49 protein-coding genes and 1 tRNA gene are annotated in these 45,896 nt (G+C 63.5%); 34 read left to right on the forward strand and 16 right to left on the reverse strand.

What is annotated here, in order from left to right; translation table 11 throughout:
- The 7 genes from JWR51_RS09045 to JWR51_RS09075 form a co-directional block, all read left to right on the forward strand.
- On the forward strand, positions 1-483 hold a 483-nt coding region (locus JWR51_RS09045; protein ID WP_299746493.1), incomplete at its 5' end, for a sugar ABC transporter permease.
- 10 nt (positions 484-493) lie between these two features.
- A complete protein-coding gene (locus JWR51_RS09050; RefSeq protein ID WP_111450004.1) occupies positions 494-1,324 on the forward strand; it encodes a carbohydrate ABC transporter permease in 831 nt (276 codons plus the stop codon).
- Between the two features lie 137 nt (positions 1,325-1,461).
- Positions 1,462-2,541 (forward strand): sn-glycerol-3-phosphate ABC transporter ATP-binding protein UgpC, encoded by a 1,080-nt coding sequence (gene ugpC / locus JWR51_RS09055; RefSeq protein WP_299746598.1) that lies wholly within the window; start codon positions 1,462-1,464, stop codon positions 2,539-2,541.
- 503 nt (positions 2,542-3,044) lie between these two features.
- Positions 3,045-4,649, forward strand: a complete 1,605-nt coding sequence (locus tag JWR51_RS09060; RefSeq protein WP_299746500.1) for a glucan biosynthesis protein G — start codon at positions 3,045-3,047, stop codon at positions 4,647-4,649.
- Positions 4,646-4,783: a hypothetical protein gene (locus tag JWR51_RS09065; RefSeq protein WP_299728740.1), complete on the forward strand. Its 138-nt coding sequence runs from the start codon at positions 4,646-4,648 to the stop codon at positions 4,781-4,783. The genes JWR51_RS09060 and JWR51_RS09065 overlap by 4 nt, the downstream gene beginning before the upstream one ends.
- A gap of 40 nt (positions 4,784-4,823) precedes the next feature.
- Positions 4,824-6,590 (forward strand): glucans biosynthesis glucosyltransferase MdoH, encoded by a 1,767-nt coding sequence (gene mdoH / locus JWR51_RS09070; RefSeq protein ID WP_299746501.1) that lies wholly within the window; start codon positions 4,824-4,826, stop codon positions 6,588-6,590.
- Entirely contained in the window at positions 6,583-7,806 is a 1,224-nt protein-coding gene (locus JWR51_RS09075; protein WP_299746504.1) for an OpgC domain-containing protein, read from the forward strand. Before mdoH ends, JWR51_RS09075 begins: the two co-directional genes overlap by 8 nt.
- Before the next feature lie 12 nt (positions 7,807-7,818).
- On the opposite strand, the gene JWR51_RS09080 is transcribed toward JWR51_RS09075, so the two are convergent.
- Positions 7,819-8,004: a hypothetical protein gene (locus tag JWR51_RS09080; RefSeq protein WP_299746506.1), complete on the reverse strand. Its 186-nt coding sequence runs from the start codon at positions 8,002-8,004 to the stop codon at positions 7,819-7,821.
- Between the two features lie 174 nt (positions 8,005-8,178).
- A tRNA-Gly gene (locus JWR51_RS09085) sits at positions 8,179-8,253 on the reverse strand.
- 185 nt (positions 8,254-8,438) lie between these two features.
- On the opposite strand from JWR51_RS09085, the gene trxA (JWR51_RS09090) reads away from it, so the two are divergent.
- The 4 genes from trxA (JWR51_RS09090) to JWR51_RS09105 are packed head-to-tail and all read left to right on the forward strand — an operon-like array spanning position 8,439 to position 11,181.
- A complete protein-coding gene (gene trxA / locus JWR51_RS09090) occupies positions 8,439-9,389 on the forward strand; it encodes a thioredoxin (protein WP_299746509.1) in 951 nt (316 codons plus the stop codon).
- Between the two features lie 8 nt (positions 9,390-9,397).
- Positions 9,398-10,066 (forward strand): LON peptidase substrate-binding domain-containing protein, encoded by a 669-nt coding sequence (locus JWR51_RS09095; RefSeq protein WP_299746512.1) that lies wholly within the window; start codon positions 9,398-9,400, stop codon positions 10,064-10,066.
- The gene (locus JWR51_RS09100) at positions 10,066-10,293 is read left to right on the forward strand and encodes a Trm112 family protein (protein ID WP_299746514.1); all 228 of its coding nucleotides are present in this window, start codon (positions 10,066-10,068) and stop codon (positions 10,291-10,293) included. The genes JWR51_RS09095 and JWR51_RS09100 overlap by 1 nt, the downstream gene beginning before the upstream one ends.
- Before the next feature lie 24 nt (positions 10,294-10,317).
- Positions 10,318-11,181, forward strand: coding sequence for a glycosyltransferase family A protein (locus tag JWR51_RS09105; protein ID WP_299746516.1), 864 nt, complete (start codon positions 10,318-10,320; stop codon positions 11,179-11,181).
- Between the two features lie 33 nt (positions 11,182-11,214).
- Here the strand turns inward: JWR51_RS09105 and JWR51_RS09110 are convergent, their stop codons facing one another.
- Positions 11,215-11,529, reverse strand: coding sequence for a hypothetical protein (locus JWR51_RS09110; RefSeq protein ID WP_299746518.1), 315 nt, complete (start codon positions 11,527-11,529; stop codon positions 11,215-11,217).
- A 422-nt stretch (positions 11,530-11,951) separates the two neighbouring features.
- Positions 11,952-12,266, reverse strand: coding sequence for a hypothetical protein (locus JWR51_RS09115; RefSeq protein WP_299746521.1), 315 nt, complete (start codon positions 12,264-12,266; stop codon positions 11,952-11,954).
- A gap of 294 nt (positions 12,267-12,560) precedes the next feature.
- Between JWR51_RS09115 and rpmI the strand changes: the two genes are divergently transcribed.
- From rpmI to JWR51_RS09180, 13 genes are all read left to right on the forward strand, one after another.
- A complete protein-coding gene (gene rpmI / locus JWR51_RS09120) occupies positions 12,561-12,761 on the forward strand; it encodes a 50S ribosomal protein L35 (RefSeq protein WP_299728768.1) in 201 nt (66 codons plus the stop codon).
- Between the two features lie 23 nt (positions 12,762-12,784).
- Positions 12,785-13,189 carry a 50S ribosomal protein L20 gene (gene rplT / locus JWR51_RS09125; RefSeq protein ID WP_299728771.1) on the forward strand — a complete coding sequence of 135 codons (405 nt, stop codon included), beginning with the start codon at positions 12,785-12,787 and terminating at the stop codon, positions 13,187-13,189.
- A 110-nt stretch (positions 13,190-13,299) separates the two neighbouring features.
- Positions 13,300-14,430 carry a phenylalanine--tRNA ligase subunit alpha gene (gene pheS, locus JWR51_RS09130; RefSeq protein ID WP_299746524.1) on the forward strand — a complete coding sequence of 377 codons (1,131 nt, stop codon included), beginning with the start codon at positions 13,300-13,302 and terminating at the stop codon, positions 14,428-14,430.
- A 1-nt stretch (position 14,431) separates the two neighbouring features.
- Entirely contained in the window at positions 14,432-14,695 is a 264-nt protein-coding gene (locus JWR51_RS09135; protein ID WP_299746526.1) for a hypothetical protein, read from the forward strand.
- Complete coding sequence (locus tag JWR51_RS09140; RefSeq protein WP_299746529.1) at positions 14,692-15,327, forward strand: 3'-5' exoribonuclease; 636 nt, start codon at positions 14,692-14,694, stop codon at positions 15,325-15,327. The genes JWR51_RS09135 and JWR51_RS09140 overlap by 4 nt, the downstream gene beginning before the upstream one ends.
- Positions 15,324-17,750 (forward strand): phenylalanine--tRNA ligase subunit beta, encoded by a 2,427-nt coding sequence (gene pheT / locus JWR51_RS09145; RefSeq protein WP_299746531.1) that lies wholly within the window; start codon positions 15,324-15,326, stop codon positions 17,748-17,750. Before JWR51_RS09140 ends, pheT begins: the two co-directional genes overlap by 4 nt.
- 186 nt (positions 17,751-17,936) lie before the next feature.
- A complete protein-coding gene (locus tag JWR51_RS09150) occupies positions 17,937-18,632 on the forward strand; it encodes a nucleotidyltransferase family protein (RefSeq protein ID WP_299746532.1) in 696 nt (231 codons plus the stop codon).
- Complete coding sequence (addB, locus tag JWR51_RS09155; protein ID WP_299746535.1) at positions 18,629-21,628, forward strand: double-strand break repair protein AddB; 3,000 nt, start codon at positions 18,629-18,631, stop codon at positions 21,626-21,628. Before JWR51_RS09150 ends, addB begins: the two co-directional genes overlap by 4 nt.
- Positions 21,625-25,059, forward strand: a complete 3,435-nt coding sequence (addA, locus tag JWR51_RS09160; RefSeq protein ID WP_299746538.1) for a double-strand break repair helicase AddA — start codon at positions 21,625-21,627, stop codon at positions 25,057-25,059. The genes addB and addA overlap by 4 nt, the downstream gene beginning before the upstream one ends.
- 81 nt (positions 25,060-25,140) lie before the next feature.
- Entirely contained in the window at positions 25,141-25,464 is a 324-nt protein-coding gene (gene trxA / locus JWR51_RS09165; RefSeq protein WP_299746541.1) for a thioredoxin, read from the forward strand.
- Between the two features lie 322 nt (positions 25,465-25,786).
- A complete protein-coding gene (gene trxA / locus JWR51_RS09170; protein ID WP_299746544.1) occupies positions 25,787-26,110 on the forward strand; it encodes a thioredoxin in 324 nt (107 codons plus the stop codon).
- A gap of 169 nt (positions 26,111-26,279) precedes the next feature.
- Complete coding sequence (locus JWR51_RS09175; protein WP_299746547.1) at positions 26,280-27,950, forward strand: glycoside hydrolase family 3 N-terminal domain-containing protein; 1,671 nt, start codon at positions 26,280-26,282, stop codon at positions 27,948-27,950.
- A gap of 98 nt (positions 27,951-28,048) precedes the next feature.
- Positions 28,049-28,684 carry an outer-membrane lipoprotein carrier protein LolA gene (locus JWR51_RS09180; RefSeq protein ID WP_299746549.1) on the forward strand — a complete coding sequence of 212 codons (636 nt, stop codon included), beginning with the start codon at positions 28,049-28,051 and terminating at the stop codon, positions 28,682-28,684.
- Between the two features lie 171 nt (positions 28,685-28,855).
- On the opposite strand, the gene JWR51_RS09185 is transcribed toward JWR51_RS09180, so the two are convergent.
- A complete protein-coding gene (locus tag JWR51_RS09185) occupies positions 28,856-29,662 on the reverse strand; it encodes an undecaprenyl-diphosphate phosphatase (protein ID WP_299746551.1) in 807 nt (268 codons plus the stop codon).
- Positions 29,663-29,797: 135 nt separating this feature from the next.
- On the opposite strand from JWR51_RS09185, the gene JWR51_RS09190 reads away from it, so the two are divergent.
- From JWR51_RS09190 to JWR51_RS09205, 4 genes are all read left to right on the forward strand, one after another.
- Entirely contained in the window at positions 29,798-30,475 is a 678-nt protein-coding gene (locus JWR51_RS09190; RefSeq protein WP_299746554.1) for a glutathione S-transferase family protein, read from the forward strand.
- A gap of 113 nt (positions 30,476-30,588) precedes the next feature.
- A complete protein-coding gene (gene queG, locus JWR51_RS09195; RefSeq protein WP_299746556.1) occupies positions 30,589-31,728 on the forward strand; it encodes a tRNA epoxyqueuosine(34) reductase QueG in 1,140 nt (379 codons plus the stop codon).
- Positions 31,728-32,594: an NAD-dependent epimerase/dehydratase family protein gene (locus JWR51_RS09200; protein WP_299746559.1), complete on the forward strand. Its 867-nt coding sequence runs from the start codon at positions 31,728-31,730 to the stop codon at positions 32,592-32,594. Before queG ends, JWR51_RS09200 begins: the two co-directional genes overlap by 1 nt.
- Positions 32,591-33,244: a GNAT family protein gene (locus JWR51_RS09205; protein WP_299746562.1), complete on the forward strand. Its 654-nt coding sequence runs from the start codon at positions 32,591-32,593 to the stop codon at positions 33,242-33,244. The genes JWR51_RS09200 and JWR51_RS09205 overlap by 4 nt, the downstream gene beginning before the upstream one ends.
- Positions 33,245-33,432: 188 nt before the next feature.
- Here JWR51_RS09205 and JWR51_RS09210 read toward each other — a convergent pair whose 3' ends face one another.
- Entirely contained in the window at positions 33,433-34,206 is a 774-nt protein-coding gene (locus JWR51_RS09210) for an alpha/beta hydrolase (RefSeq protein ID WP_299746565.1), read from the reverse strand.
- Between the two features lie 174 nt (positions 34,207-34,380).
- On the opposite strand from JWR51_RS09210, the gene infC reads away from it, so the two are divergent.
- Entirely contained in the window at positions 34,381-34,917 is a 537-nt protein-coding gene (gene infC, locus JWR51_RS09215) for a translation initiation factor IF-3 (protein ID WP_299746601.1), read from the forward strand.
- Positions 34,918-34,994: 77 nt separating this feature from the next.
- Here infC and JWR51_RS09220 read toward each other — a convergent pair whose 3' ends face one another.
- The 4 genes from JWR51_RS09220 to JWR51_RS09235 are packed head-to-tail and all read right to left on the reverse strand — an operon-like array spanning position 34,995 to position 37,853.
- Complete coding sequence (locus JWR51_RS09220) at positions 34,995-35,897, reverse strand: ribokinase (RefSeq protein WP_299746567.1); 903 nt, start codon at positions 35,895-35,897, stop codon at positions 34,995-34,997.
- A complete protein-coding gene (locus JWR51_RS09225; RefSeq protein ID WP_299746569.1) occupies positions 35,894-36,415 on the reverse strand; it encodes a DUF1697 domain-containing protein in 522 nt (173 codons plus the stop codon). Before JWR51_RS09225 ends, JWR51_RS09220 begins: the two co-directional genes overlap by 4 nt.
- Entirely contained in the window at positions 36,412-37,017 is a 606-nt protein-coding gene (locus JWR51_RS09230; RefSeq protein ID WP_299746571.1) for a YdeI/OmpD-associated family protein, read from the reverse strand. The genes JWR51_RS09225 and JWR51_RS09230 overlap by 4 nt, the downstream gene beginning before the upstream one ends.
- On the reverse strand, positions 37,017-37,853 hold the full coding sequence (locus JWR51_RS09235; protein WP_299746574.1) for an arylamine N-acetyltransferase: 837 nt from the start codon (positions 37,851-37,853) through the stop codon (positions 37,017-37,019). Before JWR51_RS09235 ends, JWR51_RS09230 begins: the two co-directional genes overlap by 1 nt.
- Positions 37,854-37,952: 99 nt before the next feature.
- On the opposite strand from JWR51_RS09235, the gene JWR51_RS09240 reads away from it, so the two are divergent.
- From JWR51_RS09240 to JWR51_RS09250, 3 genes are read left to right on the forward strand one after another with little or no spacing between them, the layout of a single operon-like run.
- A complete protein-coding gene (locus JWR51_RS09240; protein ID WP_299746576.1) occupies positions 37,953-38,468 on the forward strand; it encodes a hypothetical protein in 516 nt (171 codons plus the stop codon).
- Between the two features lie 37 nt (positions 38,469-38,505).
- Positions 38,506-38,793 carry a BrnT family toxin gene (locus tag JWR51_RS09245; protein WP_299746578.1) on the forward strand — a complete coding sequence of 96 codons (288 nt, stop codon included), beginning with the start codon at positions 38,506-38,508 and terminating at the stop codon, positions 38,791-38,793.
- Positions 38,765-39,013: a BrnA antitoxin family protein gene (locus JWR51_RS09250; RefSeq protein WP_299746579.1), complete on the forward strand. Its 249-nt coding sequence runs from the start codon at positions 38,765-38,767 to the stop codon at positions 39,011-39,013. The genes JWR51_RS09245 and JWR51_RS09250 overlap by 29 nt, the downstream gene beginning before the upstream one ends.
- 5 nt (positions 39,014-39,018) lie before the next feature.
- On the opposite strand, the gene irrA is transcribed toward JWR51_RS09250, so the two are convergent.
- Positions 39,019-39,465, reverse strand: coding sequence for an iron response transcriptional regulator IrrA (gene irrA / locus JWR51_RS09255; RefSeq protein ID WP_299746581.1), 447 nt, complete (start codon positions 39,463-39,465; stop codon positions 39,019-39,021).
- Between the two features lie 182 nt (positions 39,466-39,647).
- Here irrA and fabA point away from each other — a divergent pair, with 182 nt between their 5' ends.
- Together fabA and fabB are read left to right on the forward strand one after the other, a co-directional pair.
- Entirely contained in the window at positions 39,648-40,187 is a 540-nt protein-coding gene (gene fabA, locus JWR51_RS09260) for a 3-hydroxyacyl-[acyl-carrier-protein] dehydratase FabA (RefSeq protein ID WP_299746583.1), read from the forward strand.
- Between the two features lie 51 nt (positions 40,188-40,238).
- The gene (gene fabB / locus JWR51_RS09265) at positions 40,239-41,465 is read left to right on the forward strand and encodes a beta-ketoacyl-ACP synthase I (RefSeq protein ID WP_299746586.1); all 1,227 of its coding nucleotides are present in this window, start codon (positions 40,239-40,241) and stop codon (positions 41,463-41,465) included.
- 167 nt (positions 41,466-41,632) lie between these two features.
- Here fabB and moeB read toward each other — a convergent pair whose 3' ends face one another.
- From moeB to ubiB, 5 genes are all read right to left on the reverse strand, one after another.
- Positions 41,633-42,370: a molybdopterin-synthase adenylyltransferase MoeB gene (gene moeB, locus JWR51_RS09270; RefSeq protein ID WP_299746588.1), complete on the reverse strand. Its 738-nt coding sequence runs from the start codon at positions 42,368-42,370 to the stop codon at positions 41,633-41,635.
- Positions 42,360-43,067: a DUF2259 domain-containing protein gene (locus tag JWR51_RS09275; RefSeq protein ID WP_299746590.1), complete on the reverse strand. Its 708-nt coding sequence runs from the start codon at positions 43,065-43,067 to the stop codon at positions 42,360-42,362. The genes moeB and JWR51_RS09275 overlap by 11 nt, the downstream gene beginning before the upstream one ends.
- 4 nt (positions 43,068-43,071) lie before the next feature.
- Positions 43,072-43,542: a dUTP diphosphatase gene (gene dut / locus JWR51_RS09280; protein ID WP_299746591.1), complete on the reverse strand. Its 471-nt coding sequence runs from the start codon at positions 43,540-43,542 to the stop codon at positions 43,072-43,074.
- Positions 43,539-44,147 (reverse strand): hypothetical protein, encoded by a 609-nt coding sequence (locus JWR51_RS09285; RefSeq protein WP_299746593.1) that lies wholly within the window; start codon positions 44,145-44,147, stop codon positions 43,539-43,541. Before JWR51_RS09285 ends, dut begins: the two co-directional genes overlap by 4 nt.
- A gap of 86 nt (positions 44,148-44,233) precedes the next feature.
- A complete protein-coding gene (gene ubiB / locus JWR51_RS09290) occupies positions 44,234-45,772 on the reverse strand; it encodes a 2-polyprenylphenol 6-hydroxylase (protein ID WP_299746595.1) in 1,539 nt (512 codons plus the stop codon).
- Positions 45,773-45,896 lie beyond the last annotated feature (124 nt).

Below are 45,896 nucleotides of genomic sequence, written 5' to 3' on the forward strand. Positions count from 1 at the left end.
GGGATTCTCGCCGCGCTCTGGCGGCTGTTCGGTGCGCAGCCGGTGGACTGGCTGGCGCACTTCCCGATGCTGTCGATCATTATCATCGTGTCCTGGCAGTGGCTGCCCTTCGCGATCCTGCTGCTGATGACCGCCATGCAGTCCCTCGACCAGGAACAGAAGGAAGCCGCCCGCCTCGACGGTGCCGGCGCCATCGCGATCTTCTGGCACCTGACCCTGCCGCACCTGGCACGTCCGATTGCCGTGGTGGTGATGATCGAAACGATCTTCCTGCTCTCGGTGTTCGCCGAAATCTTCACCACCACCAACGGCGGCCCCGGCTACGCCTCGACCAACCTCGCCTACCTGATCTACAACCAGGCGCTGGTGCAGTTCGACGTCGGCATGGCGTCCGCCGGTGGCTTGATCGCGGTGGTGATCGCCAACATCGCAGCCATCGTGCTGGTGCGCATGATCGGCAAAAACCTGACAGACAAAGCCTGAGGCCTGCGCCATGACCCTTCAACAATCCCGCCGTCTGCAAAGCCTGCTGCTCGGCACCCTGGCCTGGGCCATCGCGATCCTGATCTTCTTCCCGATCTTCTGGATGGTGATGACCAGTTTCAAAACCGAAATCGATGCGTTCGCCACGCCGCCGCAGTTCCTCTTCACGCCCACGCTGGAGAACTACCTGCACATCAACGAGCGCAGCGATTACTTCAGCTTCGCCTGGAACTCGGTGGTGATTTCGTTCAGCGCTACAGCGCTGTGCCTGCTGATCGCGGTGCCGGCGGCCTACTCGATGGCGTTCTACGAAACCAAGCGCACCAAAGGCACGTTGCTGTGGATGCTCTCCACCAAGATGCTGCCGCCGGTGGGCGTGCTGATGCCGATTTACCTGCTGGCCAAGAGCTTTGGCCTGCTCGATACGCGTATCGCGCTGATCGTGATCTACACGCTGATCAACCTGCCGATCGTGGTCTGGATGATTTACACCTACTTCAAAGACATCCCCAAGGACATCCTCGAAGCCGCGCGCCTCGACGGTGCCACGCTGTGGCAGGAAATGGTCCGGGTGCTGTTGCCGATAGCCAAGGGCGGTCTGGCTTCCACGGTGCTGTTGTCGCTGATCCTGTGCTGGAACGAGGCGTTCTGGTCCTTGAACCTGACTTCGTCGAAAGCCGCGCCGTTGACCGCATTGATCGCCTCCTACTCAAGTCCCGAAGGTCTGTTCTGGGCTAAGTTGTCGGCGGTGTCGACGCTGGCCTGCGCGCCGATCCTGATCTTCGGCTGGATCAGCCAGAAACAATTGGTCCGCGGCCTGTCGTTCGGCGCCGTGAAATGAATCAAAAGATCGCAGCCTTCGGCAGCTCCTACAAAGAGCGCCTGGCCAATGTGATCCCCCTGTAGGAGCTGGCGCAGCCTGCGATCTTTTGATCTTAAAGGCGCGCCCAACTGAATAACGACAAACGGAGGCCCACCATCATGGCCAACCTGAAAATCAAGAATCTGCAAAAAGGCTTCGAAGGCTTTTCCATCATCAAAGGCATCGACCTGGAAGTGAACGACCGCGAGTTCGTGGTGTTCGTCGGCCCGTCGGGCTGCGGCAAATCCACGTTGCTGCGCCTGATTGCCGGGCTGGAAGAAGTCAGCGGCGGCACCATCGAACTCGATGGCCGCGACATCACCGAAGTCAGCCCGGCCAAGCGCGACCTGGCGATGGTGTTCCAGACCTACGCCCTGTACCCACACATGAGTGTGCGCAAAAACATGTCGTTTGCCCTCGATCTGGCTGGCGTACCGAAAGCCGAAGTCGAGAAGAAAGTCGGCGAAGCGGCGCGCATCCTCGAACTCGGGCCGATGCTCGAACGTAAACCGAAACAGTTGTCCGGCGGTCAGCGTCAGCGCGTGGCCATCGGCCGGGCCATCGTGCGCAATCCGAAGATCTTCCTGTTCGACGAGCCACTGTCCAACCTCGACGCCGCCCTGCGGGTGCAGATGCGCCTGGAGCTGTTGCGCCTGCACAAAGAACTCAAAGCCACGATGATCTACGTGACCCACGACCAGGTCGAAGCCATGACCATGGCCGACAAGATCGTGGTGCTGCGGGCAGGGGTGATCGAGCAGGCCGGCGCGCCGCTCGAGCTCTACAACAATCCCAAGAACCTGTTCGTCGCCGGCTTCATCGGCTCGCCCAAGATGAACTTCCTCACCGCCACCATCGAAGGCGTCGACGGCACGTCGAGCCGGCTCAAGACTGCGGGCGATAACCTGACCCTGCCGCGCGCCGTGGCAGCGACTGCTGGCGATGGCGTTACGTTCGGCGTCCGCCCTGAGCACATCACCATCACCCAGGGCCAGGGCATCAAGCTGGCCGACGTGAAGGTCGACCTAGTGGAGAACCTGGGCGGCCAGACGCTGCTTTATACGACGACAGCCGATGGGCAGACCATGACCATTGTGCTCGAAGGCCAGCGCGAGGTGGCTCTGGGCTCCTCGGTCACCGCCTTTATCGATCCGGCCCGCATTCATCTGTTCAACGCGGCGGGGACTGCGATCTAAGCGGGAGGCACTGGCTCTCCTCCTCACCGGTCTTCCCGCGGGCTTGACCCGCGGGCCATTGACCGCTTGTGCCAGGCTGATGGAGGCCCGCGGATCAAGTCCGCGGGAAGGCCGGTGGGTGGGGATGGGTCAAGTCCGGGCTGAACGACTTAGCCTGCCTTCCTCGGTGCCTGCCTAACTGCCTTCCCAATCTGCTTGCCTAATCTCCCTGCCTTCGCATCGATGAGCCTTCAAAAAAGCGCCCGCTTCCAGCCGGCGCTCTTTTGTCGCACCCGGCTTGGCGCCGTTTTCCCGCCGCATATTGTTGCCAAAAGGTGAATCACGGGCCCGTGAATAGGGTCTGCAATCGATTTTGTTAGGGCTGGGCGTTCCCGGTTCAAGACAATTGGAGCGATTGGCTGCCCTTCACAATTTGCATGGCTCCCATGCAACAACTTTTACCCCATTGCCGCGTTGCCATTTTGCCGAAAAAGGTAAGCCGCGTCAGGTCTTGAGTAATTAGTTTGACCCATCCCGTCCCCGTTCCACGTCCCAGCCGCCGTCTTGTCCTGCAAGGCATCGGTGCCAGCATCGCCTTGCTCTCGACTACGGCGCTGACCGTTCCCGGTTTTGCCCAGTCCGAGGCGCCAGAAAGCTTTGCTTTCAGCTTCGATGATTTGAGCGCGCGCATGCGCGACACGGCCGCCGGGCCCTATGAACATGCGGCATTCAAGATGCCCGAATTGTTCGCCGGGCTGGACTATGACGCCTATCGGAAAATCCAGTATCGGCCAGGTCGCGGCAAATGGGCGGACCTCAATGCCGGCTTCCAGGTGCAGGCCTTCCATCTCGGCTGGCTGTTCCCCGAGCCGATCAAGCTTTATGAACTGGCTGACGGCAAAGCCACGCCATTCAGCTTCGCGTCGGCCGATTTTGAATATCATGATACCGCGCTGGGCGCCGAAGCCGCCAAGGTGGATTTCCCCGGTGTCGCCGGCTTCCGCCTCAACTATCCGCTCAATACGCCCGACAAGGTCGACGAGCTGGTCTCGTTCCTCGGCGCGAGCTATTTCCGCGCTTTGGGCCGCGACAATCTCTATGGCCAGAGCGCCCGCGGCCTGCTGCTGAATTCCTGGCTCGAAGGCCCCGAGGAATTTCCGCGTTTTTCCGAATTCTATCTGGAGCGTCCTATCGCCGGCGCGCCCCTGGTGCTGTATGCGGCGCTCGACAGCCAGAGCGTCACCGGCGCCTATCGCTTCGAGATCACCCCCGCCAATGACGGCCAGCAGGCCACCATCATGGATGTGACCGCGCGCCTGTTCTTCCGCAACGACGTGGAACAGCTCGGCGTCGCCCCGCTGACCTCGATGTTCCTTTATGCCGAAACCAACCGCAACCATTTCGACGATTACCGGCCCCAGGTGCACGACACCAACGGCCTGTCGATCACCCGCGAAACCGGCGAGACCATGTGGCGTGCGCTCGACAATGTCGCGGCGCGTGGCGACTCCTACTTCTGGGAAAACAATCCGCGCGCCTTCGGGCTCGATCAGCGCGGCCGCGATTTCGAGACCTATCAGGATGCCGGCGCGCATTACGAATTGCGCCCATCCGCGCGGGTCGAGCCGGTCGGCGATTGGGGCCAGGGCAATATCCGGCTGATCGAAGTACCGTCCACACTCGAGGTCGACGACAATATCGTTGCCTTCTGGGTTCCGGCCGATCCGGTCAAGGCCGGGCAGGAGCGTGAATACCGCTACAAGCTGCTCTGGGGCAATCTGGTGCCCGATGGTAAGGCGCTGGCCTATGTGGTGGAGACCCGTGCGGGCGCCGGTGGCGTCTCGGGCGTCACCAATGCCCACAATTTGCGCAAATTCGTGGTCGACTTTAAAGGCGGCGAATTGGAGAGCTGGAACCCCGAGACGCCACCGGACGTTCTCGCAAACGTGTCCAGTGGCACCATCAAAACATCCACCGTATCCAAGATCGCCGCCAACGGCGTCTGGCGTCTGGTGATCGATGTGGAAGCGTCCGGCGAACCGGCGCCCATGGAACTCAAGGCTTATCTTGTCGGGGGCGGCAAGCAATTGACAGAAACCTGGCTCTACCAGTGGAGAGCGGAAGTATGAAATACGACACGGACCTGATTTTTGCCAACGCCCTACCGAACGCCCCCATGTCCATGCCCAAGCAGCGGCTTGAGCGGCGCCATACGATGATGGCGACCCTGCGCAACATGCTGGCAGTACTGCCCTGGCTGTGACGTACGCTGTTTTTGCCATGACTGACGCCTGGGGCACGCCATGATGCGGGCCGCTTTGACACGCACTGGCGCCCTTGGCGCGGCCGCCGTGCTCAGTTTGCTGGGCGGCTATGTGTTTCTCGGTTTTTCCAGCACCGGCGGCATTTCGCCGCTCGATGTGCTGCGCACCGCGCTCGTCGTGCTGTCCGGCTTCTGGCTGGTCTGGGGCGGCGCTGCCGGCATTATCGGCCTGTTCGTGCGTCATCGCGCGCCATCCTTCGATGCGCAGCAAACGCCGCGCGGCCTGACCGCCATTCTGGTGCCCATTTATAACGAGGATCCGCTGGTCACCTTCGCGCGCGTCGCGGCGATGAACCGCAGCCTGCGCACCCTGGGCATTCACGATCGCTTTCACATCGCCATCCTGAGCGACACCACGGCGCTGGAAGTGGCGGCCATGGAAGCCGTCTGGTTTCAGCAACTGGTGGCCGAGCCCGATAGCGCCGGGCGCATTTTCTACCGCCGCCGCGAGCAGAATATCGGCAAGAAGGCCGGCAATATCGAGGATTTCGTCACGAGTTCCGGCGGCGCCTACGATTACATGCTGATCCTGGATGCCGACAGCCTGATGGAAGGCGCCACTATCGGCGAGATGGCGCGCCGCATGGATGCCGATCCGGACCTGGGGCTGCTCCAGACCCTGCCCAGGATCATCAATGCGCGCTCCTTTTTTGGCCGCTCGATGCAGTTCTCCTCGGCCTACCTGTCGCCGGCCTTTTCGCGCGGCGCCTCGGTGTTGCAGGGCAATGAGGGGCCCTATTGGGGTCACAATGCCATCGTGCGCGTCTCGGCCTTCGCCGCCAATTGCGGCCTGCCGGTGCTCTCGGGCAAGCCACCCTATGGCGGCCATATCCTCAGCCACGATTACGTCGAGGCGGCGCTTTTGGCGCGCGGCGGCTGGAAGGTGCATCTCGATCCCTTCCTCGGCGGCTCGTTCGAGGAAGGCCCGGAAAATCTGGTCGAATACGCCAAGCGCGATCGCCGCTGGTGCCAGGGCAATTTGCAGCATCGCCGCCTGATGTTCGCGCCCGGCCTGCGACTATGGAGCCGCTTCATCTTCTTGCAGGGCATCATGGCCTATCTGGCCTCCCCGCTCTGGCTGGTGCTGATGGGTGTCAGTATCCTCGCCGCCATGATGCCCGAGCCGGCAGCGCGCCCGGCTTCGGAATTGTTCATCGACGGCGTCTGGTCGCTGGCCGCCGGCGTGGCGCTGCTGCTGGTGCTGCCCAAGGTGCTGATCCTGATCCGCGGCGTCTTTGACCGTGAAAATCGCCGCTTCGGCGGCACGCTGCGGGCCGGCTTCTCGGTGCTGCTGGAAATCATCTTTTCCACGCTTCTGGCACCCATCCTGCTGATGCTGCAGAGCCGCGCCGTCATGCAGGTGCTGCTCGGCCTCGATGGCGGATGGCCCGCTACGCAACGCTCGGAAAATCACCTCGATCTGCGCGATTCTTTTGCCAATAGCTGGTGGATCATGCTGATCGGCGCCGTCACCATGCTGGCGACGCTGGTGTTTGCGCCCAAGATCGCGCTCTGGGTCGCGCCCGCCATGCTGCCGGCGGTGTTCGCGCCGGTGCTGATCTCGGTCAGCTCGCGCGTGGCGACCGGCAAGCGGGCGCCGTGGTTCTTCCTGACTGCGTCCGAGCAGACGCCGTCAGCCGTTATCACCGAGCATCACAATATCATGGCGGCCTGGAGCACCCAGGGTCCGCTGGAGCCGATCATTATGGTCGAGGCGCGGCGAATAGCCGAGCAAGTCAATGCTTGACGCCATCCCGCGCACCTGGGAGCGCATGGGTGCCGGCTGGACCAACCTGGTCACCGATACGCCCAGCATCGATATCGACGGCATTCCGGCCAAGCGCGATGCGCGGCTCGACATGTTCCGCGGCCTGGCGCTGGTGATGATCTTCATCAATCACGTTCCCGGCACGGTGTATGAAAATTTCACCAGCCGCAATTTCGGCTTTTCCGATGCGGCCGAAGCCTTCGTGTTCATGTCGGGCCTGGCGGCGGGGCTGGCCTATTCGCCGCGCTTTCGCACCGGCTCGTTCTGGCTGGCCACCGCCAAGGTCTGGGCCCGCTCGCGCCACCTCTATTATATCCACCTGACCATCACGCTGTTGTCGCTGGCCATCTTCGCCGCCGCCGCCCTGTGGTTCGGCCAGCATGATGTTCTGACCAAGAACAATATACCGCGTCTTTTCAGCGAGCCGCTGGCGACCATTATCGGCATTCCGCTGCTGACCCACCAATTGGGTTATCTCAACATCCTGCCGCTCTACATCACCCTGCTGCTGGCGACGCCGCTATTCCTGTGGGTGGGGCTGCGGCGACCGCTGTTGCTGCTCGGCGCCTCGGTGGCGCTATGGGCCATTGCGGGCCAGTTCCGCCTCAACCTGCCCAATTATCCCACCGCCGGCGGCTGGTTCTTCAATCCGCTATCCTGGCAATTGCTGTTCGTCACCGGCCTGCTCTGTGGCGCCGCGATGAAGCAGGGCAAGCGCTTCTTCCCCCGCACCAAGCTGCTGTTCGGGCTGACGCTGGCCTGGGTGGTGGTGGCGCTGCTCTGGGTCAAGCTGCCGATGTTCGGCAGCGCCGGCATGGCCATGCTCGGCGCCATGAACAAGGCCGGACTGCCATTTTATCTCACCTGGTTCGACAAGACCTTCCTGGCCCTGCCGCGCCTGTCGCACGCTCTGGCGCTGTTCTATGTGGTGGCCTCGATCACCGCGATCCGCCAGTTCGCCAGCGCCAACTGGACCGCGCCGTTCCGCTTGCTCGGCCGCCAGGGCCTACCGGTCTTCGCCTTCGGCACCGTGCTGTCCATGGTGCTGCAGGCCATCAAGGCGCCGTTGGAAAACGATCCGCTGGTGGATGGCTTGCTGCTGGCCGCGGGGCTGGGGCTGCAACTGGCGCTGGCCTGGGTCCTAACCCGTACCGCCGAAATGACCCGCGCCCGCGCCGCCGCGGCTATCGCCTGACGGGCATCTGCGTCACCCGCGCATAAGAGTCCGACCGAGGTCGCGGATCGCCTGGCGAATGCGCGCCAATGCGGCGGCGACATTTTCGGCGAAGGTCGGCGGATCCTGATAATCGCGCAGCATCCGCTCCGCCCAGCGATAACCTTCCCGAATGATCAGACGCTCGTCGAGCGGCAAGCCGATGGATGGAACTCTCACGCCAACCTCCTGCGCATGGTTTATGAAACCTTAACGCGGGTGGAGCGGAGTGTGTGGGGAACTTGATTTTATGGTTATCGCGGGAGGGCGAGCGCTTCCGTCTTCCGCGCCCGGAAAAACAAAAAGGGTCCCGAAGGACCCTTTGTCACCAAGCCTTTGCCAGGACTTGGTAGTTGGAGCGGGCGATGGGATTCGAACCCACGACCCTAACCTTGGCAAGGTTATGCTCTACCCCTGAGCTACACCCGCACTCCATTCATCGACACTGCCTTGGCACTGCCGCGATGCGCGCCTATATGCCCAATCGAACATTCGATTGCAACCCATAATCTCACCTGCCGACATCTTGTCTCCACAGGGACTTGTCAGCCTGGGGTTTTGGGGCGCAAAAGATCGCTTCCGACAGTACCGCACAGCCGCAGAAGGCCCTTTGCATGTCCACTCCTTTCAATGGTGCAGCCGCTCCGGCCGCCAATGCCGTGCCCGCCGGGGCGCTGATCAAGAATTCGACCGACGCGGCCTTTAAGGCCGACGTCATCGATGCGTCGCTCGATACCCCCGTGCTGGTGGATTTCTGGGCGCCCTGGTGTGGCCCCTGCCGCGCCCTGACCCCGGCGCTGGAAAAGGTCGTCAACGAGAAGGCCGGCGCCATCCGGCTGATCAAGATCAATATTGACGAGAACCCTCAGATCGCCGGCCAGCTCGGCATCCAGTCGATTCCAGCCGTGTTCGCCTTCTCGGGCGGCCGTCCAGTCGATGGCTTCATGGGCGCCATGCCCGAGACCGAAGTGCGCAGGTTTGCCGAAAAGGTGATCGCCGGCGCGCCCGTGCCGGCCCCCGCCGAAGACTCGATGGAAGACCAGATCAAGGCCGCGGTGACCGCCGCTGACGAGGCGCTGGCCACCGGCGATCTTGGCCGCGCCGCGCAGATCTACGGCATGGTGGTGCAACACGTGCCCGATCATGCGGCGGCCCTCTTGGGCCTCGCCAAGGTCTACTTCGCTGCCGGCGAGCCCGACCAGGCCCAGACCACGCTGGACCTGCTGTCGCTCGAAGCACGCACCGGCGCCGATTACACCGCTTTGGTCAATTCGCTGCGCCTGCTGGCTGAGGCCGCCGGCCTGTCGGAGGCCGCGACGCTGGAAGCTGCCTTGGCCGCCAATCCGGACGATCATCAGGCCCGCTTCGACCTGGCGGTGGTGCTCAATGCCGAAGGCAAGCAGGTCGAGGCCGCCGAGGCGCTGGTGACGCTGTTCCGCAAGGACCGCACCTGGAACGAAGACGCCGCCCGCAAGAAGCTGCTCGAACTGTTCGAGGCCTGGGGCCCCAAGGACCCGGCCACGCTCAAGGGCCGTCGCCTGCTGTCGGCGGCATTGTTCTCGTAAGGAGTGTCATGCTCAAGCGCCCTGCTTCGCCAGCCGACCTGCCCAAGAGCGTTCCGGTCTTTCCATTGACCGGGGCGCTGCTACTGCCATTCTCGCATCGCCCGCTCAACATTTTCGAGCCGCGCTATATCGATATGGTGGACGCGGCCCTGCGCGGCGATCGCTTGATCGGGCTGATCCAGCCCGAGGACACCTCCGAGGAAAGCCCCAAGGGCCGCTCGCCCTTGCAGTCCATCGGGTGCCTGGGCCGGCTGACGCATTTCGAGGAAAGCGGGGAGGGGCGCTATTTCATCATTCTGGAAGGCATTACCCGCTTCAAGATTTTGCATGAGCTGACAGTGATGACGCCCTACCGGCAATGCGTCATCGCGGCCGATGGTTTCGCGGCCGATTTCGAGCGCGAATATGGCGAGGACGCCGTCGATCGCGAGCGCTTCGTCAAGATGATGCGCGACTATGCCGAATTCGCCAATATCGATCTCAACTGGGAAGAGATCGAGCAGACAGGCACCGCGGACCTGGTCAATTTCTGCTGCATGGTCTCCCCCTACGGCGCCGCCGAAAAGCAGGTGCTGCTGGAAGCCCAGACCCTTGAACAGCGCGCCGAAACCCTGATCGCCATGACCGAATACGAAATGGCGCGCGGTGGCAGCGACAAGCCCAATACGCTGAACTGATGGCCCCGCCCGATCCGCGCCACGCGCTCGATGTCAAAACGCTGGAAATGCTGGTCTGTCCGCTGACCAAGACGCGGCTGACGCTGTCGGGCGACAAGACCGAGCTGATTTCGGTGGCCGGGCGTTTGGCCTTCCCCATCAGCCGCGGCGTGCCTCTGCTCAGCCTCGATGAGGCGCGCAGCATCGATCCCGACGAGCTGAAACGGCTGACCGCGCCACAGCTTTGAGCCTGCCTGACCCGGAGCTGAGCCTTGGCCGCAAGCAATCCCACCGTCGCCGTCATCACCCCGGCCTTTGCCGCCATGGGCACGCTCGTCACCACGGTACGCAGCGTATTGGCGCAGACCTATCCGCACTGGGAATTGGTGATCGTTTCCGATGACGGGGTGGACTATCTCAGGTTTCTGGCCGAGCACGGCATCGCCGACAAACGCATCAGCCAGTTGAGTAGCGGCAAAGTCGGGGGCGGGGCATCGGCGGCGCGCAACTTGGCGCTGGATGCGATCACCGCGCCTTATGCGGCGATTCTGGATGCCGACGATCGGCTCAAGCCGCAAAAGCTGGAGCGGGCAGTGGCGGCGCTGGAGCATCATGGCATCGTCACCACGGCGCTCGACGTGATGGACGAGCAGTTCAACCATTTACGAGATGTGGCGGCCGGACCCGATGGGGAGATGACGCCCGGCGCGCACAAATGGGTCAATGTCTCGATGGATTCGATGATTGTCTGGGATCGCGCCAGGGCCGATGCCCGCTACGATCTGACCATGAGCAACATGACCGATCTGGAATTGCTGCTGCAACTGTATCGCACCGTGCCGGCCTCGTTCCATCTCGGCACGCCGCTGCACGACTACATCAAGCGCGACGGATCGATGAGCAATGGCGAAAAGACCGCGGCGGGCATGGTGGCCAGCAAGACCACGCTGCTGCAGCGACTGGGGAGCGGCTATTACCCGCTAGCGCCCGGCGGGGTCGAGGGCATGGTGGATTTCCTCACCGTGTCGCTGGAGGCCGAAAGGCACTACGGGGCGGCGCTTGCAGCCCAGCCCGGCCTACTGTTCGAAGATCATCTGGAGCCGCGGCTGGCGGCAGCAAAACAGGCGGCCCCCTGAGGAGCCGCCCGATGGTCAGACCCAGGGCGCGATTTAGAGCACGTAGAGGGTCACATTGGTACCGTTGCCGCTGATGCCGACGACGTCGGATGGCGCATAGCCCTGCGCGGCGAGGGAGTTGGTGATGTACTTGTTGTCAGTGATGCGGTTCTGCAGTGCCGCATTGTCGGTCTCGATCTTGAGGAACTGGGCGTCGGTCGGGGTGACCGTCTCGATGGTGGCGTAGCTCGCATCGGTGAGAGTATTGAGCGCATCGAAGCCGCCCATGGCATCGGCCGGATTGGCATAAGCGGCCGAAGCGCCGATCATCAGGGTTGCGGTCAGGGCGATAAGCTTGAGGGTTTTCATAATGGTTTCCTTGGGTTGGGTGACGCTCGGCTGCTGTCGAACTCGCTAGGAGATACGCGACCGTTCCCGGTAAGTTTCGCTATTGTGGTGTTTTGACGAACACTGATTTGTGACGGTTCGCAGTGGAACTATATTGGGAGTGGTGGTGCTCGCTCCGGCAGCGGCCGTTGACTAGGTCTGAGCCAGGTCTGAGCAAGCCCTAGTACAGCCTCCCCACCGCTCTTCCCGCGGACTTGATTCGCGGGCCTCTCTCAACCCGGCACAAACGTCGAGAGGGCCCGCGGATCAAGTCCGCGGGAAGGACAGCGGTGCGTGGGGAAGGCCTGAGGGAAAGACCGGGCTCATCTGAAGCCAAGGCTCAAGGCAAAAAACAGGCGGCTCCCTGTGGAGCCGCCCGACGGTCAGAGCTGACAGCTAAACGCCTAGAGCGCGTAAAGCGTGATGTTGCTGCCGGTGCCAGTGATGCCAATGATATCGGATGGCGCATAGCCCTGGGCCGCGATCGTCGCCGAAATTGCGTGGTTCTGGCTGATCAGGGCCTGCAGCGCCGCCGTGTCGGTATCGATCTTGAGCGAACGGGCTTCGCCGGGGTTGACCTTGAGAACGGTGGCGTACTGGGCGTCGCTCAGGGCGCTGAGGGCATTAATGCCGCCGCGGTCACTGTGGGGACTGGCATAGGCGGCAGTAGCGCCGGCCAGCAGCGTTGCGGTCAGCACGATGATCTTGAGGGTCTTCATGATAGTCTCCATAGCTTGTATCGCTCGGCTCTTGTCGAACTCGCAGACACAACGCGATAGGCCTGACACAGGTTTCCTGATTATGTCGTTTTGAGTGAACACTCATTTGTGTCGGTTCATTGCTAAACGTTAATGCGTCGGCCAGCTTGGGCGCGCTTCACAGGCTCTTGCCTTCTCCCCCTATTCCCCCTATAGACGCCACTTCTCCGGACCGCCCGGCCAACAGGCATGCCGTGGCGGTCTTTGAAAGCGATAGGCCCTCAAGCTTATCTTTGAACACCAAGGACCCGCAAAATGCCCAAGATGAAGACGAAATCTGGCGCGAAGAAGCGTTTCAGTTTCACAGCGACTGGCAGAGTCAAAGCAGGCGTGGCCGGCAAGCGCCACCGTTTGATCAACCATTCGGCCAAGTACATTCGCACCAATCGCGGGACCAAGATCCTGCAAAAGGGTGATGAAGGTCTGGTCAAGTGGTACATGCCCTACAATCGCTAAGAACGCTGAAAGGAAGCTGACACATGTCACGCGTTAAAAGAGGCGTTACCAATCACGCCCGTCACAAGAAAGTTCTCAAGGCTGCGGAAGGCTATTATGGCCGCCGCAAGTCCACGATCCGTATCGCCAAGCAGGCCGTCGAAAAGGCCGGCCAGTACGCGTATCGCGATCGTCGCGTCAAGAAGCGCAATTTCCGCGCCCTGTGGATCCAACGTATCAACGCCGCCGTGCGTGATTACGGGCTGACCTATGGTCGATTTATCGACGGCCTCAGCAAGGCTGAGATTGCCGTCGACCGCAAGGTGCTCTCCGATCTCGCGATCACCGAGCCCGCAGCGTTCGGCGTGCTGGTCGAAAAGGCCAAGACTGCTCTCGCGTATCTGGAATCGGTTGATGCCGTGACCCATGCCCGCGTGACCGCCGCCTAATCTGCCGCCCTCGCTGAGGTCAAAAATTGCGCCTTGCGCCGCCCGTTGAGGGCTGGCGCGGGGCGTTTTTGTTTGCTCTAAACACCCGCGCTTTCCTACGGAACCTTGCCATGTCACTCGATAGTCAGATCGACGCCCTCCGCACCGAGCTTGCCGCCGCCATCGCGGCCGCGACCGACGATGCCAGCCTCGATGCCGTGCGCGTCGCCGCTTTGGGCAAGAAGGGCAGCGTTTCGGCACTGCTGGCCTCGCTCGGCAGCATGGCGCCCGAAGAGCGCAAGAGCGCCGGCCCGGCCATCAACGGGCTCAAGAACGAGATTGCCGGCCTGATCGAGGCGGCCAATGCCGCGCTCAAGGGCGCGGCGCTCGAGGCCCGCCTCAAGGCGGAGACAGTGGACATCACCCTGCCGCTGCAGCCGGCGCCGACCGCGCAGGGCCGCATCCACCCGATTTCGCAAACCCTGGATGAAATCACCGCCATCTTCTCGGATATGGGCTTTTCGATCGCCGAAGGCCCCGATATCGAGACCGACTATTTCAACTTCACCGCGCTCAATTTCCCCGAAGGCCATCCGGCGCGGGAAATGCACGACACCTTCTTCATGAAGCCCGGCCCGGACGGCGTGAAGAAACTGCTGCGCACTCACACGTCGCCGGTGCAGATGCGCGTCATGCAGCTCGGCAACGAAAAGCCGGCCGCCAGCTATATCACGCCCCGTATGGACCCACCCATTCGCGTAGTCATTCCCGGCCGCACCTATCGCAATGACAGCGACCAGACCCATACCCCCATGTTCCATCAGGTCGAGGGGCTGGTCATCGACAAGTCCAGCCATATCGGCCAGCTCCGCTGGGTGCTGGAGGAGTTCCTCAAGGCCTATTTCGAGGTGCCCAACGTCACCTTGCGCTTCCGTCCGAGCTTCTTCCCGTTCACCGAGCCGTCGATGGAAGTCGACGTGCAATGCGATCGCTCGGGCAGCGAGGTCAAAATCGGCGAAGGCAGCGATTGGCTGGAAATCCTCGGCTGCGGCATGGTGCATCCCAATGTCATCCGTAATGCCGGGCTCGATCCGGACGTGTACCAGGGCTTTGCCTGGGGCATGGGCATTGATCGCATCGCCATGCTGAAATACGGCATGCCGGACCTTCGTGCGTTTTTCGACGCGGACCAGCGCTGGCTCGATCACTACGGCTTCCGCCCACTCGACCTGCCGACGCTGTTCGGGGGGCTGAGCCAGTAGGATGAGCTGGACCGAGCTGTGGGGGATTACGGGCGATATGGCGGCGGTGGAGCGTGAGCTTGGCCTCACGCCCGCCCGGTATCGGGCGACCTATACTAATGAAGTCGTGGTGCTGCCCGATCCACATTATCCAAGCCAGCGGCAGAGTTTTCGCATCCAGCTGTTGACTGACGAGGCCAGCGGCAAGGTGTGGAAATTTGCCCTCGATGAAATCACCAACGGCGTTTACGCGCTGATCTACCAGCCATTCGGAAACCCAAATTGACCGAAGAGCCAGTCCCCAACCCGATCTTCGTCGTCACCGACATCGAGGCCGATGGCCCGACGCCACTGCATTCCTCAATGCTGAGCTTTGCCTCGGTGGCCGTGGATGCGGCGGGCAATCGCTATGGCGAGTTCGAGGCGAACCTGTTGCCGCGCGCGGACCGCAAGCCCGATGAGACGACCATGGCCTGGTGGCAGACCCAGCCCGAAGCCTGGGCGCATGCGACGCATGAGGCCGAGCCCGCCGAGATCGTCATGCCGCGCTTTGCCGATTGGGTGGATAGCCTGCCGGGCCCGCATGTGTTCGCCGCCGCGCCGATGATTTTCGATGGCCTATGGATGGACCATTATCTCGATCTGTTCGCCGGCACCCGCGTGCTCGGTGGCCCGTTCAAGACGCGACAGATTTTCCGCGGGGGCGGCGTCTGCCTCTACACCATGGCCGGGACTTTGCGCGGCGCGCCCTACCTGAACTGGGGCATGCAGCGCGCGCCGGCCGAGTGGTATGGCCACATCGTGCATTCCCACAAGGCCATCGACGATGCCCGCGGCTTCGCCAATGTGCTGGTCAAACTGTTCGAATTGTCTGCGGCACTGCCGCGTATCGACGCTACCGAAAGCATGTACCAATGAAATTCACCCTCGACTGGCTCAATGACCATCTCGATACCGATGCTTCGGTCGATGAGATTTCGACCACGCTGACCACTGTCGGCCTCGAAGTCGAAGGCGTCGAAAACCAGGGCAAGCGCCTCGAAAAGTTCGTCATCGCCCAAGTGGTGAAGGCCGAGCCGCATCCCAATTCCGACCACCTCAATATCTGCAAGGTGGATGCGGGCACGGGCGAGTTGATCGACGTGGTCTGCGGCGCCCCCAACGTCGTAACCGGCATGAAGAGCGTCTTCGCCTTCCCCGGCACCTATATTCCGGGCAAGGATTTCGAGCTCAAGGGCGGTGTCGTCATTCGCGGTGCGCCCTCCAACGGCATGCTGTGCTCAGCCGCCGAGTTAGAGCTCAGCAACGACCATGACGGTATCATCACCCTGCCGGACGATGCGCCGATCGGGACCAAATATGTCGACTATGCCGGCATCAATGGCGTGGTGTTCGATATCTCGATCACCCCCAATCGCGGCGATGCCACCGGCGTCTATGGCGTAGCTCGCGATCTGGCTGCTTTCGGCATCGGTACGCTCAAGACGACCGACATGTCGCCGGTGCCGTCCAAGGGGCCGAGCCCCATCGCGCCGCTGCCGCATCAGTTCGATGCCGACGAGCCCAAGGCGATCCGCAAGTTCGGCGGTCGCTATATCCGCAATGTGAAAAACGGGCCCTCGCCGGCCTGGCTGCAGGCGCGGCTGCGTGCCGTGGGGCTGCGGCCCATCAATGCCATCGTCGATATCACCAACCTGGTCTCGCTCGGCTGGGGCCGCCCACTGCATGCCTATGACGCTGACAAGATTGTCGGCGCGCCGGCGTTGCGCAACGCCAAGCCGGGCGAACAGTTCGATGCGCTCGACAACAAGATTTATGCGCTCGACGAGACCATGACCGTCATCGCCGACGACCTTGGCGCGCTCTGCCTTGGCGGCGTGATGGGCGGCATTCGCTCGGGCACGACTGACGAGACGGTCAACGTGTTCATGGAATGCGCCAGCTGGGACCCCGAATTGATCGCCCGCACCGGCCGCAAGACTGGCATCATCTCCGATGCCCGCTACCGGCTGGAACGCGGTGTCGATCCGGCGCTGACCGAGCCGGGGCTGGAACTGGCCACGCGGCTGGTCCTGGAACTGTGCGGCGGCGAGCCGATGGAACCGGCGATGTCGGGCGAGGACGTCTTCGCCAATACGGTGGTGGAATTCCCCTTCAACGAGGTCAAGCGGCTGACCGGGCTGACGGTTGAACCCTTCATCGCGACGGCGATCCTCAGCAAGCTCGGCTTCGAGATCGAAGGTCGCGGCGAGGTGGTGACCGTCAAGGTGCCGAGCTGGCGCCCGGACGTGACCCAGAAGGCGGACTTGGCCGAAGAAGTCATGCGCATGGTGGGCGTCGACAATATCCCCGTCGAGCCCCTGCCGCGCCTCAATCACGTGGCGCAGCGCATGCTGACCACGATCCAGAACCGCCGCCGCATCGCCCGCCGGGCCTTGGCATCGCGTGGGCTGGACGAGGCGGTGACCTGGTCGTTCATTTCGCATGATGAGGCCGTACGGTTTGGCGGCGGGCAGGAAACGCTGCAACTGGCCAATGCCATCGCCGCCGACATGACCGACATGCGGCCGTCGCTGCTGCCGGGGCTTTTGGCTGCTGCGCGGCGCAACGGCAATCGCGGGCTGGCCGATCTGGCGCTGTTCGAAGTCGGCCAGGTGTTCTTGTCCGATGCGCCCGAGGGGCAGCATACCTATGCGACCGGCATTCGTACCGGCACGGCCAAGCTGAGTGGCTCGGGCCGGCACTGGGACGGCAAGGCCACACCGGTGGGCGTGTTCGATGCCAAGGCGGACCTTGCCGCGGTGCTCGACGCGCTGGGCGTCGATATCGAAAAAGTGCAATTGCTGGCCGAGCCGGCGCCATGGAGCCATCCCGGCCGCGGTGGGCGCATTGCGCTCGGGCCGAAGGTGACGCTGGGCTGGTTCGGCGAACTGCATCCGGCCTGGATTTCCGAACTGGACCACGAAGGGCCGATTTCGGCGTTCGAGATCGACCTCGATGCGCTGCCCGAGCCGAAGAAAAAGCCGACCAAGACCAAGCCAGCGCTGGACCTCTCGGCACAAATGCCGCTGAGTCGCGATTTTGCCTTCGTGGTGGATAAGGCTGTGACGGCTGCCGTCATCCTTCGCGCGGCGCGGGGAGCCGACAAGGGCCTGATCACCGATGTGAATGTGTTCGACGTGTTCGAGGGCGCGCATGTCGGCGAGGGCAAGAAATCTGTCGCCATCGCGGTGACGCTGCAACCCAAGGACAAGACGCTGACCGACGAGGAAATCGACAAGGTTTCCGCGGCGATTGTCGGCGCGGTAACGAAGAGCACGGGTGGGGTGTTGCGGGCTTAGTCCCGCTTGCGCGATGCAGCTCCTCCCCCTTGACGGGGGGGGTTGGGTGGGGGTGTTCGGAGCCACAATGTTGGGATCGGGGCCAAACGTCCCCCCCACCCTTGATCCCTCCCCGCAAGGGGGAGGGTGTCGACTGGACAGTCCGGCGGATGGACAAGTCAGTCTCCACCCGCTCATATCCCGCCCATGGACTCCACCACCCGATTCCCTGACGTGATGCTGCTGGCCGCCGGCCTCGGCACGCGGCTGCGGCCGCTCACCGAAACCGTGCCCAAACCCCTCGTCCCCGTCGGCGGCATTCCGCTGATAGAGCGCGTCATGGCCAATGCCCGCGCGGAGGGGGCCAAGCGGTTCGTCGCCAATGCGCACTACTTGCCCGACCAATTGCTGGTGCATTTTGCCGGTGGCCTCAAGATTTCCCGAGAAGAAACGCTGCTCGGCACCGGCGGTGGGGTGAAATACGCGCTGCCCATGCTGCACGCGGATCCGTTCTTCGTGATGAACACCGATGCCTTCTGGCCTGCCGGCAGCGATGCGCCGCTGGGACGGATGATTGCCAAGTTCGATGCGGAGGAAGACGCCGAAATCGTGCTGCTTTGCGTGCATCCGAGCCGGGCCACCGGCTTTTCCCGCAGCCACGATTTCTGCCTCGACCCGTTCGGGCGGGTGACGCGCGACTATGGTGCGCCGGTGATCTATGGCGGCGTGGCGCTGGTGGCAAAGTCGGTGTTCGCCGACACGCCTGACGGCGCATTCTCCTTCTATCCGCTCATCGAAGCGGCGCTGGAGCGGGAGACGTTGTTCGGCGTCGCGCTCAATGCGCCCTGGCACCATGTCGGGGATGCCAAAGGGCTGGCTGATGCCGAGGCCGCGTTGGCATGACGCTATTCTCCATCGCTCCGCACGCAAAGTTCCTCGCGACGCTGGCCGATCGCGTGCTCGACGGCGCGCTGCTCAATGGTTGGGACCGCACCGGCCCGTTCTGGCTGAGCGACATCACCATCGTGGTGCCGACGCGGCGCGCCAAGCTGGCGCTGGCGGAGGATTTTGCCCGGCGCGGCACCGGGCTGCTGCCCGATATTCGCACCTTTGGTGGACAGGTGGAGGATGAAGAACCCTTCTTGCCGCCATTCGATCTGCCGGTCTTGCCGGGGACGGTCTCGACGCTTGAACGGCGGCTGGTGCTGAGCTGGCTGGTCTCGGCCTGGGCCAAGACCGCCAAGGGGCAGCAGGCATTCGCCAATCCGCCCAATGCGGCCGAAATTCTCGCCATGGCGGAATCGCTGGGCGGGTTGCTCGACGATTTGACCACGCAGGATGCCGGCGCCAGCCAGCTTAACGGCATTGTGCCCGACGATCTGGCGGAGAATTGGCAACAGACGCTGGAATTTCTCAAGATCGTACTCGGCTATTGGCCTGAGCGGCTTAAAGCCACTAACACCGCCGACGCGGCGCATCTGCGGAACCTGCGGCTCGACCGACAGGCGGCCGCCGCGGCTCTGGTCTATGGGGACCGGCCGGTGATTGCCGCCGGTTCGACCGGCTCGATTCCGGCGACAGCGCGGCTGCTGGCGGCCATCGCCGGACTGCCGCGTGGATCGGTCGTCTTGCCGGGCTTCGATACCAGCCTGACCGCGCAAGGCCATGCCGACCTGCTCAACAACGCCAAGAACCCACACGGCCATCCGCAATATGGCATGGCCAAGCTGCTGCGGGCACTGGGGGCGGGCGTTGGCGATGTGATCGAACTGGCCGCGGGCGAGGCCGAGCGCACCACGCTGCTCCGACGCGCGCTGGCGTTGACGGATGACACCGCGCTATGGGCCGGACAGAAACTGACGCAGCCGCAACTGGACTGCGCCATCGAGGGAATGAGTCTGATCAGCGCCCGCACCGAGGACGAGGAAGCCCGCGCGGTGGCGCTGGCGGCGCGTGATGCGCTGGCGCAAAGCCGAACCGTGGGCGTCATCACGCCCGACCGGAACCTGGCGCGGCGCATTGCGGCGGAGCTGGGGCGTTTCGGCGTCACCGTCGATGACGCGGCCGGCGTGCCGCTGTTCCATTCGGCAGCGGGACGGTTGGCGCGGCAAGTCCTGGCGCTGGCGGTCAATGGCTGTGGCGCGGTCGACCTGATGGCGCTGCTGCGCAATCGTGCGGCGCTGTTCGGGATGGAGCGCGAGCAGATTAACGTGTTGGCGGACAAGATCGAGCTGGGCTTGCTGCGCGGGCAACGTGCCAGTCCGGGGCTGGATGGGCTGCGCCGGCTGCTCGACGCCAATATTTCCGGGGCCACCAAATATCCGTCCCGGCGTCTCTACGAGACGGACCGGCAAGAGATCACTGGTCTCTTCGGGCGGATCGAGGCGGCTTTGTCGCCGCTGCTGGTGCTGCTGGAGAAATCCGAAGCCGATTCGGGCCGCTTCGGCGCAGCACTGATGGCGGCATTCGATGCCGTGGCGGATGGCGCCCAGCTGCCCGGCCGGCGCGAGCTGAATGACTGGGCCATCGAGCTCAAGAACCAGAAGGGCGAGGGGCTGAAATTCCTGCCGCGCGGGCTGGACAATGTACTTGCCGCCCTGATGCTGGGGTTTCAGGTGCGCACTGTCGAAATCCGCAGGCAGGATATTTTCATCTGGGGGCAGCTCGAAGCACGGCTGCAAAATCCGGACCTGCTGATTCTGGCTGCGCTCAACGAAGACAAATGGCCCGAACCGGCCGATCCGGGGCCGTGGCTCAGCCGCGGCATGCGGCTGGCCGCAGGGCTGGAGCCGCCCGAGCGGCAATCGGGTCTCGCCGCGCATGACTTCGCGCAGGCCATGGGCAATGGCGCGGTGATCGTGGCCTATTCCGAACGGCTGGGCACCAGCCCGGCGATTGCCTCGCGACTGGTGCAGCGGCTGGAGGCCTTTGCGGGCGACAAGGCCGCAAAGACCATGCGTGCCAAGGGTCAGCGCTGGCTGGAGGCGGCGCGGCAGTTGGATGCGGTGGCGGAGGTTCGCCAGGCCGCTCCCCCGGCCCCAAATCCGAGCGCCGACCTGCGGCCCAAAAAGCTCTCGGTGACGGAGATCGAGACGCTGATGCGCTCGCCCTACGATGTCTATGCCAAGCATGTGCTCGGGCTGCGGCCGATGGACAGACTGGGCGAAAATCCCGATGCGCGCGAGCGCGGCAATATCATCCACGACATCTTTGCCCGCTTCGTCATCGAGGGCCGGGACGTCATGGCGCCCGATGCGCTCGACAGGCTCAATGCCATGGCGGTCGAGGGCTTTGCCGGGCTCGACGCCATTGGAGAGCGCCGCGATATCTGGCTGCGTCGCTTCGATACGGCCGCAAGGTTCTTTCTGGAATTCGAGCGTGAGCGCAACGAGTGCGTGAAACTGCGCCATGCCGAGATCGACGGGATCTGGAAGCTGCCCTCTGGCTTCACGCTGACCGGGCGCGCCGACCGGGTCGACGAAATGGCCGATGGCACGCTGGAAATCATCGATTTCAAGACCGGATCGCCGCCGACGCCGGGGGTAATGAAGGCCTTCGAGGCGCCCCAATTGCTGCTGGAGGCAGCGATGGGCGCGGCGGGCGCGATGCAGGCTATTGCCCCCGCGGACACCAGTGCGCTGACCTATGTGAAGGTTGGGCTAGGCCCCGAGGCCTTCGTGCCCAAGGATTTTACGCTGGCCGATGAATTCGGGCTGATGGACGCAGCCGACGAAGCCAGCCGGCGCATGCAGCGCCATGTCGAGGTGTTCCTGTTCCACGACACGCCGATGCTCGCGCGCATTCTGCCACTGCCGAACCAGCGCTTTGCCGGCGCCTATGAGCATCTGGCGCGCATGGCGGAATGGACCGCGATCGATGGCGAGGAGGACGAGCTGTGAGGGGCAAGCTCGATATTCCGGCGGAAACGCTCGCCAACCAGGCCAAGGCGGCCGATCCGGCCTGGTCGATCTGGGTGGAAGCCAATGCGGGCTCGGGCAAGACCCATGTGCTGACCCAGCGCGTGCTGCGCCTGTTGCTGGCCGATGTGGCGCCGCAATCGATCCTATGCCTCACCTACACCAAGGCGGCCGCGGCCGAGATGCGTCGCCGGGTGTCCGGGCTCCTGGCGAGCTGGGCGATAATGCCGCCGGCGGAGTTGGAACTCGAACTGCGCAAGGTGGTTCCCGGCGCCATTGATGACGATTTGCGCGCGCTGGCCCGCACGCTCTTTGCCAAGGCGCTGGAGACGCCGGGCGGGCTCAAGATCGTCACCATCCACGCTTTTTGCGAATCGGTGCTGCACCGGTTTCCGCTGGAAGCGGCGGTGCCGTTCGATTTCAGCGTGATCGAGGAGGAAGAGCGGGCCGGCATGGTGCTGGCGGCGCGCGAAATGGTGCTGGCCAGCGGGCTCAAGGGGGGAGCGCATGCCGAGGCAGTCGAGACACTGTTCGGCCTGCTGAGCGACTTTTCCATAGCCGAAGCCATCGATGCGGCCCTGGCCGATGGGCGCAAGCTCAAGGCCGTGCTGGCCGACCGAGCTGGGGCGAAGGCGCGGCTGCGGGCGCTGACCGGATTCGACAATGGCCCCAGCAGTGCGCGGATTGCCGAGATGATCGTGGGCGAGCGACTGGTGGGGCAAGCCGAAGTGGCGCGGCTGCTGGTGATCACGACGCCCAAGGTTGGTGGCAACCGTTTTGAGGATCGGCTGGCTCGACTCAATGTCCGCCTGCCGACGGCGGCGCACTGGATGGGGGCCTTTCTCAAGGATGACGGCACCGTGCCGTCGCGCTTCCCCGTCAAGGCGGTGAGCCTGACCGATCCGGCCTTGGCGGAACTGCTGCTGGCGGAGGCGGAGCGGCTGGCGCACCTGGCGGCGCTGCGACGCCATGCGCTGCTGATCGAGCGCAGCGAGGCCGTGCTCGACGTGGTGGGGGCAATTTCGGACAATTACGAAGCGCGCAAGCGGGCCCGGGCACTGCTGGATTTTGACGACCTGGTGCAAAAGCTCGGCGACCTGTTCGAGAATTCCGAGCTGGGGCCGTGGGTGCAATACAAGCTCGACGCGGGGATAGACCATATCCTCGTGGACGAGAGCCAGGACACCAATCCCGAGCAATGGCGCGTGGTGCGGGCGATTGCCGACGAATTCTTCCGTGGCGCCAGCGCGGTGCAACGGCCGCGCTCGCTGTTCGCGGTGGGTGACCAGAAGCAGTCGATCTATTCGTTCCAGGGGGCCGAGCCGGCTTTGTTCGGGGAAACCGGGCAGTTGTTCAAGGACCTGGCAGCCGACGCCAAGCGCGATTTTGCCTGGCTGCCGCTGCATACCAGTTTCCGGACTTTGCGCGGCATTCTGGAGGCGGTCGACAAAGTGTCCGACCGCGAGGATATCCAGCAGGCGTTGCTCTCGACCGAGAAAGTGCATCACGATACGGCCCGCTCCGAGCCCGGCGGCATGGTGACGCTGTGGCCGCCGCTGCAGCAATTGGCCAGCATCATCCAGCCCGGCGAATGGCCCACCGAGCCGGTCGACGCCGAACGCACCGCGCCGCGTCAGGTGGCCGAGCGCATCGCAGGTGAAATTGCCGACTGGATCGCCACGGGCCGGCCATTGGCCAATCGGGGCAAGGCCGTCACGGCCGATGATGTGCTGATTCTGGTGCAGTCGCGCAACGCGCTGTTTCAGGAAATCATCCGCGCGCTGCGGCGGCGGAATATTCCGACGCCCGGAGCCGACCGGCTCAAGGTGACCGGCCATATCGCGGTGCTAGACCTGCTGGCCCTGTGCGATGTGCTGCTCAATCCGGCCGATGACCTGCAACTGGCGGCGCTGCTGCGCTCGCCGCTGTTCGATATTTCGGAGGATGAGCTGTTCGCGCTGGCCCAGCCGCGTGCCAAGAATGAAACGCTGTGGCAGGCGCTGCACACGTGCGTGCTGCCGGAATGTATAGTGGCATTCGAAAAACTATCGCGCTGGCGTAGGCAGCTCGATTTCGAGCGGCCGTTCGAATTCCTCGCGGCGGTGCTCTATGCCGAGGGTGGGCTCAAGCGGTTTCATGCTCGGCTTGGCACCGAGGTGGATGAAGTATTCGCCGAGCTGCTGGAATTGGCGCTGGGCCACGAGCAGACCGAGCAGCCCAGCCTGCAAGGCTTTGTGGCCGAAATGCGCGCGCGCGATGTGTCGATCAAGCGCGAGCTGGCCGAGGCCGGTTCGGGCGTGCGGGTGATGACCGTGCATGGCGCCAAGGGGCTGGAAGCGCCGATCGTGATCCTGGCGGATGCGGCCAGCAAGCCGGCCGGCCGGCAGGTTAGCAAGCCGCTCTATGTGCTCGCCGAAAGCCCGGGGCCGTTGCTGATCCATGCCTCGGGCGAAAAGAACCATGTGCCGCAGACGCTGGCGCAGCGCGATATCTTCAAGGCTAAGCAGGAGCAGGAATACTGGCGCAAGCTCTATGTCGGCATGACGCGGGCCGAGGATGAGCTGTACGTCACCGGCGCGCTGACAGCCGGGCGTGATGCAGGGGGACAGCTCAAGGGCACCTGGTATGAGGCCATCGAGGGCGCCTTGCGGCCGCTGGCGCAGAGCGTTGTCGATGCCGAGGGCAAGGAGACGGCGCTGATCTATCCGCTGGTGCGGCCCGCACCGAAGCCGGTGGAAGCGGCGGTGCATCCTGCGCCGCCAATCGATATCGCCACCGCTCTGCAGCCCCTCCCGGCTTATGCGGCGCCAGTCGTCATCAGCCCGTCATCGGTGCACGTGAGTGCCGGGATGACCGTGTTCGATAGCGCAGCCGAGCGGGTGGCCGATGCCGATACCTCGCGCAAGAGCGGCATTGCGCTGCATGCCCTGCTGCAGCATTTGCCCAAGCTCGATCCGGCCTTGTGGCCGGTGGTGGTGCCCAAGGCCATGCCGGTGCTGCTGCCGGCCCTGCCCGGGCAACACCAGGCCGTGGGCGACAAGGCCATCGCTATTTTGGCGCGCCCCGAGCTGGCCCATGTCTTTGGCACGAGCAGCCGCGCCGAGGTGGCCTTCGCCCTTGATGTGCTGCGCGGCGGAGCGCCGGTGCAACTCGCGGGCCGCATCGACAGGCTAATCGTTGACGACTCTAGTGTATTGGTGGTGGACTACAAATCGGACGCGGCCGCTCCCGCGGAACCCGAACAGGTGCCACAGAATTATCAAACCCAGTTGGGACTTTATGCGCTGGTTGCAGGTCAGCTGTTCCCCGGCCGTACGGTGCGGGCGGCCATCCTGTGGACTGCATTGGAATCGTTGATGGAATTGCCGCCGGCGTTGCTGGCGGAGGCTGCCGCGGGCTTCACCCTTCGGTGACACAACTTGAAGACAGGCTGGACTCGCACCAGCTTTTGGATCACACAGACCGTCGCTTTCAACCCCAAAGGCAAACCCCAAATGACTCAACATGTTTCCGACGCCGATTTTGGCGAGGAAGTCCTTAACTCCAAAGAGCCAGTCCTCGTGGATTTCTGGGCCGAGTGGTGCGGGCCGTGCCTGGCGATCGCCCCCGTGCTCGATGAGCTGTCCACTGAGCTGACCGGCAAGGTCAAGATCGTCAAGCTCAACGTCGACGAGAATCCCTCGACCACCGCCAAGTACGGCGTCCGTTCGATCCCCACCATGATCCTGTTCAAGGGCGGCGAAGCTGCCGACATGAAGATCGGTGCGGGCACGCCCAAGGCCGGCCTCTCCAAGTGGCTCACCAGCCACGCGGCTTAAGCTTTCCTGACTGAAATTTTCAAACACCGCCGGAGCGATCCGGCGGTGTTTTTGTTTGTGGTCTAAATGGTGCCACGTCCCTCGTGGTTCGAGGGTCGCTACGCTCCCACCTCACCATGAGGACTACTGGGAATGCGGGCTGTGGAAGGTCGATACCAGAGTAGCCCTCATGGTGAGGTGCGAGTGCTTACGAGCCTCGAACCACGAGGGCGTGGCACAGAGGGAATAATCCTTCGACAAATGACCGCAGAATCGGAAGCGCTTTGCTTCGCATCAATCTCGACTCGGCGTAACGTCCGCCTCCCGCAACTGGAGACACACCATGGCCCGCCAAGTGACCGATGCCGATTTTTCCGCCGAAGTGCTGGAGGCGCGCGAGCCGGTGCTAGTGGATTTCTGGGCCGAGTGGTGCCAGCCGTGCCTGGCGATGGACCCGATCATGGATACGCTCTCGGTCGAGCTGGCAGGTCGGGCCAAGATCGTCAAGATCGATGTCGCCAGCAACCCCGCCATTGTCAGCCAGTATGGCGTGCGCGCCATGCCGACGCTGATGGTGTTCAAGAATGGCCAGCCGGTCGATATCAAGGTCGGCGCCGGGCAGTCGCGGGTGCAATTGCTCAAGTGGCTGGAAAGCCACGCCGCCTAAAGCGCGTCGCGATCTTCCAGATTCGCTCCCTGCGCTTTAGGTCTTTATCTTGCCGCATGTCTTGTTCTCGAAACCGGTGACCACTTTCGAGAGACATGCTCTAATTTGCCCAAGCCCGCCCGCCTCTGCTAAGTCTTAAGAAAAGTTAAGATTTTGGAGGATTCGGGACATGGCTCATATCGATCTGGCGGCGGCGCCATTCAATCTCGATGACGAGGCGATGGCCTGGGTGTCCGCCACTCTGGCCGGGCTGGGGCCGCGCGACAAGCTGGCGCAATTGTTCGTGCTGATGGTGCGCGGCGCCCCCGAGATGTTCCTCGACAATGTTTTGCGCTTCAAGCCGGGCGGTATCACGCGGGTGTTCACCCCCGATCTCGAGAGCGAAATCGGCTTGGCGCGCGACCTGATGTCCGGATCGGCCATTCCCCCGCTGATCAGCGCCGATCTCGAAGGCAGCCGCATGAGCCTGCCCTTCGGCACGGCCGTGCCCAATCCGCTGGGGCTGGCGGCAGCTGACGACATTGCCGACACCGAGGCGATTGCCACCATCATGGCGCGCGAGGCCCATGCGGTCGGGCTCAACTGGAGCTTCACTCCGGTCGTCGATATCAACGCGGCCTTCAAGAGCGCCATCGTGGGCACCCGCTCCTATGGCAGCGATGTCGACCGTATCGAGCGCCACGCGCTAGCGCAGATCGCCGCCTTCCAGGCCAATGGCGTAGCGGCGACCGTCAAGCATTGGCCGGGCGAAGGGTTCGACGATCGCGACCAGCATCTGGTGACCACCGTCAATCCGCTGAGCTTTGCCGAGTGGGACGAAAAATTCGGCCGCCTCTACCGCGCCGCGATCGAGGCCGGCGTGCTGGCGGTCATGGCCGGCCACATCGCGTTTCCGGCCTTTGTGCGCGAGCTTGATCCCCACGCGGGTGTCGAGGCGTTCCGCCCGGCCTCGATCAGCGCGGTGTTGAACCAGATTTTGCTGCGCCGGCGGCTCGGCTTCAACGGGCTGATCGTCTCCGACGCCACCGCCATGGCCGGGCTCGGCGATTGGGGGCCGCGCGACGTGACCCTGCCCGAAATCGTCTCCAGCGGCTGCGACGTGATCCTGTTCTCCGACGATCCCGATGCGGACCTGATGCGACTGGTTTCGGCCATTGCCGATGGCCGCTTGACCCAGGAGCGGGTCGACGAGGCCGTCACCCGTATCCTGGCGCTCAAGGCCAAGCTGGGCCTGCATAAGGCGCAACTGCCGCCCGAACTTGAAACGGCGCGCGCGGTGCTGGGCGATCCGGCCAGTGCCATCACCGCTCATTCGGTCACCAGCCGGGTGCCGACCCTGGTCAAGGATACGCAGAACCTGCTGCCGCTGAGCCCCGAGCGGCATCATCGCGTGCTGGTGTTTTCCGGCGATATCGTCATGCCGCTGGCGCCCGGGCCGGTGGCGTTCAGCATGCCGGAGCGGCTGGAGCGCGAGGGCTTTGCGGTGACGCTCTACACACCCGGCATGAGCGTCAATCCGCGCGATTTCGATCTGGTGCTGTATCTGTTCGGCGATGAGACACTGCTGACACGGAGCAGCATCTTCCTCGACTGGATGAAGCTGACCGGCAACCTGTTCGGCGCCATGCACCGCTATTGGCACGACGTGCCGACGCTGATGATCTCGTTCGGCTTTCCCTATTATCTCTACGACGCGCCGGGCGTGAAGACCTATATCAACGCCTATGGCACCGCCGAGCCGCTGCAGGAGGCGGTGGTCGAGGCGCTGCTGGGACGCACGCAGTTTGCCGGCAACAGCCCCGTCGATGCGTTCTGTGGCAGCGAGCAGGCACGTTATTGAACCGGGCCTGAACGGAACCTTCCACCTGTTGCCGCAATTGCTGCATAGGTTAGCCTCGACCAATACTCACCCGATATCCACCAAGGGACCCGATAGTCATGATTCGTCGCGATGCACTGCTGCTTGGCCTCACCGCCGCCCTGGCCTCGACGCTACCGGCGCTGGCGCTGGATCGCGCGCTGAGCCCCGAGGAGCAGCAGCTGATCACCGACATCGGCGCCCATAATTCGGCGATCCGCACCATGGTGGGCCGGTTCCTGCAGATCGATACCAATGGCGGGCGCACCGAGGGCACGTTCTTCCTCGAACGGCCCGACAAGATCCGCTTCCGCTACAATCCACCCAGCAAGGAAGAGATCGTCTCGGTCGGTCGCGGCTTTTACGTGCTCAACCGCGCGGACGAAACCTATTACGCCTATCCGCAGGACTCGATCCCGCTGCGCCAGTTCCTCGGCGACCAGATCAACCTGCTCACGGCCAATGTGCTCGATGTCACCAATGCGGATGGCTATATGACCGTCGTGCTCAGCGACGAAACCGCCGCCGGCACGGTGCAGGTGTCGCTGATTTTCGACGTCGCCACCATGGACCTGGTGCAGTGGAGCCTGGTGGAACCGAGCGGGTCCGAACTGACCTTCTCGCTCTATGACGTCGAAAAAGGCGTCGACATCCCGCGCTCGTATTTCTCGATCCCGGCTACGTACAAGGGTCTCGATCCCTCGACCAAGCAGTAGCGCTGGCTGTTATCGGGCAGTCTTCTCCAGACTTACCCACCCCTGTTCTTCCCGCGGACTTGATCCGCGGGCCTCTCGCCGTTTGTGCCGTGTTGACGGTGGCCCGCGGGTCAAGCCCGCGGGAAGGCTCGGTGGGTCTAATTGCCAGCGGTGGCGGGACGATCGACGCCCTTACTTCCCGAACATGAAAATCGCCACCAGCCCGGCGGCGCCCACGATAATCCGCCACCAGGCGAACGGCGCAAAACCGTAGCTGGAGACGAAGTTCAGCAGATACCGCACCACGATCGCGCCGACCACGAAGGCCGCCGCAAAGCCGATGGCGATATTGAGCCCGGCGCTCATGTCGATCAGGTCTCGGCTTTTGTAGAGGTCGTACCCAAACGCGCCGATCATGATCGGCAGGGCGATGAAGAAGGTGAATTCGGCCGCCGAGCGCTTGCTGGCGCCGAACAGCATGGCGCCCACCACGGTCGAGCCCGAACGCGATACGCCGGGCACGAGGCTGAGCATCTGGAACAGCCCGATGATCAGCGCCAGATACCAGGGATATTGGTAGATATCGTCGTAGATCACCCGCTTGGGCATGCGATCGACAATCAGCAGGATCACGCCGCCGACCAGCAGGCACGAACAGATCAGCACGGGCGATTCCCACAGCGCGCCCTGGATCACGTCATGCAGCAGAACGCCCGCGATGATCGCCGGCACGCAGGCGAGGACAACACTGAGCGCGAAGCGCCACGCATAGGCCTTGCCGGTGAAAGCGTCGCGGATCAACAGTGCCAGCCGGGTGAAATAGATGGTCACGATCGCCAGGATCGCGCCGAGTTGGATCAGCACGATGAAGGCTGCGGGCTGCGTCAATCCGAAGAAATGACCGGCCAATAACAGATGCCCGGTCGAGCTGACTGGCAAGAATTCGGTAAGCCCTTCCAGAATTCCCAGGATGAGCGGCACAAAAAGACCTTGATCCACGTTCAGATGATCCCCTAATTCTGGCTGCTTGGCGCCGCGTAGGCTGCTACGCTCATAGCGTGGTTCGCGCGAGCCGCCAAGAAGCCGCTGGGGCTGGCGGCAAAATGTAATAATTTGTTGGAAAGAGCGTGCCGAATGCCCACTCTGCTGCACCATCCTCTCGATCCGTCCTCCCGCCTTGCACGCTTGATGTGCGCTGAATATGGCGTGCCGCTGGACGTCGAGGAGATCAAGCCATGGTTGCGCGAACCGGGCCTGCTCGAAATCAATCCGGCCGCCACCTTGCCCATCATGATGGGCGAACACGACGCTCCGGTGGTGGGCCTCTTGGCTGTTATCCACGCCATCGAGGATCAGTACACGCCCAATATCGTAGAGGGACTGATCCCCGCCCATGCGCCGGCTCGCGCCGAAATGTGGCGGCTGATGGAATGGGTGATCTTCAAGCTCAATGACGAGGTGACGCGCTACATCCTCGAAGAAAAGATCGTCAAGCGCGACCAGCGTGGCGCCACGCCGGAGCCATCGGTGCTGCGCGTGGCCAAGGCCAATCTCAACGAACACATGCTGTATTTCAACTGGCTGTTCGCCACCCGCCAGTGGCTGGCCGGCAATAGCCTGACCCTGGCCGATTTCGCCCTGGCGGCGCATCTGTCGACGCTCGATTATCTGGGCGATATCGATTGGGGCAAAGCCGGCGAAACCCGCCTCTGGTACTCCCGCATCAAATCGCGCCCGGCATTTCGGACCTTGCTCAATGATCGCGTCGTGGCGATGCCGCCGCATGCCGGTTACGCGGATCTGGATTTTTAGGCTCTGACACCCCCACCACCACGGGGTCATTCCCGTGCAGGCGGGAACCTCCGTTTGCAGGACCGGCATCGTGGCATTAAACAGGGGTTCCCGCCTACGCGGGAATGACCTGGATGATCATGGCTGATACGGCGCGCACTACCGACAAGCTCATCGCCGAATTGCGGACCCGCGCCAGTGCGCTGGGATTCGACAGTTTTGGTATTGCCTCGGCCACCGCCCGCCCCGATCTTCCCGCCAAGCTCACCGCTGCACTCGATGCGGGCTGGCATGGCGATATGGACTGGATGGCCGAAACCGCTGAGCGGCGCGGCAGCCCCAATGCGCTGTGGCCGGAGGCGCGTTCGATCATTCTGCTGGGCGTCAACTACGGGCCGGAGAGCGATCCGCTGGCGGTGCTGGGCGAACGCGATCGCGGCTCGATTTCGGTCTATGCCCGCAATCGCGATTATCACGAAATCATCAAGGGCAAGCTCAAGGAGCTCGCGGGCCTGCTGTCGCGCTGGTCCGGAGCCGAAGTGAAGGTGTTCGTTGATACCGCCCCGGTGATGGAAAAGCCGCTGGCCGAGGCGGCTGGTCTCGGCTGGCAGGGCAAGCACACTGTGCTGGTCAGTCGCGAGTTTGGGTCATGGCTGTTTCTCGGCGCCATCTTCACCTCAGCCGAATTGCCGCCTAGCACACCGCATGAGGAAAGCTGCGGCTCCTGCACGCGGTGTCTCGATATCTGCCCCACCAATGCCTTCCCGGCGCCGTTCCAACTCGATTCCAGAAGATGCCTCGCCTATCTCAATATCGAGCATCAGGGCCCCATTCCGCACGAGTTCCGCGTGCCGATGGGCAACCGCATCTATGGCTGCGATGATTGCCTGGCCGTCTGCCCGTGGAACAAATTCGCCAAGGTCAGCCGCGAGGCCAAGCTGCGCGCGCGCGCCGATCTGGAGCGCCCGGCGCTCGCCGATCTGGCTAGGCTCGACGACGACGGTTTCCGCACGCTTTTCGCCGCCTCGCCGATCAAGCGGATCGGGCATGCGCGGTTTCTGCGCAATGTGCTGATCGCGGTGGGCAATAGCGGCGATGCCGAATTGGCGCCGTTGGCCGAGGCCCGGCTTGAGGCCGAAAGCCCGCTGGTGCGCGGCGCGGCCATTTGGGCGCTGCGACGGCTGGCCCCGGCGCGGGCCGATGCGCAAAGGCTTGCTTCTCTGGGCCGGGAAAGCCACAACAGCGTCCGTCTCGAATGGACCGCGGACCTCTGATGTTTTTCTTTTTCGGCATGGGTTTTTCGTCGCAGGCCGCGGCGCGGGCCATTTTTGCGCATGATCCTGCGGCTGTTATCGCCGGCACTTCGCGCACTCCCTCGGGCGCCGCAGCGCTGACCAAGCTCGACATTTCCGCCCATGTGTTCGACGGCACGGCGCCCGGCCACACCCTGGGCACCGAATTGCGCAACGCCACCCATGTGGTGCTGTCCATCGCCCCCGATGAGGCCGGCGACCCGGCGCTGGTTCATCACCGCGCCGATCTCGACGCCGCGCCGAACCTGGCTTGGCTCTGCTATTATTCCACCGTCGGGGTCTATGGCGATTTCGGTGGCGCCTGGATCGACGAGACCGCCCCGCTAGTGCCCCGCAATGCCCGCTCCGACCGCCGCGTGCTGGCCGAACAGGCCTGGCGCGATTATGCTACCGACCGCGGGCTGCCCCTCGCCATCCTGCGCCTCGCCGGCATTTACGGGCCGGGTCGCTCCACCTTCGACAAGCTCGCCGACGGCACCTCGCGCCGCATCGTCAAACCGGGCCAGGTGTTCAACCGCATCCATGTTGCCGATATCGGCCGCATCACCGCCTTGGCGGCTGAGCAGAAACTAGACGGCACCTTCAATCTCTCCGACGACGAGCCGGCCCCGCCCCAGGACGTGATCGCCCATGCGGCCGCGATGGCACGCGTGACGCCGCCGCCCGAGATCGCCTTCGATACTGCCGACCTTACGCCGATGCAGCGCTCGTTCTATGCCGACAACAAGCGCGTCTCCAACGCCGCCATCAAAAGCGCGCTGGGCATCGACCTGCTGTTTCCCACTTACCGCGACGGCCTCGCCGATTGCCTCTCGAGACACCCATGACCGTTCAGCCCGCCAAGTCCGCGCCGCAGCGCATTGTCCTCAGTGGCAATTATGCCCGGCTCGAACCCATCGCCATTCACCACGCGGCCGATCTCTACGCCGCCTCGATCGGTGAGGGCGTGCCGGAGCGCTACCGCTGGCTGTTCAAGGAGCCGCCGGCAAACCTTGGCGACATGGAAAGCTGGATCAACGACGTCGCCCTGTCGCACACCGAAACCTATGTGGCGGTGATCGACAAGGCCAGCGGCCGCGCTTTGGGTCACCAGGCTTGGCTGCGCATTTTCCCCGAACATGCCTCGATCGAAATCGGTGCCGTCTATTGGGGGCCGGCCATGGCCCGCTCGCGCATCGCCACCGAGGCACTTTACCTGTTCGCCCGCCACGCCTTCGACGATTTGGGCTATCGCCGCTTCGAATGGAAGACCAACAACCTGAACCTCGCCTCCAAGGCGGCGGCATTGCGGTTTGGGTTCCAGTATGAGGGTCTGTTCCGGCAGGACCGTATCGCCAAGGGCGAAAACCGCGATACCGCGTGGTTCTCGATCATCGATGGGGAATGGCCGGCCATGCGGGCGGAGTATGAACGTTGGCTGGCGCCGGATAATTTCGGTGCGGATGGGATGCAGAAGACGAAGTTGGTGGTGCGGTAATCTGGAGAAGCAGAGGTTCCCGCCTGCGCGGAATAACGCGGTGGTTGGGTCCACACCGATGCCCAACCACCCACCGCACTTCCCCCGGACTTGATCCGGGGGCCTCTCTTAGCGCGTGCCGGACTGAGGGTGGCCCGCGGGTCAAGCCCGCGGGAAGACCGTTGAGCGTTTCGGATATCCGCTATCCTTCAGGCCTCCACCAGCCCCATCACTGCCGCCCGCAACCGTGCCAGATCCTCCGGCCGGCTCAATCGGTGGTCGCCATCGGGAATCAGCGTCAGCGTCACCGGGTCGTGCAAGATATGCGTCACCAGTTTGATCGCCGCCTCCTGCGGAACGTCGGGGTCCTGACCGCCCTGCAGGATGACGATCGGGCACCCCGTCTCGATCACCCCGCCGAACATCAGGTGCTGCTTGCCGTCCTCGATCAGTTTTCGCGTGATGCGATAAGGCGTTGTGGAATATTGCGAGGGCCGGTCCACGTAGCCCACATTGTGCAGAGACTCGTGCTGCTCCGGTGAAAACCCCGGCAGCATGCGCTCATGGGTCATGTCGACGCCCGGCGCGATCAGCACCAGCCCCTTGGCGCGCTGCGTATTGCTCGCCAACATCGTCTTGACCAGCAGTAGCGCGATCCATCCGCCCATCGAGGAGCCGACAATGATCTGCGGGCCGGTCGTGGTCGCAAACACGGCCTGGGCCTCTTCCAGCCAGCGGCTGATGGTGCCCAATTCGAAATCGCCGCCCGAAACCCCGTGCGCCGAATAGTCGAACCGCGTAATCGCAAGACCCTTTTCGGCGCCCAGCGCGTCCAGCGCCATGGCCTTGGCGCCGACCATATCCGAGCGAAACCCGCCCAGCCAGAACAGTCCGGGCGAACCGCCGGCGCGCGTTTCCATGGCGATGGTGCGGGCTTCCGAACCCGTCCCGACCGTTAGTGTTCGGCTTTCCACGTTGGGCATAGGTCGCAGCCTCTTTCGATGTTATAAAGCCTAACCAGCAATGGTGGCCCGGCGCGGGCGCAAAGGCGCAACAGGTGGCATTTTGTGCGCGTTTGCCTGTTGACTTATGCCTGCGCTAACACGATTTTATGGCCGATTTCACCATTTGGTTTGTCAATACAAGGAACGTTTGCCATTCGTCGTCCCATGAGACCAGTTGCGCCCCAGAAAGATGGGCCGCCCTCTAACGAAGATATCACCAGTGCCGATGTCCAGCTCATCGACGCTGAAGGCGAGAACCGCGGGATCGTCAACACCCGCATCGCGCTCGCAGAAGCCCAGGAACAGGGTTTGGACCTGGTCTTGATCTCTCCCAACGCCGTGCCGCCGGTCGCCAAGATGCTCGACCTCGGCCGCTTCAAGTACGCCGCGCAGAAAAAAGCTGCCGAGGCGCGCAAGAAGCAGAAGGTGATCGAGGTCAAGGAAGTCCAGCTCCGGCCCAATATCGATACCCACGACTACGACACCAAGATGAAGGCGGTCGAGCGCTTCCTCGATGATGGCGATCGGGTCAAGATCACCATGCGCTTCCGTGGCCGCGAAATGGCGCACCAGGACATCGGCATGCTGCTGCTGATCAAGGTCAAGGACCAGTTCGAGCCCGTGGCCAAGGTCGAGTCGCAGCCGCGCTCGGAAGGCCGGCAGATGGTCATGGTGCTGGCGCCCAAATAAGGGCCGCCGGATGAATTGAAAAAGGCAGGCCAAGCGGCCTGCCTTTTTGTTGAGCCAAGCTGGGCCGGCGGACTGTCTTATGCCAGAGACGCCATCGCCGCTTCTACCTCGGCGGCCAGCGGAATGGCCGGCTGCGCGCCGGGCTTGAGGCAGGCCAGACTCGCCGCCACGGCCGCCCGCTTCATCGCCGCCTTGAGACCCAGCCCCGCATCCAGCCCGGCCGCCAGATAGCCGCAAAAGGTATCGCCGGCGCCCACGGTATCGATCGGCTTGATCGGCAGGGCATTGACGTGGAATAGCTCGCCCTCGGTGGCAGCCTTGGCGCCATCACCGCCCAGGGTCACGATGACGGTCTGGTTGTGCCGGGCGGACCAGTCCAGCATCGCGGCGTCCAGCTCATCCATGCCGCGACCGCTCAGCAGTTGGAATTCGGTCTCGTTGGCAACCAGGATCGTCGCCTTGTGGGCCACGCTCGGCGTGCTGTCGAGATAGGGGGCAGTGTTGAGGATTGAGACGAGGCCGCGCTCGCGCGCCAGGTCCAGCGCCCGCTCGGTCGCCGCCTGCGGAATTTCCTGCTGCAACATCACCACGCTCCCCGCCGCTAGCTCGCCCAATGCCCCCTCGGCATCGGCGGCCGTCACCGTGGCGTTGGCTCCCGGCAGCACGGCGATGCAGTTCTCGCCATGGGCGTCCACGAAGATCATGGCAACCGCAGTAGCGCCGGGAACGCTTTTGAGCGCCGAAAGATCGACCCCTCCCGCACGCAGCAAGGCGGTTGCCTCTGCGGCGAACAGGTCGTCGCCGACTGCGCCCACATGCTTCACGTCCGACCCGGCCCGCCGCGCCGCCAATGCCTGGTTGGAACCCTTGCCGCCCGGTGCGGTAGCAAAGACCCCGCCCATGACGGTCTCGCCGGGCTTGGGCAGGCGAGGCACGGTGCCGATTTGGTCCAGGCCCGTGGAGCCGAAAACAGTGATCATTTGGCCGCTTTCAAAACAGTGTTCCAGTTGCGCGACGTCCATAGCCGCTTCTTGCCGAAGTGCTTCCAGATGATGTCCATGCCCGATCCGAAGCGTCCGTCCGGTTTGCGGAACGCCAGGATGAACACTTCCGCATCGGTCAGCCTGACCACCTCGAAATCGCCCGCGACTGCGCAGGGCATCGGCAGGGATTTGGCGTTCAAGTCATCGACGAAGGTGACATAGAGCTTGGTGTTATCGTCTTCGACGCGTCCTGCAAAGGGATCGAGCGCCACCAGTGCGCGCAATTGCTCCTGGCTGCGCAGCACGGTGCCGATATCGAAGCCAAATTGCTTTTCGAGCCCGGTCTCGATAGCCCGTGCATCCACATCATCGGCATCGAACAGCACATTGCCGCTGGCCAGCAGCGTCTTGACGTTGTCGAACCCCATCGCCTTGAACGCCGCCAGCAGGTCGGCGCTCTTGACCTGGCGCTTGCCCAGATTGACCCCGCGCAGAAACGCCGCATAGCGCGTCACGGTTTGGCTGCCCTGCCCTGCGGGTGGATGGTCTCGCCCTTGGCCAGCATCTCCACGAAGGTCTTGATCTTCTTTTCGCGACCGGCGGGAGTTTTGAGCGCATTGACCCGAAAGATCAGCGCAAAGCGGTTCTGGCTGGTCAGGGTCTGGTACATGGCCATTGCCTTCGGCTCGGCCCCGATGGCCGCCATCAGGTCCTCGGGCGCCGCCATGTCCTTGGTGCGGTAGGCAGCGTCCCAGCGGCCGTCAGCCTTGGCCTTTTCGACATCCTTGAGACCGTGCTCGGTCATCCGCCCCTCGGCGACGAGGCGCGCGACGTTGTCGCGATTGATCTGGCTCCACACGCTCTTGCTCTTGCGCAAAGTATAGCGCTGCAGGAACGAGACCTCGTCATAGGACTTGCGGATGGCGTCGATCCAGCCCCAGCACAGGGCCACGTCGATGGCTTCAACCGGCGTGATCGAGGGCGTACCGGACGCCTTCTTGAAGATTCGGATCCACACTTCGGGCTCGCTGGCGTGATGCCGCTTCAGCCAGGCCTCGAAGGCCGCCTGGTCGGCGAATTCATGCACCCGGCTGGGATCGACGATGACGGGCGCCATTACTCGGCCTTCGGCGCTTGGTCGATGATGCGCTGCAGCACCGGGTCCAGCAGTTCCGCCGGCGGCAGCACGCCGATGCCGAATACACTCACCAAGGCGTCGCGCATGGCCTCGACGGTGCCCAGAACCTCGACCAGATCGGGTTCGCCCGCCACACGAACCGTGAGCCGGTTCCCGCCCAGCGTGATCCGGCGCCCGCTCGGCGACAGCGCCATGCCCAGGTCGCGGACAAATTTGGAGCCGGGATCGGTAGATACGAACAGGTTGGGCGCCTCGTAATCGGCTTCCTGCTGCTCGGCCAGCGTGAACACGTAGAGGGTGCGCCAATGCTCGCCGAGCTGCACCTGCAGGTGCCAGTCGGGATCACCGCCGGTCAGCCGGTAGGTTTCATGCGGCGTCGGTTGCTCGATATCGGCGCGCAGCTTCATCGGCGCCGTCAGCCCCAGGCCACCAAAGCCCACATCGGCAATATAGGTCGTGCCCGCGATATCGACGGCCAGCACCATATGGGTGGGCGGCCGATCGATCGCCTCGGCATCGGCCCATACCACGCGCGCTGCCAGCCCCCGCACGGTGAAGTCGAGCTCCTGCAGCACTGCCATCAGCAGCGTGTTGTGTTCGAAACAATAGCCGCCGCGCCGTTCGGCCAGCAGTTTCTGCTCCAGGCTCTCCTGGTCCAGCAGCACCGGCAGGCCCAGCAGCGGATTGAGATTTTCGAACGGAATGGTGGCGGGGTGCAGGGCGTGGATCAATTCCAGCGTCGCCAGGTTCGGCGCGATCGAGCCCGCAAAGCCGATGCGCTCGAAATAAGCGTTGAGATTGACCTTCCGACTCATCGACCACCCTTGTCGTTGTTTTCGATTGCGCCGCAATATGCTGCAAGCCGACCGGCTTTGTCACGTCGGGGCGCGCATTTTGGATCAAGGGAAATCACCATGGGCATGTTCGACTGGCTAACCGGCAGCAAATCTGCCCCCGACGGCGTGGCGCGGCAGCCCGCATCGGCGCTGCGCCAGCAGCTGCTGGCGATCAACCGCGATACCGCGCCTTTCATCATTCGTGACGGCGCGCCGGAACGCTGTGATCTCGTTGCCGAATGGAAGATTGTCGATGCCCGCTGGTATGAGATTTTCGCCAAGGCCGGGCTCGAAAAGACCTTCAAGGTGCTGATGAAGTTCGACGAGGCCAGTGGCGAAGTTCGCTCGGTGGACCAGGAATGGACCGTGGAATGGCGCGCCGGCGTGCCCAATCTCGCTCTCGCCGTCTCCAGCTTCCGTGGCCAAAAAAAGGAATTCAGCTTCGGCACCGCCTTCGCCTTCAAGGAAGACGACCTGTCCTTCGGCAAGGTCTACGAATACCGCTTCAAGACCAGCGAAATCAAAGACCCCCTGGTTGCCACCGCCCAGGCCGCCGGCTGGGGCTGGAAGGGCGTGGCCTTCGGCAAGCTGTGAGGGACTTGAATGGAACTTCATTTGTAGTTACATTGCGATGAGTTTCGAGTGGGACGAGGACAAGAACCGCGTCAATCTGCTCAAGCACGGCATCAGCTTCGAAGAGGCCGAACTGATCTTCCAGGGCCCGATATTTTCGCGCCCTGACGTTCGCTTCGACTACGGCGAGGTGCGGATCCTGAGCATTGGGTTGATTCGTGAAATCGTGGCTGTGGCGTTGGTTCATACCGACCGCGATGGCACGGTTCGCCTCATCTCCGCCCGGCTTGCCAATCGGCAGGAAAGGAAGGCCTATCATGAGCATTTCGGAGAAGCGTCTGGCTGAGCTGGCGGCGCGAGGCGACAACAAGATCGACTATAGCGACATCCCCGAACTCAACGACGAGTTCTGGGCCAATGCCAAACTGGTCGAGCCCGAGGGCACCCAGCAGGTCACATTGCGCGTCAAGAAATCGGTGCTCGATGCCTATAAGGCCACTGGCAAGGGTTACCAAACCCGAATGAATGCCGTTCTGGAGTCCTTTGCGCGGACATTGCGCAAGTAGAGCCCTCAGCCCTGCTGCTTGCGCACCCGGATGACCACGTCCACATGACTCATCACCATGCCGTGCGGCACTTCGGGCAGGGTCTTGAATTCCACGGCCGTGGCCGGAATGTCGATCATCCGCTGTTCGTCTTCGACGTAGAAGTGGTGGTGATCGGACGTGTCGGTATCGAAATAGGAGCGCGAGGCATCGACCGCGACTTCGCGCAGCAGGCCCGCTTCGTGGAACTGGTGCAGTGTGTTGTAGATCGTCGCCAGCGAAACATTGACGCTGGCCTCGTTGGCCTCGCCATGCAGTTGCTCGGCGCTGACATGGCGATGCGGGCCGCCGAACAGCAATTCGGCCAAAGCGACGCGCTGGCGCGTGGGGCGCAGGCCCGCCATCCGCAACACCGCCGTGAGGCATGGCTTGCGCGAAGGAAGGGTGCGGACGGTCTGGTTGCGATCTGGCATTGGGTCCTTTGGAACACGAAAAGGGCCGGAAACAAGCCTTCCTTATAGCCACGCAACCCCCTTGGCACAAGCGGCGCGGCGCCCATGGCTGTCGCCAACTGGTCCTAAGGCTGAGGCGGGCTTACTTGACCCCTTTGCCGCACCCCTCTACTAGGGTCGGCAGGGTTAATCGGGAGCTTTGGATGGCGGACCGCGCGAACGCATTTGGGTACGAAGAGCTGCTGGCACATGGTCGCGGCGAACTACCCGGCCAGATGGATGCTCGCTTGCCTGCACCGCCCATGTTGATGTTCGATCGCATTACCCGCATCGACGACAATGGCGGCGCCTACGGCAAGGGCCAGGTGCGAGCCGAACTCGACGTCAATCCGGACCTCTGGTTCTTCAAGTGCCATTTCATCGGCGATCCGGTCATGCCGGGCTGCCTGGGCCTCGACGCGCTCTGGCAAATGACCGGGTTTTTCCTGGGCTGGACCGGCTCGCCAGGCCGGGGCCGGGCGCTGGGTGGTGAAATTAAATTGACCGGCCAAGTTACAACCGATGTTGCGGTTGTCGAATACGGTATCGATATCAAGCGGGTCATGCGCTCGCGGCTTACCCTCGGCATCGCGGATGGCTGGGTCAAGGCGGACGACAAGTTGATCTATGAGGCCAAGGATCTTCGCGTTGGCCTGTTCACCGATAGCCAGCTGCATGATCAAAAAGCTGCAAAGTCGGCATAACATCGAGTGCCCGGCAAACGGGCACCAATCAAGCAGGAGCGTGGCAAGCAGATGAGACGGGTTGTCGTCACCGGCATGGGTATCATTTCCTCGATCGGCAATACGATCGCCGAGGTGATCGCGAGCCTGCGCAGCGCCAAGCCAGGCATTATCGCTGCGCCCGATTACATCGAACTGGGCTTTCGCAGCCAGGTTCATGGCGACCCCCAGCTCGATCCTTTCGCCATTCTTGATCGGCGCGTCACCCGTTTCATGGGCAAGGGCGCGGCCTGGAATTACCTGGCCATGCAGCAGGCGATTGCCGATGCGGGCCTGGAAACCAGCGATGTTTCCAATCCACGCACCGGCATCGTCATGGGCTCGGGCGGCACCTCGACCCGCACCATTGTGGAAGCCGCCGATATCACCCGCGAAAAGAAAAGCCCCAAGCGCATCGGCCCGCTGGCCGTTCCCAAGGCGATGGGCTCGACGGCTTCGGCGACGCTGGCCACCGCGTTCGGCATCAAGGGCATCAACTATTCCATCTCCGCCGCCTGCGCGACCTCCAAGCATTGCATCGGCAATGCCTATGAGCAGATCATGATGGGCAAGCAGGACGTGGTCTTTGCGGGCGGCCATGAGGATCTCGACTGGACGCTGAGCGACCTGTTCGACGCCATGGGCGCCATGTCCTCGGACTTCAACGCTACCCCGGCTCGCGCCTCGCGCGCCTATGACCGCGACCGCGATGGCTTCGTCATCTCCGGTGGCGCCGGTGTGCTGGTGCTCGAGGAGCTGGAGCATGCCAAGGCGCGCGGCGCCACCATCCACGCCGAAGTCATCGGCTATGGGGCCACCTCAGATGGTCAGGACATGGTTGCGCCCTCAGGGGAGGGGGCCGAACGCTGCATGCGCATGGCGCTGGAAAACGTCAAACAGAAGATCGACTACATCAATCCCCATGCCACCTCGACCCCGGTGGGCGACCTCAAGGAAATGGACGCCATCCGCGCCCTGTTCGGCAGTGGCGACAAGTGCCCGCCGATTTCGGCAACCAAGTCGCTGACCGGCCACTCGCAGGGCGCCACCGGCGTGCACGAATCGATCTATTCGATCCTGATGATGAAGGAGCGGTTCATCTGCGAAAGCGCCAATATCGAAAACCTCGATCCGGCCTTCGAAGACATGCCGATCCTGCGCCAGCGCCGCGACAATGTGGACCTGGGCGTGGTGCTGTCCAATTCGTTCGGGTTTGGCGGGACGAACGCCGCTTTGGTGTTCAAGCATCCGGACGCTTAGGCGCGGGCTTCGCTAGCGGCCTACGCATTGATCCATCCCACCCACCGGTCTTCCCGCGGACTTGATCCGCGGGCCTTTCGCCGCTCACGCCATGTTGGGAATGGCCCGCGGATCAAGTCCGCGGGAAGGCGGTGGGTGGGGGCAACCACCGTGCTAAGCACCGAACCCTAAAACGAAAACTCTGAAAACCGCGCGCCCTTGCTGTCATAGACCAGCACGCGCCCGATCAACGGCTCGCCGATGCCGGTGATCAGCTTGATCGCCTCCATGGCCATCAGCGTGCCGATCACTCCTGTCAAAGGCCCCAGCACGCCATTGGCCTCGCAGGACGGCAGGTCGTCGTCACCGGCTTCCGCGGGATAGAGATCGGTGAATTTTGGCGCCGGGCTGCTATCGGCGCGCTGCAGGTGCGGTGCGAAAATCGTCAATTGCCCGTCGAACATGCCCACGGCCCCGCTCACCAGCGGTCGGCTTAGCGCCTCGCAGGCGGCGGCCACGGCGCGGCGGGTGTCCAGATTGTCCGAGCCATCCAGCACCAGATCGTAGCCATCGACCAGCGCCTGGGCATTGGCGCCGTCGATGCGCACCTCATGGGCAACCATGCCCACATGCGGATTGAGCGCTGCCGCAAAGGCCACGGCGCTCGCCGTCTTGGCCTGCCCGATGGCATCCGTGCGATGAACGATCTGGCGCTGCAGGTTGGACAGCGACACGCTGTCATTGTCGACGATGCCGAGCGTGCCCACGCCGGCCGCCGCCATATACGCGATGGCGGGACTGCCCAGCCCGCCGGCCCCGATCACCAGCACACGCGCCTTCTGCAGCGCCTGCTGGCCGCCCCCGCCCATGCCCTTGAGCACCAGATGGCGGGCATAGCGGCGGCTTTCGTCTGGGCTAAAGGTCACGGGGCGCCAGCGGCACGGCGATAAAGCGCCGGTTCGGACCCTCAAAACCACCCGGATAGACCGAAATCACCGCAATGCCGACGCTGGTCGAGCCGGCATCCTGCGGCAGCACCACGCCATAGAGCCGATAGTTCAGCGGACAGCCGCGCGAGCGGGGCAGGGTCTCGTCCCGATGTAGCAGCCGCGTGTCGCCGCCAGCGGTGGTGAGGTTCAGCTCATACCCCATGGGCGGAGCGCCGAACAAGTCATCGCAGGGCGATGCGGATGTGGCGGTAAAGCGCGTCAGCGCCAGTTCGAAATCGCCCAGCACATCGCCGGGCACCGCATAGCCGGGCGCGCCGAAGCGCAGTTTGCTGCCGTCATTGTCGGGGGTTCCGTCGCCGATCAGCGCGGCGATCTCGGCCGGCACCACGATATCGAGGCCCTCCAACGTTGCTTTGGCCTGGGTTCCGGCCTGAGCCCTGATCTCGTACAGCGTCGTGGTTTCGTCATTGGCCTGGGCGCGTACCGGCGTGCCGATCACCCAGTTGTCCATTTTCATGTCGAGCACGTAAATGCTCGAATAGGCAAAGCCCGAGCCGTCCTGCACGCCGAATTCCTCGAAGGCGAAATAGCGCCCGTCGCTGGAAAAGCCAATGAAATCGGCGAGCGCCCGGTCACCCGCCGTGGCGGGCGCTGCCAGCAGCAGGACCGCCAAAAGGCTAGCGGTTGCCCTGACCAGTCGAGCCAAACCCGTTCGAGCCGCGTTCTGTAACATCGAGCGAAGTCTCCACCACGAATTGGGGCATATTTACCGGGGCCACAACCATTTGCGCAATCCGTTCCCCGCGCGCAATGGCAAAAGCATCCTGTCCCAGATTGATCAGGATCACCTTGATCTCGCCGCGATAGTCGGCGTCGATCGTGCCGGGGGAATTCAGCACCGTGATGCCATGCTTGGCGGCCAACCCCGAGCGGGGCCGCACCTGCGCCTCGTAACCGATCGGCAGCGCCATGCAGAAGCCGCAGGGGATGAGCGCGCGCTGCCCCGGCGCCAGCACAACCGGTTCGCCCTCGGGCAGCGCCGCGGCCAGATCGGCCCCCGCCGCGCCCGCGCTATGGGCCATGGGGAGCGCCAGCCCCTTCCCATGAGGCAGCCAGACCAGGCCAATCGACACCACCACGCTGCTCATTGCACCCGCACCACGGCATAGAGTTCATCGGGCAGATCCGCGGTGCCGTCGATCAGGTTGAGGAACGGGATCACCTGCTCGGCCGATTTCTTGTCTGCCGCCAGCGTCATATTGGTATCGGTCACCTCAAGCCCCGCAAAATGCAGCGTGATGGCGTGGTCCTTGAAAAAGGCCTCGATCATCTGCCTGGTCTCCTCGTCCATCTTGTCATCGACGCCGATCTCGCTTTTCATGTCGGCGGTCGGCAGGGCCACGCGCACCAGCCCCGGCCCAGCCGGCGTGAAGGTGATGGTCTGCTTCTCATTGCCCATGCTGAGCCCGGCAAAGGGGCCCTCCTCAGTCAGCACGCAGGTGGCGCTGCCGTCCTTGTTTTCGGTCAAGTCGCCCTTGGAGCAGAATTCGTCCTCGGCCGGCGCTCCGGCGCCCGCCTGCGCCGCATTGGTTTTGACCATGGCATAGAATTCGGGTGCCATGACCTGGGTCATCACCGCCTTGGCGCGGGTCATGCTGGTGACGGTGACGTCGACCTTGGCATCGATGCAGCCCGCTAGCCCCGTGGCCAGCAGCACAACGCCAGCCAGCCGGCCGGCCCAGTTCAAACCCATATCCCGTCTCCCCAGACACCGGCGCACCGGCCGGCAATCTATGAGGCAGGGCGGTGGGGAGCAAGGTGGTGACGATTGATTGACGTCTAGACCGTGGCTAGCCGCCAGATCATCACCGCCACGAGGATCAGCCCCAGCCAGCCCAAAGCCAGCAGCATCCAGCGCGGGAAGACTTCGCGATTGTGCTTTTCCGCATGGAAATCGGCCAGCGCCAACTCGGCCTGGCTCAGAATAGTCGGCACCCGCCGCGCCGCATCGGAGAAAATCTTGAGCCCATCCTTGAGATCGGCCAGCTTGCCCGGCGGGCCCTCTTCGCGCCGCAGCCAGTCGCCCACCACCGGCTCTGCTATGGTCCAGATATCCAGCTCCGGGTCGAGCGCCCGCGCCACGCCCTCCACCAGCACCATGGACTTTTGCAGCAGCACCAGCTCGGGCCGCGCCTGCATCTGGAACAGGTCGGTGATGGTGAAGAGCTGCCCCAGCACTCGAGCCATCGAAATGTCCTGCGCCGTGCGCCCATGCAGCGGCTCGCCGATCGAGCGGATCGCCAACGAGAAATCGTCCACCGATTGCGCCGCCGGCACATAGCCGATGTCGAAATGGCGCTGCGCTACCATGCGGTAATCCCGCGTGATGAAACCGAAGAGGATATCGGCGAGGAACCGTCGCTCCGCCCGGTTGATGCGGCCCATGATGCCGAAATCCACCGCCACCACGGCGCCGGTGCGCGGATCGGCGAACAGGTTGCCCGGATGCATGTCGGCGTGGAAAAACCCGTCGCGGATGGCGTGCTTTAAAAAGCTCTGCAGCAATGTCCTGGCCAGCGCCTTGCGGTCCAGCCCCGCCGCGTCCAGAGCCGCATTGTCGCGGATCGGGATGCCGTCCACCCAGGTCGTGGTCAGCACGTTCTGCGCCGTGTGGTCCCAGCTCACCGTGGGGATGACGAAGCCTTCGTCGTCCTTGATGTTTTCGGCAAATTCGCTGATCGCCGCCGCTTCCAGCCGCAGGTCCAGTTCCAGTCGCGCCGAGCGGTCCAGCGTTTCCACCACTTGCGTGGGCTTCAGGCGCCGCGTCGACCGCACCAGCCGCTCGGCCAGCCGCGCGCCGGCATAATAGCTCTCGATATCGGCCATGAAGCGGTTTGCCACGCCCGGCCGCAGAATCTTGACCGCCACCGTTTTTTTCAGCCCCTCGGCAGGCACCAGCTTTGCCTGATGCACCTGCGCGATCGAGGCCGCCGCGATCGGCGCGGACAGCTCGGTCAGCTCGGCCGCCTTGGTGCCCAGTGCTTCGAGCAGAATGCCCGGCACCAGAGCCGCATCGAACGGCTCCATCTTGTCCTGCAGGCCGGCCAGGTCCGCCGCCACTTCGGTGCCCACCACGTCGGGACGGGTCGCCAGCGTCTGGCCGAACTTCACATAGGTCGGCCCCAGCCGGTTGAGCGCCCGATTCAGCCGCTCCACATGGCCGGTGCGGCGCACAGATGGCCGCTCGATCACTCGGCCCAGCCCGATGCCAAAACGCAAGGGCAGCGGCAGGTCCCGCGTCACGATGATCGACAGCGCACCCTCGCGCGCCAGCACATATCCGGCCCGGACCAGCCGGAAATAGGCGGAAATCAGCATCCACCTCTCCCTTTGGGGGAGAGGTCGGCGCGCAGCGACGGGTGAGGGGGCTTTCCCCAGACACCGAGCCGAGAAAAGGCCCCCTCACCCGACCCAAGAGGGTCGACCTCTCCCCCAAAGGGAG

Origin of the sequence: Devosia sp. (genome assembly GCF_028290625.1) — a bacterium.
Lineage (GTDB): Bacteria > Pseudomonadota > Alphaproteobacteria > Rhizobiales > Devosiaceae > Devosia.

Excerpts from the sequence above, each read along its gene's own strand:
- JWR51_RS09095 (WP_299746512.1), top strand. The coding sequence starts at position 9,398 with ATGCTCAAGCGCCCTGCTTCGCCAGCCGACCTGCCCAAGAGCGTTCCG.
- JWR51_RS09250 (WP_299746579.1), top strand. The coding sequence starts at position 38,765 with ATGAGCATTTCGGAGAAGCGTCTGGCTGAGCTGGCGGCGCGAGGCGAC.
- JWR51_RS09050 (WP_111450004.1), top strand. The coding sequence starts at position 494 with ATGACCCTTCAACAATCCCGCCGTCTGCAAAGCCTGCTGCTCGGCACC.
- pheS (WP_299746524.1), top strand. The coding sequence starts at position 13,300 with ATGTCACTCGATAGTCAGATCGACGCCCTCCGCACCGAGCTTGCCGCC.
- JWR51_RS09245 (WP_299746578.1), top strand. The coding sequence starts at position 38,506 with ATGAGTTTCGAGTGGGACGAGGACAAGAACCGCGTCAATCTGCTCAAG.
- JWR51_RS09075 (WP_299746504.1), top strand. The coding sequence starts at position 6,583 with ATGCTTGACGCCATCCCGCGCACCTGGGAGCGCATGGGTGCCGGCTGG.
- JWR51_RS09175 (WP_299746547.1), top strand. The coding sequence starts at position 26,280 with ATGGCTCATATCGATCTGGCGGCGGCGCCATTCAATCTCGATGACGAG.
- mdoH (WP_299746501.1), top strand. The coding sequence starts at position 4,824 with ATGATGCGGGCCGCTTTGACACGCACTGGCGCCCTTGGCGCGGCCGCC.
- trxA (WP_299746541.1), top strand. The coding sequence starts at position 25,141 with ATGACTCAACATGTTTCCGACGCCGATTTTGGCGAGGAAGTCCTTAAC.
- JWR51_RS09205 (WP_299746562.1), top strand. The coding sequence starts at position 32,591 with ATGACCGTTCAGCCCGCCAAGTCCGCGCCGCAGCGCATTGTCCTCAGT.
- JWR51_RS09110 (WP_299746518.1), bottom strand. The coding sequence starts at position 11,529 with ATGAAAACCCTCAAGCTTATCGCCCTGACCGCAACCCTGATGATCGGC.
- fabA (WP_299746583.1), top strand. The coding sequence starts at position 39,648 with ATGGCGGACCGCGCGAACGCATTTGGGTACGAAGAGCTGCTGGCACAT.
- addB (WP_299746535.1), top strand. The coding sequence starts at position 18,629 with ATGACGCTATTCTCCATCGCTCCGCACGCAAAGTTCCTCGCGACGCTG.
- JWR51_RS09065 (WP_299728740.1), top strand. The coding sequence starts at position 4,646 with ATGAAATACGACACGGACCTGATTTTTGCCAACGCCCTACCGAACGCC.
- JWR51_RS09285 (WP_299746593.1), bottom strand. The coding sequence starts at position 44,147 with ATGGGTTTGAACTGGGCCGGCCGGCTGGCTGGCGTTGTGCTGCTGGCC.
- queG (WP_299746556.1), top strand. The coding sequence starts at position 30,589 with ATGATCATGGCTGATACGGCGCGCACTACCGACAAGCTCATCGCCGAA.
- pheT (WP_299746531.1), top strand. The coding sequence starts at position 15,324 with ATGAAATTCACCCTCGACTGGCTCAATGACCATCTCGATACCGATGCT.
- JWR51_RS09235 (WP_299746574.1), bottom strand. The coding sequence starts at position 37,853 with ATGAGTCGGAAGGTCAATCTCAACGCTTATTTCGAGCGCATCGGCTTT.
- JWR51_RS09115 (WP_299746521.1), bottom strand. The coding sequence starts at position 12,266 with ATGAAGACCCTCAAGATCATCGTGCTGACCGCAACGCTGCTGGCCGGC.
- JWR51_RS09135 (WP_299746526.1), top strand. The coding sequence starts at position 14,432 with ATGAGCTGGACCGAGCTGTGGGGGATTACGGGCGATATGGCGGCGGTG.
- irrA (WP_299746581.1), bottom strand. The coding sequence starts at position 39,465 with ATGCCAGATCGCAACCAGACCGTCCGCACCCTTCCTTCGCGCAAGCCA.
- rpmI (WP_299728768.1), top strand. The coding sequence starts at position 12,561 with ATGCCCAAGATGAAGACGAAATCTGGCGCGAAGAAGCGTTTCAGTTTC.
- JWR51_RS09210 (WP_299746565.1), bottom strand. The coding sequence starts at position 34,206 with ATGCCCAACGTGGAAAGCCGAACACTAACGGTCGGGACGGGTTCGGAA.
- dut (WP_299746591.1), bottom strand. The coding sequence starts at position 43,542 with ATGAGCAGCGTGGTGGTGTCGATTGGCCTGGTCTGGCTGCCTCATGGG.
- rplT (WP_299728771.1), top strand. The coding sequence starts at position 12,785 with ATGTCACGCGTTAAAAGAGGCGTTACCAATCACGCCCGTCACAAGAAA.
- JWR51_RS09240 (WP_299746576.1), top strand. The coding sequence starts at position 37,953 with ATGGGCATGTTCGACTGGCTAACCGGCAGCAAATCTGCCCCCGACGGC.
- fabB (WP_299746586.1), top strand. The coding sequence starts at position 40,239 with ATGAGACGGGTTGTCGTCACCGGCATGGGTATCATTTCCTCGATCGGC.
- JWR51_RS09220 (WP_299746567.1), bottom strand. The coding sequence starts at position 35,897 with ATGATCACTGTTTTCGGCTCCACGGGCCTGGACCAAATCGGCACCGTG.
- JWR51_RS09200 (WP_299746559.1), top strand. The coding sequence starts at position 31,728 with ATGTTTTTCTTTTTCGGCATGGGTTTTTCGTCGCAGGCCGCGGCGCGG.
- trxA (WP_299746544.1), top strand. The coding sequence starts at position 25,787 with ATGGCCCGCCAAGTGACCGATGCCGATTTTTCCGCCGAAGTGCTGGAG.
- ubiB (WP_299746595.1), bottom strand. The coding sequence starts at position 45,772 with ATGCTGATTTCCGCCTATTTCCGGCTGGTCCGGGCCGGATATGTGCTG.
- JWR51_RS09180 (WP_299746549.1), top strand. The coding sequence starts at position 28,049 with ATGATTCGTCGCGATGCACTGCTGCTTGGCCTCACCGCCGCCCTGGCC.
- JWR51_RS09190 (WP_299746554.1), top strand. The coding sequence starts at position 29,798 with ATGCCCACTCTGCTGCACCATCCTCTCGATCCGTCCTCCCGCCTTGCA.
- JWR51_RS09150 (WP_299746532.1), top strand. The coding sequence starts at position 17,937 with ATGGACTCCACCACCCGATTCCCTGACGTGATGCTGCTGGCCGCCGGC.
- trxA (WP_299746509.1), top strand. The coding sequence starts at position 8,439 with ATGTCCACTCCTTTCAATGGTGCAGCCGCTCCGGCCGCCAATGCCGTG.
- JWR51_RS09100 (WP_299746514.1), top strand. The coding sequence starts at position 10,066 with ATGGCCCCGCCCGATCCGCGCCACGCGCTCGATGTCAAAACGCTGGAA.
- JWR51_RS09230 (WP_299746571.1), bottom strand. The coding sequence starts at position 37,017 with ATGGCGCCCGTCATCGTCGATCCCAGCCGGGTGCATGAATTCGCCGAC.